This window comes from Frankia sp. CcMO1, assembly GCF_977945845.1.
On sequence record NZ_CDWTMG010000013.1, the window covers coordinates 1 to 47,658 of the forward strand.

Here is a 47,658-nt window from a genome sequence, read left to right on the forward strand (position 1 = left end):
CTCTTATGCCGGCGCTGACCCTGCCCTACAGCTCCGGCCCCGTCGAAGGCACCGTCAACAAGATCAAAATGATCAAGCGGCAGATGTACGGCCGCGCCAACCTCGACCTACTGCGCAAGCGCGTCATCCACCCGACCTGACCACCCGACCTGACCACCCGGACCACCCGGACCACAAGATCAGCGCCAGAGCCAGGTCCGGTGTCCGCCTACAGGGAGGTTGGTATGTCCGCTCACACCGCTCCACAGCTCCGGCCCTGGTCAGGGGGCATTTCGTGACCATGACCGGTCTGCATGGAGGTTGCGAAGTCTCCGGTGAGGTTTCCCCGTGGTGGCAGGTCAGCCCGCCCCGGGGGCGCCCCAGGTCGCGCAGGGACGCCGGCCCCGTGGCCCGGGGTGTCGCTCGCGCCGCGGCTCGCTCGCAGCCAGCCAGCCAGCCAGCCACGGTGTGACATTTTGGTGATCGTTTATGACGAATGATCACCAAAACGTCACACCGTGGCACACCCAAAAGGTCGGAGGCGCCGGATGGCACACCGCGGTGGCACGATCACGGGCTCGCCGGGACGCCAGTCGGCGGGGGTCGCCACCGAGAAGGCGTCCGCGGTCTGCAGGGCGACCACGACCCGCTGCAACTCGTCGAAGTTCCGGCCGAGGCTGAGCGGGTAGTAGATGATCGTACGGATCACGCCGGCAGGATCGATGACGAAGACCTCGCGGACCGCCTTGGTCGAGTCCTCGCCGGGCATGATCATCCCGTAATTGCGTGCGACCTCCATGCCGAACGACCGAGCATCTGGGAGATCCCGAGGCCCTGCACACTGACAGGGCTGTCCCCGCGACGAGGGCGCCGACCGGCGCTACAGCTTCGTGGCTCGGAGTACGACGTCGTCGACGTGATGGGTGCTGGCCGCGCCGGGGGGCCGGGGCCGGGTCTCGTGGACCTCGACCCGCCATACGGCCGTGTCGCCGAGGGCGGCGGCGATCTCGTCGACGCCCACGTAGGCGTCGGGGTCGAACATGCGGGTCTGCGTCGTCGCGTCGATGGGGTCGCGCAGGGGTGTGAGGTCGTGGGACACGACGAGCAGCGTGCCGCCCGGGGCGACCGCGGTCAGCAGGTTGCGCAGGCCACGGTGATCGGGGGTGCGGTGGAAGGAGCCGTACTGCAACGACACGAGGTCGTAGGCATCCGCACCGAAGGCGTCAGGGTCGTTGGCGTCGGCGCGCAGGCAACGGACGGCGAGTCCCCGGCGCTCGGCCTCGGCGCTCACCCGGGCGAGGGCGTTGCCGGAGATGTCGGTGGCGGTGACTTCCCAGCCCTGCTCGGCCAGCCAGAGGGCGTCGGCTCCCTCGCCGGCCCCCACGTCGAGCGCCCGGCCCGGAACGAGGCCGCCGGCCTCGCGAACCAGGGTGCCGTTGGGGTTGCCGCTCCACATCCGGTCTTCGGTGCCGTAGCGGTGGTCCCAGTCGGTCAGCTCGCCGGAGGCACGGACACCGGCGAGCAGGTCGTCGTCGGCGAGGCCGACGGCGATCATCGCGCCGACCCGGCTGCCGTGGGCGGCGGCGTGGAGGACCTGCATGCTCGGGTCCGTCACGTTGCCAGCGGCGTAGATCCCGGGAACGGCGGTCTGGCCCATGGGGTCGACCTCGACCACCTCCCCGGAGCCGGTCGAATGCGCGGTGGTGGTCACACCCGCGGGCGTGAGCGCCCCCGCCCGGGCGTGGAAGCGCGGGCCCACGACCACGGCGTCCGCCTCCAGCGTGTAGCCGCCGGCCAACTCGACGCCCGCCACCCCGCCGCCAGGTCCCGCCACGATCCTGCGGACCTTGTCCCGGACGACGGTCACGCCGGCGGCGCGCAACGCCTCGACGGCGGCGTCCTCGACGCCGTCGGCGTCGTGCAGGACGACCGTCAGGCGTTCGGTCAGGTGCCGCAGCAGTGCGGTCGGGTGGAGCCCCATGGCATGGGTCACGACCTGCACCAGACGCCGGTCGCGCACCTCGAAGCCGTGGCAGAACGGGCAGTGGACGACGTCGTGGCCCCAGTGCTCGGCCAGCCCGTCGATGTCGGGCAGCTCGTCGGTGAGACCGGTGGCGGCGAGCACGCGGCGGGCGATCACCGCGTTACCGCCGGTCAGCTCCACACGGAACAGGCCGTCATCCCGGCGCTGCACGGCGAGCACCCTGCCGGAAAGGACCTCTCCTCCGTATCCGCGCACCTCGTCGCGCCCGATCGTCACCAGCTCCGACGGCGGTGCACCCTCGCGGCCGAGGTAGCCGTGCATGTGCTCCGCGGGAGCGTTCCGCGGGGTTCCGTCGTCGACGACGATCACGGACCGCCGCTGACGGGCGAGCTGGAGGGCAGCGGCCAGGCCCGCGGCCGACCCGCCGATCACCGCCACGTCGCAGAACCGGTCCACGGTGGGAGTGGTGGGGAGGTGGTGCCCGCGCTCGTCCGTCATCGGTAGTCAGGGGCGCCAGTACCGCGGACGGTCCGGTTTCCCCTTGCCCCTTTCAATCCGTACGTGCGGTTCTCCCGCATACGGCTTACCGATGATCTCGAAGGTGGCCGCGCACTCCCGCACTTCCATTCGCAGGCGATTTATCCGACTTTCTAGCTTCGCAAGCTGCGGCGCGCTCTCACCGTGCCCCGACGCGCTCCAATCGTTCATTATTACGCCACCCCTCCTGCAAGGCCTGGGGGGCGCCATACAATCGGATCCGAGTCGAGAGCAGAGGATCTGGAAGATCGTTCGAGTGCAGTTCTGGCCCGATCCGCGCCATCTGTAGAGAACGAATAGTACTTGCGCCGCGGCCTGCCGACTTGAGCGGGGTCCACATCTTCGATCCGACTCACCAGGATCCCGGCATTTTCAAGCCTAGCCACGATCGGCGTGACCGTTCCGGACGGCAAACCAGCCGCGCGCCCTATCTCCGCGCCATAGGCTTCCCTTGTGGGCTCCACCAGCAGTGCCTGCAGGACAAGTCGAGTAGCTTGTGTCATGCGAAGGCCGGCCACGCCCCCACCCTACCTTTATCTCTAGCTAGGGGTCCGGCGGGGAACCCGCGTCTCTGATGGCCAGCCGCGTTGGCCCGCCGTCCTCGCCGACGATCAGGTCAGTGCGAGGGCGGCACCGTAGAGGAGGCCGCCGAGGACGAACCCTGGTGCGCGCGCGACGTCCTGCTCCCGGATGTGGTGCTGCAGAACGTTCAGCGCGAGCAGGCCTGCGAGCGCCGAGCGCAGGACCGCGAGCACGACGCCGCCGGGCGCCCACGCCGTGCCGATCGCCGCGCCCATGAGGAGCGCCGCCGCCATCGCCGGCCGCCCCCAGCGGCGGTACGCCTCCGCGTTGTGCACCAGGTGCTCGCGCTCCACCAGAGCGAGGTGGACACCGAGCAGCAGCGTGACGGGCACCAGGGCCAGCGGCCCGTGGTGGTGGTGATGCTGCAGGAGGATGCCGGCGTTGACGTTCGCCGCCACGTGAGCCATGGTCGTCAGCCGGAACGCCAGGTCGGCATCTCCGGCCGGCCCGCCGCCGGTGGTCGCCCGAAGGCGCTGCCTGCGGCCCCCCTGGGCGAGCGTCAACAGCATCATCCCGCCGAGGCAGGCGAGCCAGGCGGGTTCGGTGAGGACGAACCACCGCGCCTCGGGCGAGGCCTTGAACTGGCTCTCCGCCTGGGCGACCACGGGCATCAGGTCCACCACGACGTAGGCCAGCAGGCAGCCCTCGGCAACCTGACCGAAGCGCACACCGAGGCGCGAGTCGAGCATCCGCAGATGCTGACCGGTCAGGTGCAGGCCTGCCAGGAGCGCGACCGCCACGAGCGCATAGACGTTCATCCTGATCGCTCTATCGGCTCGTGGCCGTGTCCCTTGAGCTGCTGGAGAGTCAGAAGGCCTTCACCAACGTCCCCACGGTGACGTGGGGGAAGCTCTGGCCGCGAAAGTTGAGCAGTGCCGTCTGCGAGTACTGCAACTGCAGGTGCTCCTTGCCGTGGGGTCCCTGCACCGTCTCGATCGCGAACACAGACTCCAGGCTGAGCGCCTCGGCGTTCTTCACGATGAACGGGATGTTGTCGATCCCGCCCGCCGACGCCGTCGACGTGATGAGCCGGGTGACGTGCGTCAGCGTGAGTCCTTCCAGTGCCTCCCGGATGATGACGTTGGGGTCGTCGACGACCGCCTGCGTGACCCCGGGCGGGAGCGGCGAGGTGCGGAACGGAGTGTCGACGCTGAGGTCGTATTCGGGATACGGGTTCTTCGTTCCCGCTGGGGGTGGCGACGACCCGATCGGGAACGGTGCCGTTGCGCCCGAGGGGATCGCCGGGAGGCCGTCGAGGACGACGTCCTCGACGAAACCGACGGCGCACACGGAATTGCCGTGCGGAACGGTGGCGAGCCGGGCAACGCTGGCGTCGGACCGTGGATCGGCGGTCGCCGGAATGGTGAGCCAGAGGCCGGGTTCGATGTGCAGCGCCTCCCCGGTGATGCCGTCCGTGACCCGGTGCAGGTAGGTGACGCCGTAGAGGGCGATGTCGGGCTGCCGGCTCCCCCGGTTGATCACCGGCGACCCGATCGTGGTGAACTCGATGGACTCCCTGAGGAGATTCAGTTGCAGGAAGAAGCCGTTCGGGCTGCCATCGGAGAAGTCCGGCCGGGCGATGAGGCTGAACCCGGTGCCCTCCCAGAAGCCGGGCAGGTCCCGCAGCGGACCCAGGTTGACCGCCGTCGCCTGTTGCGAGGAAACCGCGCGGTAGGTGCCGTGGCCGCCGGCCCGTGCGGGCTGGGCCGGAACTTTCGCCGCACCGGGACGGCTGATCGTCTGTTCGTCGGTCATCGCTACCCCTCGCCGCCGAACTTGCTCAGCTCCGTCCGCAGAGCTTCGATCGCCTCCGCCGCGACGGTGTAGGCGTCCGGCCACCCCTCGACCGGGTCGTCCTCGCCCGGGACCCAGAACTTCCGCCGGGTCAGGTGCAGGGGCGTCAGGAAGGCGGGGATGGCGTTGAAGACCTCGATCAGCAACGGGCCGTCGTACCGGGGCAGGACGGCCGTGAGGAAGGCGTCCCAGGGGATCCAGCTGTCCCGGACGGCGCCACGGTCCGGCGCCGACACCTGCGCGTAGTTGATCCGGCCCGCCTCACCGGCCGCGCGGATCTCCTGCCGGAACGCCTCAGGGCCGCTGCTGCCCAGGACCACGTGCGCACTGTCGACACAGACGCCTACCTGCCGGCTCGGCACACCCTCGAGGAAGCGGAGCACGTCCCCGACCATGTTCGGCGCCGGCGTCTCCCAGTGGTCGACGGGTTCGATGGCCAGCTTCACGTTCATGCCCGCCGCATACTCCCCCAGCTCGTCCAGGATCGGTTGGGCGTTGCGGAACCGGGGCTGGCTCCACGCCCACAGGGCGTCGCTCCAGATCGGCTCGTTCGCGTCGGTGGTGGGGAAGACGTTGTAGGGGAACACGATCGGCCCGGCCATGATGGTCCCGCCCAGGGCCACCGTGATGTCCACGCGGGACTTGAGGTAGTCGAGGGCGGCCGCTCGCTGGTCGCCGTACGGCGACGTCGGGTCGAACGTCCGCGTGGCCGCCACGTTGGTCGTGACGCCGACGTCGTCCAGTCCGGCCCGGTCGAGCGCCCGCCTCAGCCCGGTGTAGCTCGCCACCTCGGTCCGGCGGTCGCCGGCACCGGTGGGCGCGACGGGCAGATCGAAACCGCTGTATCCGAGCCGCCGCAATTCCTTCATGTGGCGGGCGATCAGGGTGGCGTACTCGGGATCGCCGGGCCGCAGATCCGTCGTGAACATGAAGAAGCTGAGGTATACGTCCCGGTCGCTGCTCATCGCGTCACCAGCCCAGGACGTCGCGCAGGTATGCCCGGGCCTTGAGCGCGTACTCCAGGGGGTTCGCCTTCGCGGGGTCCTGCTCGGCCTCGACCACCAGCCAGCCCTCGTACTCGGCGGCGCCCAGGGTCTGGAGGATCGGCACGAAGTCGATGGCGCCGTCCCCGGGCACGGTGAACACCCCGGCCTCGACGCCCTGCTGGAAGGACAGGCCCTCCTCGCGGACCCGGCTGACGACGTCCGGCCGCACGTCCTTGAGGTGGACGTGCGAGATGCGCCCGGCGTGCGCCCGGGCTGCGGCGAGCGGGTCGTCGCCGGCGAAGGCGAGATGCCCCGTGTCCAGGAGCAGGTGGACAAGGTCCGGCTCCGTGGACGCCATCAGGCGGTCGACGTCTGCCCTGGTCATGACGCCCGTGCCCATGTGGTGGTGGTAGCAGAGCCGCATCCCGGCCGCGGTCGCGATCTTGCCGAGGCGGTTGAGGCCGCTGGAGAGCCGGTCCCAGTCGTGGTCGTCGAACACCGGGCGGTTGGCGAACAGGGCGACCGGCAGGATGTGCGCGGTGCGGCCGAACTCGGCGACGACCAGGTCCCTGCCGCCCATGGCCTTGATGAAGCCGAGTTGCTCCTCGAAGGCGTCGACGGTCTGCTGCTCCATCCCGTTGACGGTGAAGTACGTGCTCACCCACGGCTCGGACACCTGCAGGCCGCGCAACTGGAGCGCGCTCCGGAGCGCCGCCGGATCCTTGGGGTACTTGTGCCCGACGCTGCACCCCTGGAAACCGGCCAGCGCCATCTCGCTCACGCACTGCTCGAACGGGATGCCGATGTCGATGGACGGAAAGTCGTCGTTCCACCAGAGCGTCGGTGTCACGCCGAGCCGGACCTTGTCCGGGCCCAGATTGCTGATCGCCTCGGTCACTGCCTGCCCCCTCCTGTCGTCGTGCTGGTCCGTGGGCCCGGGCTCACCCCGGGATGGCCGGGATCCGGGGCGGCTGCGTCCACGAGGCGTACCCGGGCGCCCTCGCGCCGGGAGGGTTCGCGCCGACGGCGCGCCACAGCAGCCCTTCCGGATAGGCCGCCGGTGACACCGTGAACGTGCCGTCGTCCCCCCGTGCCGCACCGAAGCGCGCGGTCCACCCGGGCGGTAGCCGGTACCAGATCCCGACGTACCAGAGCTTGACGACGGCCCTGGCGACGGGCCCCAGCCGCTCGTCGCCGAAGACGTCCCGCGCCAGCACGACGTCACGCTCCTGCCGGTCCGCGGGGGCCGCCTCGACCGCTCGCCCGTACTCGTCGAGCAGGTCGCCGAGGACGTCGTCGCCCACGACGCGCCGGACCGTACTCAGGTACGCGTCCGCCTGGCCCGTGCCCATCAGGTCGAGGGTGCTGAACGCGGTCACCTCCGCGGAGAAGGCCAGGAACCGCTCCATCAGGTCAGCCGTGGTCATGTCCGCTCCTGTCGCCCGACGGGAGCTCGAACGTCGGTCCGGCGTGAAGTCCCGGCCGGTCGGGAATCGGGTTGCGGATCAGGCGGTTCATGTCGTCCCGGATGTGGAACATCCGCCACACCGCCTCCAGCAGGAGGTCCGGCTGCCCGGTGTAGGCGCGGGTAAGGAACGACAGGAAGTCGGCGTACGACGCGTTGAACTCCGCCGCGGCTGCCCGCAACGGCGATCCCGGCGGGTAGCCGGCCAGGCGGGCGTTCTTCACGACCGGGTACACCGCGCCGTAGTCGACCTCCAGCGGCGGTCCGGTGGGATGCCCCGGATCGTCACCCTTCTGGTAGTAGCGGCCGAGCCGGAGCTGCTCGAACCGGTAGTAGTGGGACAGCTCGCCCTCGGCGTCGTAGATGCCGCCACCCAGGCCCTCGCCCTGCTCGGCGATGAGGTTCAGCGCGGCGAGCGCGGAGGACAGGTCGGTCACGGGGATCGCCTCCCCACCGCCGGAGTAGAAGTACTCGGGCGTGACCTGCCGGTGCGGATCACCGGTGAACAGCGGTTCGCCGCGCTCCTCGGACACCCCGTGCAGGTACTGCAAGCCACGGGCGATCTCCTCGTAGAACTCGCCGATGCTGTAGTACTGCATCGCGGGTTCCTCCGGGCTGGCGGCGAGGAGCCGCCGGCCGGACCGCCGCGACACCAGCCGGGTCACCTCGCCGGGAGCCTGCGCGGGCCGCTCGATCCTGAGGAAGGTGCTGACGGCGTCCGGTGAGAACGGCTGCAGGTCGACCTCGAAGTCCGTCTCGCCGTCCGGCAGGCAGGCCGGGTACGTCGGCACGAAGCCGGGTTTCGTGAGGTCGGGGCTCCCGCCGACAGCATTCAGGACGTTCGCCACCAGCGTGAGGTGGAGCATCTCCTCGACGACGACGACGCGAAGGACACGCCGGGCGTCGGGATTGGCCTGCGGATGCAGGGAATACAGCGCCGTCAGGTAGGGCGGGATCGTCGCGTGCTCCAGTTGCAGCGCCGCGTCCAGGTAGCCGAACAGCTGCTCGAGGGTCGTGATCCTGGGCTGGGTCAATGCTTCTCGCCAATCGAGTTAGCGTGCCGACAGGGCTACCGGCGCCTGCTCGCTGCGGAGCCGGTGGACGATGTGGGTGGCGCTCTTGAAGGCGAGCGCGGCCACGGTCAGCGTGATGTTCGACGTCCCGATCGTCGGCATGCTGCCGCCGCCCACCAGGTACAGGTTCTCGTGGTCCCACGAGCGGAGCGTGGCGTCCACGACGGACGTGGCCGGGCTCGTCCCCATCACGTGCGTGCCCGCCAGGTGGTTGCCGCCCAGGATCCGGTATCCCTGGCCGCCGTAGCCGACGTAGCCGGGGTCGGCCGGGTCGTAGGCCGTGTGGTCCTCGGCCCCGAGCCGTTCGAAGATCTGGCCCGCCAATCGCCGGCCGAACGCGGCCCCCCGCATGGTGTAGTCCGGCACGCCGTACGAGATGACCGGCCGCATGTTCCCGAGCTGGTCCCGGTAGGCGGGGTCCACCGTGACCCGGTTGCTCGGCGTGGCCGGCACTTCGATCATGAAGGCCAGCAGGAGCTGGCGGGAGATCTGATCGACCAGCGCCCGGCGCAGCGCCGGCCCGAACGCGTTCCGGACCTCCACGATGTCGTGCAGGTCGGTGTACGGCGCGCCGGTCGCCCAGCCCCACCCGTCGTTGTGGATGTCGATGCCGAAGCCGGCCTGCTTGCTGCGGAACGGCCCGCCGCGCAGATCGACGATCCCGCTCGTGCAGATGGTGCCGCGCAGCGTGCCCGCGACCTGGGGCAGGAGGGCCCAGTTGAGCAGGTACGCATGATCCATGAAGTTTCGCCCCACCAGGCCGCTGGTGCTTTCCAGGCCCGAGGCGAGCATGAGGCGGGCGTTCTCGACGGCGTTCGCGCAGAGCACGAACACGCGCCCCCGCGCCGTCCCGGTGTCGTACTCGGCGGAGGACGGGTCGTGGTACCTGCGGAACTCGAGGTGGCTGACGCGACCGTTGACCGGATCGGTGTGGACCTTGTAGGCGACCGCCTGCGCGAGCAGGTCGACCCCGCCCGCGAGGGCCTTGGCGAGGGTCTTCCCCGCGTGGTACTTGGCCTGCACCGGGCAGATCGGCACGCAATTGTTGTTGCCCTGGCAGCGCTCGCCCTGTTCCACCTGGTGGGTGCTCACCGCACCGACCGGGCGGTAGCCCTTCCCGCTGTCGTAGGCCGGGTTCGGGATGCCGTTGCGGCCCTGCGGGAACGGCCGCACCCTGAGGGTGAACCGGTCGCCCTCGAGGTCGACCTCGGTGCCGTCCACCCCGTTCGCGACGACGCGGTCGAGGTACGACTGCGGCAGGCCCTTCATGGGGAACGCGTAGTCCGGCGGGAACGAGATGCCGAGGTACGCCTGGTCCTCGACGTCGGCCGAGACGCCGATCTCCCGCTCGGCTTCACGGTAGTACGGCTCCAGGTCCCCGTAGCCGATGGGCCAGTCCAGGCCCTCGCCGAACCGGCTGGCCAGGTCGAAGTCCTCGGGAAGCATGCGCAGCGTCTTGGCTTCCCAGTGCATCGTCGTCCCGCCGAGGACCCGCGTGTACGTGGTGTCGGTGCAGACCGGGCCGTTCTGCACCAGGTAGCCCGACGTCACCGGCTGCCCCGGCGCAGTCGCCTGGGCGTCGGAGCTCCTGGGCATGGGCGCGTTGGGGTTGACCGGGTACGGCGACTGGTTGTCCTTCGCGGCGGCCGCGTAGAACTGCGTCAGGTAGTCCTCGTACCCCTTGATGGTCAGATCCTCCGCAGGGCCCGCCTCGAGGATGAGGACGCGCTGGCCGGCGCGGCCGAGCTCCTGGGCGATGATCGCACCCGCGATCCCGCCGCCGACGATGACGGCGTCGTAGACCGTGTCCGAGACGGCGCGGTGGTCGGTGCGGGTGGTGGCTCCACGAGGAAAGATCACTGGCGTTCCCTTCTCCAGGCACGGACCCCGGCTCGGCTCACCGGGCCGGATCCCACTCGAACGTCGGCCCGGCGTGGCTGCCGCCGCCGGGCAAGGGGTTCGCCAGCAGGACCAGCGACTGGTCGCGGAGCGTGAACATGGTGGGCACGGCGTCCAGCAGCGCCGCCGGGCGCCCGTTGAACGCGGCCTCGATCTGGCTCAGCAGCCGCCACCAGGTCCGGTTGGCCGCGTCCGAGGCGGCTCGCAGTTCGGGGTCGGCGTAGTCGGTTCCCCGCGGGTTGGCGATCATCGGGTGGACGGCGTCGAAGTCCACTCCGACCGGTGGTCCGGTCGGCGATCCGGCGTGATCGGACGGCAGGTAGGACCGGTCGTACTTGACCTGCTGGAACCGGAAGTAGTGGGCGAGGTCGCCGTCGACGTCGTACATGGAGCTCGGGTCACCCTCCCCCTGGTCCACGATCTCCTCGAGGGCCGCCTGTGCGGACGCCAGGTCCGTGACGGCGGTCGCCGCGCCACCGCCGGCGTAGTAGTACTCCCGGCCGATCTGCCGGACCGGGTCGCCGCAGAACAGCGCCCGCTCCCCAAGCTCCTTGGCCAACTGCTCCAGGCCGTCGGTGATTTCGGCGTAGAAGGCGCCGATCGTCGTCGGTCGGGACGACACCGTGGCGGCGCGGGCCACGTGATGGCCGCCCCGTCGCCGGTCGGCGACGAGCGGGTGGCCGGGGTCCATAGCCTGGTGGTCGTACTGCGGGTTCTCCACCTTCAGGAAGCCCTCGACGGCCTCCGGGCAGAACGGCAACAGGTCGAGGACGACCCCGTCGGGAAGTTCGTGCGGGTACCGCGGCACGTGCTCGGTTCCGGTGACCTTCGGGGTGCCGCCGATGGCGTTGAGGACGTTGGCCGCCAGCACCATGTGGAGCATCTCTTCGACGACGACGGACCGGATGATGAGCCGTGCCTCGTCGTTCGAGCCCGGCCGCAGCGAGTACAGCGCGCACAGGTAGGGCGGGATCGTGGACAGCTCCAGCTCGACCGCCGCCTGCAGCAGGTCCTTCAGCTGCTTGACGTTCACCCTGCCAGCTCCTTGATCATCTGATCCGACGTGCGCAGCGCCAGCGCGGCCATCGTCAGCGTGGGATTGGAGGTGCCCATGGTCGGGAAGCTTCCGGAGCCGACCACGAAGAGGTTGCGGTGCTCCCAGGAGCGCTGGTCGGCGTCGACCACCGAGTCCTCGGCACTGCTGCCCATCACGTGCGTTCCGGCGAAGTGGCCCATGCCGTGGTAGTGGAACACCCGGCCGTCGTAGGAGGCCGACGGGAACCACGCGCCCTCCTGCGGGTCCGTGCAGTCATGGATGCCGGCCCGGCGGAACACCTGCCGGTAGACGTCGGTGGCGGCGGCCATCCCGGCGAGGGTGTAGTCGTCGAGGTGATACCTGATCACCGGGCGCGGGTTGCCGAGCGGATCGACCTGGCCCCGGTCGATGCTCACGCTGTTGGCCGGCGACGGGAGCTGCTCGACGGCGACAGAGAACCGCACCTGCCGCGACAGGGTGTCCTCCAGGTGGCGGCGCAGGCGCGAGCCGAACAACCCCTCACCGGTCACCGCGGTGGCGACGCTGCTGTCCGGCGCACCCGTCGCCGCGCGCCACCCGTCGTTGCCGATGTCGAAGCGGAACGCGGCATGGGAGGCGCGGAACGCTCCGCCGCGAAGGTCGTCGATTCCCGCTGTCGACAGCGGGCCACGGAAGGCGCCCACCGGAGCCGGTGACAGCCCCCACGCGTACAACGTGGGGTGGTCCATCAAGTTCCTGCCGACCAGGGCCTTCGCGCCTCCGAGCCCGGATGCCAGCAGCAGCTTCGCGTTCTCGACGGCGTGCGCGGCGAGGACATAGGCGCGGGCCGACGCGGTGTGCACGGTGTGCCGGGACGAGCCCGGGTCCTCGTAGCGCTGGTACTCGACGCCCCGGACGAGGCCGCCGATCGGGTCCACGAGGATCCTGGACGCCACGGCCCGGGCGACCACCCGGAGCCTGCCGGGGTCCGCCTGCGCCAGGCTCTTCTGCGCGTTGTACTTGGCCTGCACCGGGCAGATCGGAGTGCAGGCGGTGTTGCCGGCGCACCGCTGCCCGAGGTCACGCGCCAGCGCCTGCCCCTCGCCCCGCTCGTCGACGGCGCCCACCGGCTCGTAGTCCCCGCGCGGGATCGAGTTGCGCGCGGCCGGGTAGTTCCGGACCTTGAGCGCGAACGGCTCGTCCCCGAGCGTGACCTCCAGCCCGTCCACGGCCCCGGCCAGCACCCGGTCGGAATAGCTCGGCGGCAGGCGGCGCATGGGGAAGTCGTAGCCGTCAGGGAAGTCGATGCCGAGATGGGACTGGTCGGCGACGTCGGCGGCCACGCCGATCTCCCGCTCGGCCTCCCGGTAGTACGGCTCGAGGTCGGCGTAGCCGAGCGGCCAGTCGCGGCCGACGCCGTACCGCGAGCGCAGCGTGAAGTCCTCGGGCAGCATGCGCAGGCACACCCCGAGCCAGTGCAACGTCGACCCGCCCAGCAGCCGCGTGTAGCTGCTGGCGTACTTGTCCGGCCCCTGCTGGAGGAAGTAGCCGGCGCCGCTTCGCACATCGGCGGTGTCCGGCTGAGGCGCGTTCACCGCGGGGGGCCACGCAGACTCCGGGTTCTTGCTCCAGGCGCTGAAGAAGTGGTTCAGGTGCTCGGTGTACCCGTCGAACGTCCACGCCGTGTCCGGGCCCGCCTCGAGCAGCAGGACGCGGAGTCCCGCGCGGGTCAGGCGTTTGGCGCTCAGGGCGCCGGTGACCCCCGCGCCCACGACCACGACGTCGTAGCTCGGCTCGCCGTTCATGCCCGGCTCTCGCCGGGCGCCACAGCCCACGCCCCGAAGCCCTGTTGCAGGGCACCCGCCGGGTGGGCGCCCGCCGCGGCCCACTGCAGGCCGCCCTGGTACGCCTCCGCGGAGACGACGTGATCGGCGTCCAGGGGCGAGGCGCCGTAGGCGGCGCGCCAGGTGTCCGGAAGCGCGTGCCAGGTGCCGCTGTACCACATCAGGATCACGTTGCGCGCCACCGGCCCGAGCTTCGGATCGGCCAGGACGGTCTCACCGAGGGCGGTCTCGCGGTCCGCCTCGACCGGCTGGCGCGCGAAGGCATCGAGGAGCTCGTCGAGCACGCCGTCCGGCAGCACCGCGTCGACGGTGCCCAGGTATGTGCCGGTCAACCCGGTTCCCAGCAGCTGGACGCGGCCGAAGCCGGTCAGGCACGCGGACAGGTCCAGGAACCGGTCCGCGCGTTCGCCGAGGGCGGTCCTGCCCTGTAGGAGCCGGGAGGCGGACGAGGGGCGGGCGCGGTCTTCGTGGATGGTCATTGCTCAGCCCTGGACCGGGCGCGCGCTCTTGGCCCGGACGGCGGAGAGGAAGGCGGCGTAGCTCCAGGTGAGGTCCCGCACGCTCTTGACGAATCCGGTCGAGCCGTCGAACTGTTCGCTGAGCTCGAGGTTGTCGCTGTGGTAGATGACGGCCCGCAGCATGGCGTCCCCGGCCCGTTCCAGCGCGTCCGCCGCCTGCTGCGGCGGCGTCGAGGGGCCCACGCCGACCTGGCCGAAGAAGTCGGCGGACAGCCCGTCGTACGGCACGGCTCCGGTCGTGGTGATCTCGGCGGCCAGGCGGTAGTACAGCTCGGCGAAGTTGCACGTGCACAGCGCCCAGGGGTGGCCGCCCACCACGTGGTCGGACATGTCGCCGTCGTAGGTGTCACCCGGATAGCGCCCCATCATGGGCCCGAGGCCACGGTCGCCGTCCGCGACGTTGATCGGGTAGACGGATGCCGACGCCTGGTCGGACCACTGCCGTCGGAGCTGCGCCGCGGTGGCGAGCAGCTTGGTGTCCGTCACGGGGACGGCGCCGTAGATGCTCGCCATCACGACGTCGATGTTCGGGTCGTAGCCCTGGCCCGCGGGGTTCGAGGGCGCGCCCGCGCCGGGGGCCTCGGCCAGCAGGCTCAGGTACCGGTTCCCGTCCCAGTGGCCCTGCAGCGCGCTCTCCAGCCACGCGACGGCGTCGGCAGTTCCCGCGGGAACGGTCACCCCGACGCTGTTCGACGAGATCGCCCGCAGGCACCGGAGCTGCGCGGCACGCGCGAAGAACGAGTAGGCCTGGTGCTCTTCCCACAGGTTGGTGGTCGGGTCCCGGTACACCTGCAGGAGGAAGCCGAGGTTGGTGTCGATGACCTGCGTCGCGAGCGCCTGGGTGGCCGGCTCGAGCTGATCGAACGCCTGGAGCAGGGCGAGCGACTGGAGCGCAGGCCCGTCGTTCTGCTCGCTCCAGGGCCGGGACCAGCCGTCGATGGTGAAGCACGCGTGGCCCAGTGTCGGTGTCGCGTTGTCCTGGCAGGTCTTCGCGAACCTGACGTAGTCCATCAGCGCCTCCACGCCGGCTCCCGGCCGGGTCGGCAACCCGGCGGCCGCGATCTCCATCGCGGTGATCGCCGCGTCGCGCGTCCAGTTGAAGACGTAGTCCTGGTCGACGCCGGGCGAGTTGGCCGGGTAGGACGGAGCGGCGATGACGCAGCCCGGCAGCGAGAACTTCGACCGGTCGGTGGGGTCGGCGAAGAGGAACCCGTCGCTGGAGACGTTCCTGAGCATCAGCGCGAACATGTGCTGGGCGACGACCTGGAAATCGACCTGGAGAAGATTTGTATGCGCTCGTTGAGCCGGGAGGGCGGAATACGCGGACGCGGATTTGGCTCGCGCCGAACCGGTGCGCGGTTCGCTGATCGTGACAGCCATTCGTAACCCCCCAGAAGCAAGGAACACAACGACAGGACGACGAGCCTTCTTCGACGCGCATCGGCAGTGACCTGAGACGACGACGCGAACTCGCGGCCGCGCTGGTCTAGCCGCTGTCCCGGTCGCCGCCGGGTCGGATCCAGGACAATTCGTTCACCACGGTCGTACCGCCGGCGATTCGCTGCGGCGGCGTGCGCAGGACGAGTCGGTCGCCGTCGAGGGAGAACGGACGCACCTGCTTGTCGCCGCTCCAGTTGGGGAACAGGCTGCCCTCGATGCTGTGCACGATGGAGCCGTTTTCCACCGCGTACGTTCCGACGTAGGAAAGGCAACCGGAGTAGGCGGACGCGCGTGCCGCCACGTCCCCGCCGAGCGGATCGTCGGTCGCCAGGGGCGGGCGTTCCGCCCGGACGATGTGCACGGCCATCCGGCCGTCGGACGCGTAGATGAGCTGCCCGCGCGCGTCCTTCCCGAGCGGGTAGCCGACTGTCCCGTCCGCGGCGATTCGCCGCCAGGCCTCCAACTGCCAGGTCCCGGCCAGGAAATCACTCACTAGCGGAGAGTGACACCGACACTACTCAGTGTCAAGAACGTTGGCCGACGCGGGTATTCCACGCCATCGGGATATTGCCCATCTCTTCGGCGCTCCCCGCGCGCCGTCGCCCGACGCGGCGGTTGAGTGGGATTCGTCGTCCTGCGCGGCGTTGGCCTGGGTAGCGCTCCTGGGCGAGCCGCCGGTAGACCCGGTCCCGGGCCTTGAGGACGACGGCTGCCAGCAGGATGGCTCCGCCGACCGTCTCCTGGCGCAGGATGTCGGCGATCCGTCGTGTCCCGGTCCACGAACGGGGGAGAACAGGCGCCGTGATCGTCCGCTCGATGGGCACCGGGCAGGTGGTGCGGCGCTGGACATAGGGGGCTGGGTGCTCACAAAGAACCTTCCGGGCGGGCGATCGGGCAGGCGATGACGACTGCCGACCAGGCTTCCCGGCGCACCGAGCAGCCAGCCTAACCGGAACGCCTCGACATCGCCCGGCACCCTCCGCGCCGAAGAGGACGAGGGCGACTTGGGGACCCGACACGCAGGCACCCTCCCCCGGGACGCCTGCAGCTGCCCTATGAGGCCGTCACCTCGTCAGCCCTGCGGCCACCCGCTCGTCGTGGATCTTCACCAGTTCGCGGAAGCCGATCCGGTCGTACTCCGGCTTGGGTTGGATGCCCCACCGGTCCTTGGACGTCGTCTGGCCGACGCCTTCGGGTTTGCTGAACAGCGGCATCGGGTACTGGCAGTTGCGGGTCGGGTCGGAGTAGCGGACAGCCTCCAACTCGCTGCAGATCTGGGTGAATGAGAGCGTGGGCCAGCCATACCAGATGGCCAGCAGCGGCATGGTGAAGGCGCCCTCCAGCACCAGGGCGACCATGCACACGACGAGCCCGCGCTGCAGGTAGCGGTGCATCCGGGCGAAGGCGGGCGTCGTGCCGGCCGGGAGCGGCTTGCCAGCGGCGGTGGTCATGAAATCCCCTCAGTCCGTGAAGATCTCGCGGTTGACGCTGTGCAAGTAGGGCAACGCCAGGAACGGTGAGATGTAGAAGATGTCGTAGAGCCACCAGCCGAAGACCGGGAACACCACGTGCGTGTAGCGGACGTCGGCGTAGATCGTCATGTTGGCCACGTAGCCGCACCACGCCACGACGCCGAACCAACAGGTGATGATCAGCCACTGCTGACCCCAGCGCTTCATCTGGAGGAAGCCGATGGCCGCGGCCAGCCGCATGCAGAAGACGATCGGCAGCAGGGCGATCTCCCAGGCCTTCTCGCCGGGGGCGCTGGCACCGCCGATGCTGAGTTCGTTGTAGTGCCAGAAGTAGCCGGCGTCGAACATGTTGCCCCACGCCGTGATGATCGTCCGGGTGATGAGCGTGTGGTTCGCCATCAGGTCGAGGGCCCAGCCGAAACTGTTGAGGGCGGCGTCGATCGCGACCAGGTACCCGATCAGGGTGACGATCATCGGCCGCACCGACAGCCCGCGCCGCTGGGCCTGCATCTGGAGGTGCATTCCCCGCAGAAACAGCGGCAGCCCGATCAGGCCGAGGATCATCGTGCCCATGAGGATCGCGCCCGGCAACAGCCAGCGGTCCGCTTGGCGCTGGGCCCGGCGGCCCTCCTCGTGGTGGTCGTACGAGACCGCTCTGCCGATGGCGACGTCCTCTGCCATGGCCGTCCCCTACCAGTTCCGTTGCAGGTACATGGACACCTGGATGGCGAACATCGTCAGCAGGTAGCCGTAGGCCACGAGCTGGAAGACGATCAGCGCGCGGCGGCGCTTGCGGTCCTGTTCGGAGATGGGTGGCTGCATGGTCATTCTCCTTCCGTGGAGGGGGTCAGGAGGGCGGCGGTGACCAGCTCGCGCAGGCCGGTCGAGATGGCGCCGTCGGTGCTCAGCGGTGCGAGCAGGCAGGCCTGCGCGGCCTCGAGTTCGGGGACGCCGCTCGCCACCAGGGCAGCGGTGGTCACCAGGGTGCGGGTGGACGGTGGGTCGAAGTGGAAGGCTTCGTTGGCTGTCCGGATGCTGCTGGCGCACGAGACCAGGCGGTCGGCGGTCGCGCGGGCGACGCCGGTCTCGGCGACCAGCACCTCAGCCTCGCCGGCGGCCGGCAGGTAGGTCATCGGGATGGTCACGAACCGTTGCCGGAACGAGGGTTTCAGCTCCTTGAGCGAGCTGCGGTAGGCCGGGTTGTAGGAGCACACCAGCATGAACTCCCGGGGCGCGGGCACGACGTCGCCGGAGCGGTCGAGGAAGAGCGTGCGCCGGTGGTCGGTCAGCGAGTGCAGGACGGCGAGGGAGTCGTGGCGGGCCTCGACCACCTCGTCGAGGTAGCACACCGCGCCGCCCTTGATCGCGCGAGTGAGCGGGCCGTCGGTCCAGACGACGTCGCCGCCGCTGACCAGGAACCGCCCGACCAGGTCGGAACTGGTGAGGTCGTCGTGGCAGCTGATCGTCACCAGCGGCCGGCCGAGAACGGCGGCCATGTGCTCGACCAGGCGCGTCTTCCCGCACCCGGTCGGGCCGGTGAGCATCACCGGCACCTGTCGCTCGAAGGCACGTTCGAACAGCAGGATCTCGTTGCCGTTGGCCAGGTAGATCATCGTTCCCTTTCACGCGGCGACGAGTTGGTGGTGGACGGCGGACAGCGCCCGCGGCAGGTCCTCCAGGCGCCGGATGCGTTGCGAGCGAAGGGGTCCGAAGACCTCGGGCAGCGGGTCGACCCGGACCGGGCCGATGCCGATGTAGTGGACGGTCACGCCGGCGTCGTCCGCCTCGTCCAGCGCGTGGGCGACGTCCGCCCAGGCATAGCGACCCTCGTAGCCCTCGTCGGAGATGAGGCCGTCGCCGATGATGATCATCAGCCGCCGCTGCGAGGGCTGCCGTCGCAATCGGTTGGTGAGGTGGCGGATGGGCGCACCGAGCCGCGTGTACCCGCCGACCGTGAGGCCCAGATCGCCGGGAACGACCATCCTGCGGTCGGTGAAGTCCTTGAGACAGAGCACGTCGACCCGGTGACGGGTGTTGCCGCTGAACACGAACAGGCCGTGCCGCTCGCGGCTCGCCGTCATCGCCCGGCTCAACGCGTCGGCGCAGGCCAGCTCGAGCCGGAACACCCGGCCCTGGTGGACGCCCAGCGACGAGCTGCCGTCCAGCAGGACCGCGGTGGTGACGTCGCGGGCGCCCGGCAGCAGGTCCCGGAAGACCCTGGGGTCGGACCTGCCGGCGTCCGTGAACCAGTCGACGTACCGGTCCACGTCGAGTCCGGCGCCGTCCTCCAGGCCCCCGCGCATCATCCGGTGCGTGTGCTGCTGGAACCACCGCTGAAGGCCCAGGTCGTTCCCGGGGACGCCGGTCGAGGTCCGGGAATGCCTGCGTTCCAGGACGGCCACGTGGTCGGTGAGGAACCGTTCGGTCCAGAAGTTCCACTCCGGGTACGGGATCCCGGCCCGGACATCGGTCCGCGGCTCGATCCACTCGTCCTCCGGACGGCTCGGCGGCGGCAGGTTCGGGTCCCGCATGCCGCCGTCGCCGCCGCCCGGCACGGTGTGTCTTCCCTTCGACAGCCGGCGTTTGTCCGACCACGGCAGGCGGCCGTACATCCGCATCGCGCCGGCGGCGATGTCCCTGCTCGCCGGCGCCACCCGGAGCTCACCGAGGATCGGGTGCGGGCGCACGTCCTTGGTCCGAGCGAGGGCGACGGCGCGGGCTACCAGGTCGTCGTCGTCGGGGGCGGCGTCGAAACGGCCGAGCAGGCGCTGGAACTCGGGCGCCAATCCGGGCCAGCGCCGGACGGCCCAGCCGAGTGCGGCCGCCCCCTCCACGACGACCAGGGCGCGCAGTTGTCGCGCCGAGAGCGCGCAGATGTCACCCAACCGGTCCTTGGACGGCGCGCACTGCAGCGCGATGCCACAGGTGAGGGTGCGCATCGTCCAGTCCGGCGCCAGGGACGGGAAGGGGACGTTGACCACCGTCCGAACGCCGTTGAGCCCGAACGAGCGCCGCTCGCCGGAGGCGAGGCGCACGCTCTCGCGCCGCCCGCCGGACAGCGAGCACGCCAGCACGGCGCAGGCCCGCTCGACGGCGAGGGCATCGGCCACGTCAGAACGTCCCGATGGACTTCATCAGCCAGTACCAGAACGCGGTCATCAGGCCGACCGCGCCGAAGGCGACGGCGAGCCGGAGGAGATCGAGCAGCATGGACTTCCCCTTGCGCAGGCGTGCGGCATCGGCCCGGCAATCGCCAGGCGGCCGGGATTCTCGGAGGACTAGCGGGCTTCGATCCCGCGCAGCATGGTGGCCAGGAACGTGTCGAGCACGCCGTCCGGCAGCGACTCCGAGCCGCGGTCGTTGACGAGCAGGGCGTAGATCCCCAGCAACAGGGAGATGGCGGCCGACGTCGGGTCGACTCCGGCGACGACCTGGCCCTCCTGCCGGGCCTTCTCCATCCAGTCGACGACGAGAACGATGACCGGGTGACGGGTCCAGTCGTCGCCCTCCGGGCGGGTGGCGGAGAAGTGCACCGCCACGACGTCGCGGAACAGCATGCTGCCGAGGCGTTGCTCGACCTCGGCGGTCAGCCGTACCACCTCGGCCAGCCCGTCGGCGAGGTTCTTCGCCTTCGGCAGGGCCTCGGCGAGCTCCGCGGCGACCTGCTCCTCCTCGCGCTTCACGAGTTCGAGAAGGACGTGCTCCTTGGTGGGGAAGTGGAAGTAGAACGTCCCCCGGACGACGTCCGCCGCGGCGATGATCCGCCCGACGTCCGCCTGCGCCATGCCGACCCGCTGGTACTCCGCCACGGCCGCGTCGAAGACGCGCTGGCGCGTCTGCAGACGCTGCGCCTCACGCTTGGTGACCCGGGCCGGCTCCGACATGGTCCCAACTTGTATAGGACGGTTCGTTGAACAAAGTCAATGACTTCTTTCAACGAAATGCGCGGCGCGCCACCCGCCGCCGGTGGCCGGTGGCCGCGTTGTAGCGCACGCCGCGGCGGGCAGCGGCGTTCAACGCCGTCACGTTCTCGACGCCGGATCCCGCAGCGCGGCATCGAGGTCGACGACGCCGTCGGCCAGGGTGACGGTGGTCACGCCCGCCGCAAGGTCCACACCGGCTCCGGCCTGCGCGTGGACGGCCTGCACCCCACCGTCCGCCAGGATCAGCACGCGGTCTGCGAATCGGGCCAGTTCCCAGTCGTGACTGATGACGATGACGGTCCGCCGGCCGGCCTGCTCGCGAACGGTCCGCATCAGCGCCACCGCGTTGTCTCGGTCGAGACCGGTCGTCGGCTCGTCCAGCACCAGCACCGGGCTGTCACGTAGCAGGGCCCTGGCCAGCGCGATCCGCTGCCTCTGCCCGCCGGAAAGGCTCCTCCCCCGCTGACCGACCCGACTGCGCCAGCCGTCGGGCAGCCGGCCGATGAACGTCTCCGCGGCCGCGGCCCGGGCTGCGGCGCGGGCGGCCTCGGGGGAGGCGTCCGGGACGCCGTACATCACGTTGGCCTCGACCGAGCCGTCGACCATCAGGGGCTCCTGCGGTAGCAGTGTCACCGCCCGCCGGAGCGCTCCCAGGCTGTACTCGCGCAGGTCCGTCCCGTCGAGGAGGATGCGCCCTGCGGCGGGGTCGCGGAACCGCACGAGCAGGGAGGCGAAGGTGGACTTTCCCGCGCCGCTGGGACCGGTGATGAACAGCAACTCGCCGGCGGCGACGCCGAAGCTGACGTCTCGTAGCACCAGCCGGTCGCCATGTCCGGCGCTCAGGTTCTCGACGCGGAGCTCGCCGTGGCGGGTCAACAGCCGCCCGCCCGGAGGGTCGCTCACTTCCACCTTCAGGTCGAACAGCTGGACGAGGCGAAGCGCGGCGCTGCCCGCTGCCGACGCCGACATCCCCATCTGGCCGAGCGCGGTGAGAGGGGGGAACAGGAAGCCGAGGTAGGTGACGAAGGCGAGCATGCCGCCGACCGTGAGCCGGCCCGTGGCGACGTCGTACACGCCAACCCCCATCACAGTGAGCAACGCCGCCGTCTGCATGAGCTGCATCGCCGGCATATACACCGCATGGAGCACCTGCTGGAGCACTCGTGCCCGCACGAGCCCCCCGCCCGCCCCCGCCAGGCGCCTGCCCTCGACCCGCTGGGCGTTGTAGGCCTGTACCAGGGACAGGTTCGCCAGGCTCTCCTCGAGCGTCGCGACCAGGCGACCGTGCGCCGTCCGCTCGGCGAGCGACACCTTCTTCGCCCTGCTCGCCAGGCCGCGGTTGACCATCCAGATCAGGGGCGCGCTGGCGGCCACGACGAGCGCGAGATCCCATCGCAACCGGACGGCGGCGACGACGAACACCACGACGGTCATGGTCTGGGCGATCCCGTCGACCACGCCTCTGACGACCAGTTTCTCGACGTCGTCGACGTCGACCGTCAGCCGCGACAGCAGGTCTCCCAGCTCACGGTCGTTCAGGGCGTGGGGCGGGACGTTCAGCAGATGCGCGTGCACGAGGGACCGCAACCGAAGGCTGAAGATCTCGGCCGGTGCGGACGTCAGGATCGACGCGGCGAACGTGACCGCGGCCGCCATGAACGCGACGCCGGCCCAGGCCAGCGCCGGCGTCCAGTAGGCACCGAGATTCCCGCTGCTCAGGGCCTCGTCCACGACGTTCGACAACATCTCAATCATCAGGACGTCGGCGACCGCCGCGACCCCGTGACTCACGACGGCCGCCCCCATCGCCCACCGCATGCCCTTCGTCAGCGGCCAGAACCTGCCCAGCGCCGCCTGCCAGCGCAAGCCATGCCGCTCGGGCCCCTCCCCCGGCTCACTCGCCGTCGCCACCTCACTCGTGGTCACTACCTGGCCCAGATCATCCGGCACCCGACCCACCGCGGCCCCTTTGCTCGTGCCCCGTCGATCCGCCCGATCGCTCCGAAGGGGCCGGCGAGCACGGGTTGCTCGCCGACCCCTTCGCTCACGTCAAGCCGCCGGGATCAGCGTGCCGGTGGAAACGGCGGCCTCGGAGGGGGCGGCGGAAAGGGCGGAGCGGGTGGCTTCGGGAACGGCGGCAGCGGGGGGATCCCCGGCATAGCTACCTCCATCAGTCGGATCGGCACGCTGGCCGATGATTTGGGCGTTCCGCCGGTGTCGTCCGGCGTCGCAACGATGCTCGAAATTCCTGATTACAACCCGAATGCGGCCTTTGCGAGCGCTGTGTCTCGCGTGGCGGTCGGTCCGTGGGGACGCCGGGTCGACCCGGGAACCCAGGTCTCGCCCGTCCGCGTTCCTACTCGTCCTACTCGTCGGTGCAGACTCGGTTGCGGCCTTGTCGCTTGGCGCGGTACAAGCCGCGGTCGGCGCGGGCCAGCAATGTGGTGAGGTCGTCGCCCTCACGCAGGACGGCCACGCCGACGCTGACCGTGACGTCGAGATCGCCGCTGCGGGTGGGCACGGGATCGTCCGAGATGGCCCGGCGCAGTCGCTCGGCGGTCGTCGAGGTCAGGCCGGAGCCGGAGCCGGAGCCGGTCAGGACGACGGCGAACTCCTCGCCGCCGTATCGGCCGAGCACGTCGTTCTCCCGGACGGTGGCCGCGAGCCGGGTGCCCACCGCACGGATGACGTCGTCGCCGGTCGGGTGGCCGTATCCGTCGTTGATCTGCTTGAAGTGGTCGATGTCGAGCATCAGCGCCGCGAGTGGGCGCCCGCCCCGGTGGGCCCGGCTCAGCTCGCGGGCGGCGAGGTCGAAGAGCCGCCTGCGGTTCGCCAGGCCGGTCAGCTCGTCGACCTCGGCCAGGCGCTGCACCTCGGCGAGCAGGCTGGCGTTGTCGTACGCCGTCATGGCCTGCGCGACCAGGGCGCCGGCCAGTTCGACGGTGGCGTCTTCGGCGGCGTGCGTGCCGACCAGGGCAAGGTGCCCGAGGACGCCGTCCCGGGTCTCGAGCGGAAGCGCCATCCACGCGGTGTCCGGTTCGCGTTCGACGGCGAACGCGGCAGCCGCGTCCTGCGACAGCAGGTGGACGTCGACGCCGGGCAGCAGCCGGGTCGCGGCGTCGACGAGTTGGGCGAGCACCTGCTCGGGGTCGTGCAGGCGGGACATCCCGGTGAAGGCCTCGCGCAGCCCTTCGGCGACCTCGCGCTGCTGCCGGGCGGCGGCGACCGAGACCTCCAGTTGCGCGGCGCGCGCCGTCTCCAGCGCGGTGGCGATGTGGTTGGTCAGTGCGGTGAGGATGCCGACGTCGTCCGGGGTGAAGATGCCCTTGGCGACCTGGCTGTCCAGGTAGACGACGCCGAGCAGCCGCGACTCCAGCTGCAGGGGGGCGACCATGATGCTGCGCAATCCGTGCAGCACCACTGACTCCGCGCCGAGCGCCTCACCCTCCTCGGTGCCGGTGACGACGAGAGGTTCGCGCGTGGCACGTACGCGTTCCACCAGAGTGGAGCTGTGACCCGTCAACCGGCCGACGTCCTCACCCGTGGCACTGCGCCCCAGGCGCGGCACCAGCTTCTGGTCGTCACCCTCGCCCTCGATGAGGAACAGGAAGGCGCGTTCGGCCGACAGGATCCGGATCGTCTCGTCCAGTGCGATCCGGGCGAGCACCTCCGGATCGAGTATCCGGGTCGCCGCGTTGCTGACCTGTTCCAGCGCCTGCAACCGCTGCCGTTGCACGCCCGCCACCGTCAGCCCGGCGTGCGAGAGGGAGGAGAGGCCGGTGTTCGTGGCCGCGAATGCGGCAAGGCCGAACTCCGATTCGAGCCAGCGCGCGCGGTGCGCCCACCCCTCCCGATTCGCCCGGACCCGGGCGAAGAGCGCGGACTGCTCGGCCTCTTCGGCGCAGCCCAGGGACCGCAGGGCACAGGCCCGGATCCTGGCGACCTCGAACGTCAGGACGGGAACCTCCGGCTGCCGAGGAGGAATCGTGGCGAGCATGTCCAGGGCCTTGGCGGGTTGCCCCTGGAGGGTCAGCAGGTCGGCCCGTGCGGCGCGCTCGAAGGCGCGCAGCATTGGCGTGTGCGCCGCCTTGCGGAGTTGGTCCACCGCCGTCGCCGCGGCCCGCAGACGAGCCGGTGACACCGCGTCCTGGCTGCCGCTCCGGCTGGTGCGGGCAGGTGTGGCGGCCGGCTCCGGGCGGGTATCGCGCAGGAACCGGCACTGGGCGAGCCGGGCGAAGGCCCGGTAGACGTAGAACGGCTGCTGTCCCCGGTTCGCGAATCGTGGGGGGATGTCGAGATCCTCGAACGCGGCCAGGGCGTCGTCCAGCGGCTTTCCCAGCTCGGCCTGCTCGAGGAGGCTGTAGATCTCCGCGAGCAGGAGGTTCGACAGCATCCCGCGACCGTTCACTCCGGCGAGGCCCTCCTGAGCCCGGCGCAGCAGGTTCCCGGCCTCGGCGCGGCGGCCGGTCATCGCAGTGACCACGACAGAGGCGATGAGCAGCGGCGTGGTCTGCAGCCCGCTGCCGGCGAGCCGGTCCAGCCCGCGCTCGTAGCGGGCGGCAGCGTCGCCGGTCCGGCCGCGTACGGTGCTGTCCCAGCTCAGCGCGGCGGTGGCGTCGACACACATTTCCGTGCTGAGCCAACGGGAGTGCTCGTCAACCGACCGCAGCCAGCGCTCGCCGTCGTCCCGGCCGCCGAGGTAGTCGCGGAGCCCTCCGTACCAGTCGACGGTCGCGACCAGGGTCGGGTCCGCGAGACGGTGGGCGGTGGCCATGGCGCCGCGAAGCAGGCGTCCGGACAGCCGGTGCAGGCCCACCATGCCCGTCAGGAAGCCGAGACCGGCCATGCCGCGCACGTACTCGGGGCACGGGCCCAGGCGGGACAGCGGATAGAGCGAGCGCAGGCGGTGCAGGATTGTCTCGCCCGTGCGCGAGTCGAGAGTCCCTGCCCGTGCCCCGCTCATGTGGAGCGCGGCGATCAGGCGCAGCCGCTCGCGCTGCTCGCCCCGGGCGGTGCCGAAGCCGATGCCGGTGAGGCCGATGAACACGCCGACCAGAGCCAGCGCGAGCGTCGACAGCACCAGACGGACCCGGCCACGCGGCATCACGTACCGCAGTTCGGCCAGCGCGCGGTGCACCGCGACTCGGACGCCGGCGCAGTCCCAGCTGGCGCGGTGGACGTCGGCGATCCGGGTGAGGATGGCCGCCCTGGCCGTCGGGTCGCTCTCGAGTTGGAGCGCCCGCTCGAGATGGCGTTCGGCGTCGGCGAACCGCCCGGCACGTTCCAGCGCCGTTCCGAGCAGCAGCAGGAACGCCGCGTCCGGCCCGCGCCCGTCGACGACGAGCTCGGCGGCCGGCTCCAGGAAGTTCACGGCCTGCTCGGCGGCGTGGCTCTCCAGCGCGAGACGACCGGCGGCCCGGCAGGCGGCCAGCCGCGGGGCCGGATCGGCTTCCGCCCGGCCGTGCAGGTAGTGGTGCGCGACGGCGTACACGTGCTCGGGTTCGGTGGACCCCCTGGCATCCAGCACTTCGGCGATGTCCTGATGCAGCCCGGCAGCGGCCGCCGCGTCCAGCTGGTTCAGCAACGCCTCGCGGATCCGGTCGTGCACGAAGGCGTACTCGCCCGGCTCCTCGTCCTCGATCAGCAGGCGGGTCGTGGCCTCCACGAGCGCGGCCTGCACGCGCTGGTGCCCCAGGCCGCAGGCGACGGCCACCACGTCCGCGCGGAAGTGGGTACCCAGGGCCGCCGCCACGACGAGCACCCGCTCGGCGTCCTCGCCGATGTCCTCGATCCGGCTCAGGACCAGACCGAGCGCGTCCTGTGGCAGGTCGAGCGCCTCCAAACCCGCGAGATCCAGCCGCCAGGTGCCCCACGAAGGGTGCAGCAGACCGGCGTCCACGACGGCACGCAGGTACTCGCCGATGACGAACGGATTGCCGTTGCCACGGACGGCCAGCAGGGCGCCCAGCTCGACGCCGGCCTCCACACCGGGCAGCCGGGCCGAGATCAGCGCGGCGACGTCGCGCTCCGTCAACGCCTTCAGGGTCAGATCGCTCGCCAGGCTGTCGCCCACGGCCCCGGCGAACGCGTCGGTCGCGGCAAGGCTGTCCTCGTCGTCACGTGCAGTGGCGAGCACGAGCACCGGAACCCGGGCCAGATCGACGCACAGCCGGTGCACAACCCGCTGGGTGGCGGCGTCGAGCCACTGCACGTCGTCCAGGTACAGCAGCAGTCCGGCCGAGCGCCGGGCCAGCTCGAGCATCAGGCCGGCCACGGCCTCGGTGAACTGGTCCTGCCAGTCGGCCTCGGCGAGCCGCTCCGTGCCGAGCAGCCGGGCCAGCCGCGGGGACAGCGTCGCCACGAGGGGGGCAGCTGTGCCGGCGGCCTCGCGCAGCCGGGTCACCTCCTCCTCGCGGGCCAGTTCGGGGAGTTCGGCGACGGCGCGCAGATGGCTCTCCATCGCCGCTCGTAGCGGGGCCAGGGGAACGGGGTCGTCGGGATCGCACTTGCCCTGCAGGACGAGCGCACCCTGGCGACGCGCCTCGCGGACCACCTCACGGGACAGGCGGCTCTTGCCCACGCCCGGTGCACCGCGCACCAGTGCGATGCTGCCGCGCCCGGCCGCGGCCTGGGCCCAGCTCTCGCGCAGCTCGGCCAGCTCCGCCGCACGACCGCTCATTGGCGAGTCGGGGTGCGCCTCGCCGGGCGCGGACGGACCGTCGGCAGCCACCGCGCCGGGGATGAAGACGGCGGCCGGGTCCGCCAGCAACCGGGAAAGATCGTGGATGAGCTGCTCGCCGGTCTGGTACCGGTCGTCCGGGTCCTTGGCCAGGAGCTTGAGGACGATCGCCGACAGCGTGCCGGGAATCCCGGCCACGATCGTGCCGGGATCCGGGGGCGGGACGGTCGCATGCATGCGAAGCAGCTCGCCGACGTCCGTCGCGACGAAGGGCAGCCGCCCGGTGACGCACTCGAACAGAGTCACGCCGAGGGAGTACAGGTCCGAACGGCGATCCACCGGCCGCTTCAACACCCCGGACTGTTCCGGAGCGGAGTAGGCGAGGGTACCGACGACGGCCTCCCCGTCCGGCCCGGCACCGGCACCCGTACCGGCGCCGCGCCCCGCCAGCCCGAAGTCGATCAGCCGGGCCTCGCCGTCGTCGAGAACCATGATGTTGTGCGGCTTGAGGTCGCGGTGGACCAGCCCGACCCGATGCACCGCGGACAGCGTGTCCAGCACGTCGAGGCAGATGGCGAGCGCACGGTCCGGCGGCTGCGCGCCGCCGCTCAACAGCTCGGCCAAGGATCTTCCCTCGACCAGGTCGGTGACCAGGTACGGCCGCCCCTCGACGGCGCCGATCTCGTGGATCCGGGGAACGGCCGGGTGGTTCACGCTGGCCAGCAATGCCGCCTCGCGCCGGAACGCCACCAGGGACTGCGCCGCGCCCCGGCCGGTGGAGTCGAGCACCTTGAGGGCGTACTCGGCCCCGTCCCGGCGCGCGCGGTACACGACGCTGGTCGCGCCCCGCCCGAGCTCGGCCAGCACCTCGACCCCGGCCGGGGCCCCCACCCGCTGCGCAGGAACGGCGGATCGACTCGCCGTCCCTCCCTGCGGGGAGGCCCTCGACGAATCCATACCCAAACCATCGGCAGGCGGTTCGCCGAGATTGAGGACCCCCCGCACGACGCCCGGCGGCGTCACGGAGCCGCCGGCCATGCCTCTGTCGTACTCCACAGAGCCACACCGATGGGCCTTGGGTGATCTTGCCCGCACCTCGCGCGTACCCCTGGGGGAATGCGAGAGCGCAGGTCGTGGTTGTGACACATATACCCCCAGGGGTATAAGAATCCGCCAGGCTGGCGGCCGGAGCCCGCGGGCCACGGCTTTCGGCACGGCTCGTCTGCGTCACGTCCGCGCGACGAAGTCTTTCGCCACGACCCCTGATCCGAGAGGACCCCCGATGACGATCACCGTCCTGCCGCTGGACACCCCCGGTCTCGGCGACCGCGCCTACCTCGCCCACGACGGCGAGGTGGCCCTTGTGGTCGATCCGCAGCGTGACCACGACCGCGTCCTGGACCTGGCGAAGGCGGCCGGCGTGCGGATCACCCACGTCTTCGAGTCGCACATCCACAACGACTACGTGACCGGCGGCTACGCGCTGGCCCGCGAGGTCGGGGCGCGGTACGTGCTCAACGCCGACGACCCGGTCTCCTTCGACCGCGTCGGAGTGCGCGACGGCGACGTGGTCGCCGTCGGCGACCGGATGCGGGTACGGGCGCTGCACACGCCGGGGCACACGCACACGCACCTGTCCTTCGCACTGTCCGACGGCCGGTCCGGCGATGACGAGCCCGTCGCGGTATTCACCGGCGGCTCCCTGCTCTACGGCTCCACCGGCCGGCCGGACCTGCTCGGGCCCGATCACACGCAGACGCTCGCGCACGCCCAGTGGCGCTCCGCGCAACGGCTCGCCACGGAGCTGCCCGGGTCCACCGCCGTCTACCCGACCCATGGCTTCGGCAGCTTCTGCTCCGCCACCCAGTCCGACGGGACGGCGAGCACCATCGGGCGGGAGAAGGTCGCCAACCCTGCGCTCACCCAGGGTCTGGAGGGCTACGTCGAGGAGCTCCTGGCGGGACTGGACGCCTACCCCGCCTACTACGCCCACATGGCGCCCGCGAACGCGGCCGGGCCGGGCGAGATCGACCTGTCCCAGCCCGACCGGGCCGACCCCGTGGAGCTGCGCCGCCGGATCGAGGCCGGCGAGTGGGTGGTCGACCTGCGCACGCACACCGCCTTCGCCGCCGGACATCTCCGCGGGGCGCTGAGCTTCGGCCTCGACGGGCAGTTCGTCACCTACCTCGGCTGGCTCCTCCCGTGGGGCACCCCTGTGACCTTGCTCGGCGAGGAGCGCGAGGACGTCGCGGAGGCCCAGCGGGAGCTGGTCCGCATCGGCATCGACCGGCCCGCCGCGATGGCCACCGGCGAGCCCTCGGAGTGGGCAGGCGGCGAGCCGCTGCGGAGCTACCCCACGGCCACCTTCGCCGACCTCACCGCCGAGCTCGCGGCCGGCCGCCGACCGGTCGTGCTCGACGTCCGGCGGAACCAGGAGCGCGCCGAGCGGCACCTCCCCGGATCCCTGCACATCCCGATCCACGAAGTCCTCGGCCGCCTCGACGAGGTCCCCGACGACACCGAGGGTCCGGTCTGGGTCCACTGCGCCGCCGGCTACCGCGCCGGCGTCGTCGCCTCCCTGCTCGACGCCCACGGCTTCCCTGCCGTCGCCGTCGACGACTCCCTCGACAACGCCGAACCCGCCGGCCTCCCGCTCGTCACCGGCCGGGCGGTGTCCTCATGACCCGCAACCTCGACGCACCCACCCTCGCCTACCGTCCGTGCGACGCCACCAGCCCGCGGCCGACCGTCCCCACCGGCCCGGCGGCGGACCGGCCGAGCGGGAGGCGGTGAGCGTCGTGACCCTGGTCGTCACCCTTGCGCTGGCCGCCGTCGTCGGTCTCGCCCTCGGCCTGCTCGGTGGCGGCGGTTCGATCCTCATGGTGCCGCTGCTGGTCTACGTCGCGGGCATGGACGCGAAGGCTGCGATCGCCGCGTCACTGGTGGTCGTTGGCGCCACCGCGGCCGTCGGGGCCGCCGGGCACGCCCGGCGGGGTCGGGTCCGCTGGCGCACCGGGCTGCTGTTCGGCGTCGCCGGTATGGCCGGCGCCCTCGCCGGCGGCCTCGCCGGCAGTCACCTCCCGGGCCAGCTGCTTCTGGCCGCCTTCGCCCTGATGATGATCGCCACCGCCGTGGCCATGCTCCGGGGCCGGCGGGAGGTCGACCCCGCGGCCGTGCACCGCGAACTGCCGGTCAGGCGCGTGCTGGCGGACGGCGCCGCCGTCGGTGTCGCCACCGGGCTGGTCGGCGCCGGCGGGGGCTTCCTCGTCGTCCCGGCGCTGGCCCTGCTCGGGGGGCTCCCCATGGGCGTGGCGGTCGGCACCTCCCTGCTGGTGATCGCGATGAAGTCGGGCGCGGCGCTGACCGGGTACCTGGCCACCGTGTCGATCGAGTGGCCGGTCGTCGGTGCCGTCACCGTCGCCACCGTGGCCGGCAGCCTGGTCGGCGCCCGGCTTGTCGGCCGCATCCCGGCCGACACCCTGCGCCGGGCCTTCGGCTGGTTCGTCCTGGCGATGGGCGGCCTCGTCCTCGCCCAGCAGGCCCCCGACGGCATCCGCGTCCCGGCCCTGGTCGTCCTGGCCGTCGTCACGACGGTGCTGAGCACGTGCGCGACGGTGGTCCCGGCGTGCCCGCTGCGGCGCCGCCCCGGAACCCCGACGGCGACCGCTCACCTCTGACTCCGCGCCACTCCGCGCGCGCGGAGTGGCGCGGAGTGCTACAGGTCGTTGCCGGCGTAGGAGAGGTTGAAGCTCTTGTTGCTGAGCGGGAAGTCCGGGACGATCGTGTCGGCGAGCGCAACCGGCAGCGCCGGCCAGTTGAAGAAGCTCGGGTCGGCGATCTTCACGCGGGCCAGGGTGCCGTCCGCGGCCAACTCGATGCGATGCACGATCGTGCCGCGCCAGCCCTCGACGATGCCGACCCCGGAGCGACCCGACCCGGCGCCCGTCGTTGGTCTCGCAGCCAGCGTGCCCGGTTTCCCGTTCCGATTCCCGGACAGCGCCTCCACCAGCGCGATAGCGGTCTCGATGGAGTGCGCAGCCTCCTCGGCGCGGACGAGGAAGCGAGACAGCACGTCGCCTTCGGTGTGGCTGTGCTTGGGGCGGAGCGGATGCGGTGTGAGGAATGGGTGGTCGTAGCGCGCGTCGAGGGTCAGGCCGCTGCCGCGGGCGACGTAGCCAAGGGTGCCCAGGTCCGCGGCTTGGGCCTTGGTGAGCACGGCGGTGCCGGCGAACCGGTCGTGCACCACGGCGTTCCCCAGTGCCAGGGCGACGATCTCGGCGATGTCGGCGCCGATCCCGGCCAGCCGGCCCGGGTTCGGCAGGCTTGCGACGGCGGCGCCGCCGGGCCGGATGGCGCCGCGGAGCAGGCGGTGCCCGGTGGTCTCGTCGTTGAGGCGCAGGAGTTGTTCTCGGACGCGCTGGGCGTGGATGTTGAGGATCCCGTGGCCGACGTCGTTGCAGAGTGCCCCGACGTCCGTGACGTGGTTGTAGATCCGCTCCAGCTCGAGCAGGAGCGCCCGGATCCGGTGTGCCTGTTCGGGTACGGCCAGTCGCTGCGCGTCCTCGACCGCCTGGCAGAAGGCGAGGGTGTGCCCGACGCTGGTGTCGCCGGTGACGCGCTCGGCCAGTTCGACTGCGTCGGCCGGGCGACGTCCCTGGAACAGCTTCTCGACTCCGCGGTGGGCGAACCAGAGCCGGGCCTTGAGGTTCAGGATGGTCTCACCGACGACCGAGAACCGGAAGTGGCCCGGTCCGATCATGCCGGCGTGCACCGGTCCGACCGGTATCTCGTACACCCCGGGGCCCTCGACCGTTCGGAAGGGGTAGGGGCCGTCGACGTCGCCGAAGCCGGGTGGGTCGCCGGCGTCGGCCAGCATCGGGTACCAGCCCCGCGGCCAGTGGAAGTGCCGGACCAGCCGCCGGGGCAACGGGTGGCCGGTCGGCACGATGCCGTACAGGTCACGCATCTCACGTTCGAACCGCCCGGCGGGGAAGGAGAGGGCGGCCAGACTGGGCACCCTGGGCGCGTCCCGGGGAAGAGGAACGTGGAGCTCCACCCGCCGGTCCGGTGCGTCGGCGGTGAGCAGGTAGACGGCCCGAAGCCTGGGGCCGTCGTCATGGCCGCTGACGAGGGCGACCCGGTACCCGTCGTCCAGCAGGGGGCGCACGCGGGCGGTCAGGTCGTCCGGGGTGACGGCGAGGGCGGTGCGGTGCGTTCCGACTTCGTCGCCGTGGGCAGCGGCGTCCGGCGCGTTCACCGCGCCTCCACGAGGGTGTTCGCGGCCAGCCACAGCAGGGACGACAGGGGTCCGGAGGCGGTGCCCAGCGCGGCGCAGGCCAGCAGTCCGCCCACCAGCGCGACCGCCGTCGACACGGGCAGGCCGGGCGCCCCATCTGCCCCGTCCGTCCGGCCGGCCGGCCCGCCGAGCAGCATCCGGCTGCTGTGACCGACGAGCGCGGCGGCGATCACCAGCACCAGGATCAGGGCGGCAGCGGTCGCCCAGCCCAGCCCGGCGGCGAAGCCTGCGCGCGCGATGCCGAGTTCGCTCGCGAACAGGCTGAAGGGGGGTAGCCCGATCAGCGCGAGCACGCCGGCCCCGACGCAACCGGCCAGCATGGGGTGTCGCGCCGACAGGCCACGGACATCGTCGATGCGGCTGGTCCCGGTGACCTGCAGGATCCGCCCGGCTCCCAGGAACAGCACGGCCTTCGCCAGACCGTGGCCGAGGATGTGCAGCAGGACCGCTGCGAGGGCCAGCGGGCCGCCGACCGCGGCTCCGAGTGCCACCAGTCCCAGGTGTTCGATGCTGGAGTAGGCGAGCATGCGCTTGTAGTCCCGCTGCCCCAGGAGCAGCGTCGCGGCGAACACGAGGGACGCTAGCGACATCGCCACCAGCAGGGTCCGGGCGAACGCGGGCCCCAGCGCGGCGTCGGCGATCACCTTGACCCGCAGGATCGCGTAGAAGGCGACGGAGAGCAGCACCCCCGACATCAGCGCCGACACCGGCGCCGGCGCCTGGGAGTGCGCGTCGGCCAGCCAGGCGTGCAGGGGCACCAGGCCTGCCTTGGCGCCGAATCCGACGATCAGCAACGCCACCCCGATGCGGGTGACCGCGGGATCGAGGCCGGGTGCCGTCGCGGTCAGAGCCACCAGGTCCAGACCGGACGGGTCGGGGGCGCGGGAGGCTGCGAAGTTGAGGACGATCGTGCCGAGCAGCGCCAGGGCGATCCCGGTGGAGCAGATCACGACGTATTTCCACGCCGCCTCCACCGCCGCGCGACTGCGCCGCTGCCCGACCAGGAACGCGGTCACGATCGTGGTGGCCTCGATCGCCACCCAGACCAGGCCGAGGTTCGCGGCCAGCACCCCGAGTGCCATGGTGGCCAGGAAGAGCTGGACGAGGACGCTGTGCCGCGCGGCGGTCCGCGCCGTGGCCCGGCCCGCGGTGATCTCGGCCTTCAGGTAGGCCGGCGTCGCCAGGGTGGCCAGCACGGCGACCGAGGCGATCACGATGAGCATGAACGCCGAGAGGGCGTCTGCGCGCAGCAGCCCGCCGGCCGCCGTGAGCGGGCCGCTACCGGTTGCGGAGACGGCAACGGCGCCTGCGGCGACGAGAACGCCGCCCGCACTGAATGCGCTGACCCAGGCGGTGGACCGCCGCCAGCCGGCGACAGCGTACGTGGCCGCGCCGAGGACCGGCACCGCTACCGGGACGAGCAAGATGATCATCAGTCGCGCAGCTCCCGCAGCTCGTCCAGGTCGGTGTCGCCGAAGGTCTCGCGCATCCGCGCCGTCAGGACCTGCAGGACCAGAATCGCCAGCAGCACGTCCAGGGACACGCCGAGTTCGACGATCAACCCGATCCCCGACGTGGTGAGAAACCCGACCACGGTTATCCCGTTGTCCATCACCAGGAAACCGACCAGCTGGGACACCGCATGGCGCCGCGTGACCAGCAAGAAGAACCCGATCAGGAACATCGTCAGCCCCACCGGGATCGCCTGGGTCGCGGGGGACGGCGCCAGCTCCACGAGCGACTGGGAGACTGCGTACGCCAGCATCGTCAGCACTGCGGCGGCGAGCAGGGAGGCGGGGACGTTGACCAGTGGCCGGGTCTCCCGCTGCGCCTGGCCGGTACCGGCCAGCGCCCGCCGCAGCAGGTGGGGCAACACACCGCCACGCAGCACCAGGACGCCGACGGCCACCGCCCACAGCTCGGCGGAGCTCTCGTGCGCGCCCAGGACCCCCACGAGTGTGGCCAGGGCGAGACCCTGCGCCGCGAGTACCCCGACTATCACGGCCAGCTCGCGCAGCCACAGCACGAGGACGGCGGTCAGCAGCATCGCCCCGCAGGACAGGTCCAGCAGTTGCACGAACACCGTCTCGCTCATCTCGCCCGTCCGCCGTCACGCCAGGAAGAACGAGGCGGTGACGGCCAGCAGCGCGAGCAGGAACGACCCGGCGAGGAGCTCGGGGACCCGGAACAGCCGCAACTTGGCCAGGAACACCTCGCTCACCGCCAGCGCCACTCCGAGCAGGCCGACCTTCACCGGCAGGGCCAGCACGCCGACCAGCAGCGCGAGCGGATTGGCGGTTGTGGCGATGCCCCACGGGAGGAACAGGTTCGCCAGCAACCCGAGGAAGATCGACAGCCGCATCGCGGAGGCAAGCTCGACGAGGGCGAGGTCCGGGCCTGAGTACTCCAGCACCATCGCCTCGTGCACCATGGTCAGCTCCAGGTGCGTGGCGGGATTGTCCACCGGCAGCCGCCCGGTCTCGGCGACGATGACGACGACCAGTGCGACGGCGGCCAGCAGGCTGACGGGTGAGATCACTCGCGCCGGCTCGCGCAGGGTCGAGGACACGATCGCTCCGAGGTCGGTCGACCCCACTCGCACCGAGAGTGCGAAGATCGACATCAGGAGGGTCGGCTCGACGAGGGCGAGGATCGTCATCTCTCGGCTGGCGCCCATCCCGCCGAAAGCCGACCCGGTGTCCAGCCCGGCGAGTGCCAGGACGACCGCGCCGAGTGCGAGCAGCGCGACCACCGCGAACAGGTCGCTGATCGGGCCGACGGCAGAGTGGGTGGTGACGAACGGTGCCGCTACGGCGACGACCAGCGCGGTCGAGACCAGGACGAGGGGCGCTACCCGGAACATTTCACTCGTCCCCCGTGGCGCGATCCGCTCCTTGCCGACCAGCTTGCGCAGATCCCGCCACGGCTGACCCACACCCGCCCCCGCCCGGCCCTCCAGCCTGGCGCGAACCTGGCGCATCGTCCCGACCAGCAGTGGCGAGCCTGCGACGATGATCACCGGCTGGACGATGCCCCCGATGATGCCTAGCGTGTTCACCGGATCGTCACCATCAGTGTCAGCAGCACGCATACCGTGTAGAACCCGTAGCCGAGGTAGCGATGCACGCTCCCGGTCGCCAGTCCTCGCCCCACCTGTCCCCACGCCGCCACCACGTCGAGCACGGGCCGGTAGAGGCGGTGCTCGATCCGGTCGGGCAGCGCGCGCCTGTACTCGACGGCTCGCACGAGGTACTGCGACTCCTCGTGGTGCGTCACGTCCACGTGCTGCTCCGGCTGGACGACGTCGTCGAAGACCCGCTGGAGCGGTTCGGCGAACGACGTGGCCGTGTACTCCATGCGCGCCGACATCGGGCCGCCGCCGCAGTCCCACGCACGTGCGCTCCGCCGCACCGACCGCACGGCCACGGCCCGCACCGCACCGGCCGTCACGCCGAGGGCTCCCAGGAGCGCCAGGGCCAGAAGCGGAGGCGACAGCGCCCCGGTGACCGCGGCCAGCCGCAGCGTCACCGCCCCGGACGCTGCCGGGTCGCCGCCGCCCAGGGCAATGCCGGACGCGGCCACCAGCGGCGGCACGACCATTGTCGGCAGCAGCGCCAGAAGCACGCAGGCGAGTCCGGCGACGCCCATCCCGGTCACCATGCCGGCCGGGCTCTCCCGGGCCTTCTCTGCGGCGGTACTGCGTGGCTTCGCCAGGAACCCGACCCCGAACGCCTTCACGAACGTGGCGACGGCCAGCCCGGTGGTCAACGCGACGGCCGCCACCGCCAGCGGCATCGCGATGACGGCGGCTGTCCCGGCGGTGGGCAGGCCGTGGATCAACGCCTGCAACAGAAGCCATTCCGACACGAAGGCCGTTCCCGGTGGCAGCGCTGATGCGGCCAGAGCACCGAGCCCGAACGCCGCCGTGGTCATCGGCATCGCCGGCCTCAACCCGCCCAGCGCGTCGAGATCGCGAATTCCGGTTGCGTGCAGCACCGACCCGGCAGCCAGGAAGAGCAACGTCTTGAACGCCGCGTGGTTGACGACGTGGAGCAGCGCCGCGACCAGCGCCAGCCCTGCCAGCGCACGATCACCGGACGTCGCGAACAGCCCGGCGGCGCCTACCCCGATCATGACCAGGCCCATGTTCTCCGTGGTCGACTGGCCCAGCAGTCGTTTGAGATCGGTGCTCATCGCCGCCTGCAGGATCCCGTACACGGCCGAGAGCCCGCCGAGCGCGATCACGAGCAGCCACCACCAGGACGTGCCGCCGCCGAGCAGGTCGAACCCGACCCGCACCAGCCCGTACACACCGAGGTTCACCATCGCCGCGGACATCAACGCCGACACATGACTCGGCGCCTCGGGGTGCGCACGAGGGAGCCAGGCGTGCAGCGGCACGGCGCCCGCTTTCGAAGCGAACCCCGCCAGCGTCATGACGAACACCAGGCCGGCGACCCCCGGCGACACGTGCCGGCCGGCCGCCCGCAGCGCAGGGAATGAGTCGTCCGAGGCGTGCGCGACCAGCACGAGAAGCCCGATGAGGACGGCCACAAAACCGAGGTGGGTCATGACCGCGTACCAGCGGGCCGCCTGCACCACCTCGGGGCGACGCCGGTGCTCCGCGGCCACGAGCACCAGCGAGGTCAACGCCATCAGTTCCCAGCCCAGCAGGAGCGTGCCAATGGTCGCGGCCGCCGGCACCAGCATCATCGCGACGACGAACAGCGGCAGCATTCCTTGAACGGTTCGTGCCTGAAGCTCATCCGACCGGGTGTAGCCGATCGCGTAGACCCCGACCGCCACGGCGACACCGCCGGCCACCGCCACGAACAGCCCACCCAGCGCGTCCAGGGTGAGCGATACCCCCGACAGCGGCAACAGCCAGGAAAGCGTGACCGCGACCGGCTGTCCCGACGTCGCCGCGACGCCGGCCAGCACACCCGCGACTCCGGTCGACGCCGTTCCGAGACCGACCACCGTCGACCGCACAGCGGGCGGCAGCACAAGGGCCACGAGCGCGGTCAGGCCCCCCAGGCTGACGGCGACGCCGAAGCCCGCGGCGGCGATGTTCATCGACCGGTCAGTTTCCGCAGGCCCTCGACGATCGCCTCCGGTCGCGGCGGACAGCCAGCGATCTCCACGTCGACCGGCACCACATCCCGCACGGCGCCGACGACTCCGTAGGCGCCGGCGAAGACCCCGCAGTTCCGCGCACAGTCCCCTACCGCTACCACCAGCTTTGGCCCGGGAACCGCCTCGAACGTGCGCCGTAGCGGCTCGGCCATGTTGCGCGTCACAGGCCCGGTCACCATCAGCGCGTCGGCATGTCGAGGCGAGGCAACCAGCCGGGCGCCGTACCGCTCGACGTCATGGACGGGCCCGAACGCCGAGCCGATCTCCACCTCACAACCGTTGCACGACCCCGCGTCCACGTGCCGCAACTGGACCGACCCGCGCAGGCACACCGCGGCCGCGGGCCGATCGGCGGGCAGGGAAGGCTCGGACTCGGCCACTCGCCCAGTCCGGCGGATCTTGCGCCACAAAGCCAGCACGGTCTCACTCTCGTGTCGGTACAGGTCGGGTACATGTGCGGAACATGAGGACGGGTCACCCACCCGTCGCCATGACGAGCCAGGCAATTAGCGCGGCGCACCGCCCGCCGCACCCGGGTCGCGTCCGCCCCCGTCCGGAACCACCGCCGACGACGCCGAGGTGCGGAGGCCCTCGAGTAGTTCGACCTGCCCGGACAGCACACCGGTCAGGATCAACCGAGCCACCGCCATGAGCTCCGCCACGTGGGGGCTGGTCAACGAATAGAACACGGTCGAACCCTCCTTGCGCGTGGTCACGAGACCCGCACGCCGCAGCACCGCGAGCTGCTGAGACAGGTGCGCCGCCTCGATCCCGACCTCCGGCAGCATCTCGGCGACCGCGTGCTCCCGCTGGCTCAACAGCTCCAGCACCCGGATCCGCGCAGGATGCCCCAGCGTCCTGAAGAACTCCGCTTTGAGCTGGTACAGCGGCGTGCTCACCGGCGTCCTCCCTCCCGTGCTCCCGAGCCGCCGTCCGCGGCCTGCTGCCGTCGCCCCACCGGTGACGTTCCCGCCGCGAAGCCACCCTGAGCCGCTGGCCATCGCTGGCCATAGTGTTCAGCAATTGCTAATCTTTGCAAGTCTGAATGTCGCCAGAGGGCCCGGGGTGGGGTCGCGAGCACTCTCTCACCGTGACGCCCGGCGAAACGGTGGCGCAGCGAGCGTCCGTGCGCCGGCCCACCGGTTGCGGAATGCGTCAGCAGGCGCCCCAGGGACCAGCCGCTGCGGGTCGCCGCGGGCCCGCCCGCTGGGCGCAGGCCACCTCGGGGCGGTGCCCGTCGGCCGGACGGCCGGCCGGCTCAGGCGAGAACCGGTTCAAGCCTCTCGAGCTCGGCGGCGTAGATCCGGCTGATCCCGGGCGGCGCGAACCTGCGCTCGAAGAACCCTCCCGCGCCCTCCGCGCCCGCCCACCGCACGCGGACGGTCACCCGGCTCCGGCCGCCGGCCGCCTCCGCGACGGTCCACAGCACCTGCAACGACGAGTTGGCGTCGGTTTCCAGCAACTGGCGTCCGCGTTCAGGCTCCGTCACCGTCGCCGCTACCGTCCGGACACGCTTCCTCGTCGCGTGGAGCCGGTAGCCGACGCAGGTGTTCGCGCCCTGGCCGCCCTGCAGCACGTGGTAGTCGGTGATCTGCGGCGGCAGGATCTGCGATCGCGCGCCGCGGTAGTCGGCGAGGACCGCGAACACCCGCGTCGGCGGTGCGTCATACGCCCGCTCGATCAGCACCACGATCTCTCTCATGCCGCCACCCCGGCCGACTCGTAGACGGAGACATGCCGAAGGTGGCCGGCGCCGAAGGGCTCGCGAGTCCAGCCGCCCCAACGGTTCCGGAGTCGAAGGCCGCCGAGGCGGCCCATCAGATCCAGCTCGGAGGGCCAGACGTACCGCATCCCCGCCGGGGCGAAGTGCACGCCAGCACGGTCGATGACGATCTGCGCGCCCTCGATCTGCTGGTGCACCGGGTCATGCGTGGAGGCGCCGAGCACGACGGCGTCGGCAGTGACCTTGCGGACCGCGACGTTCCCGGCGGTGGCGCGGGCGCGGTCGGGCACGAACGCCTCGACCACGAAGACCCCGCCCGGCGCGAGGTGCTCCGCGACGGTGGCGACGCACCGCACCTGCTGGTCCTGGGAGGTGAGCATGAAGAACGTGTCCGCCGCCGCGACGACCACGGCGAACTCGTCCGGCAGGCGCAGCTCGGCGAAGTCGCCGTGTACCGCCTCTACCAGCTCACCGCCGGGCTTCTGCGCGAGCTGGGCCAGCATGCCCTCGGAGATGTCGATGCCGGTGACCTTCAGCCCTCGCTCGGCGAGCGGTATCGCCAGGCGTCCCGTGCCGACGCCCAATTCCAGGACGGAACCGCCGTCCGCCAGATCGGCCAGCGTCGCCACGGCGTCGTCGGTGGACAGGACGCCGGGGTGGAGCCGGTCGTAGACCCCGGCCACCCGGTCGCCGTACGTATCCCGCCGGAAACCATTCATTTCCGCTCCTCCCGCGCCGTTCGGCGCCTGCTGTCTCATCCCGGCCGTGACGCCGGCTCGCTCCTCGGAATGCCGTCGGCGGCAGCCGCGTCCGCTCCTACGGCCGTTCCCCGGCCCGGCGGACCCGCGGGCCTGCTGGGCCACCAAGCCCGCGGTCCCAGTAGCTTGACGATCGCGGGCACGAGAACCGCTCGCACGACGAACGTGTCGAGCAGGATCCCCAAGGTCATGGCGAATCCGAACTGGAAGAGTTCCCTGATCGGCTGCGTCATCAGGACCGCGAAGGTGCCTGCGAGGATCACACCGGCCGAGCTGATGACGCCGCCGGACCGGGTCAGGGCGACGTGCAGCCCCCGGTCGGCTCCGTGCACGCGGATCTCCTGGCGTACCCGGCTCATCAGGTAGATGTTGTAGTCCACGCCCAGGGCCACCAGGAACACGAAGATGTACGCTGTGACGCGGTTCCCCATCCCCTCGTCGCCCGCCACGGTCACGAGAGCGAAGACGGTGACGCCCACCGTGGCGAACAGGGACCCGGTGATGGTGGCGATCAGGTAGAGCGGCGCCGCGAGGGAGCGGAGCAGCGCCGCCAGGACCAGGGCAATCACGAGCAGCGTGAGCGGGACGATCACCGACAGGTCGCGCCGGCTCGCCGCGCGCAGGTCGGCGTTGATGGCGCTCTCGCCGGCCACCAGCACCCGGCCGCCGGACAGGTCAGAGCCGGCGAGCGCCTGCCGGGCGACGTCCCGCACCTGCTGCGTCCGGTCGAGCGCCGCGCTCCGGTAGGGGTCGTCGGTGTACACGACGCTGAGCCGGGCGACGGTGCCCGACGGTGCGACGAACGGCTTCCCGGGCCCGGCCGCCGCGGCCCGGAGGTCGGCCTGGGCCGGTCCCGGCGGCCTCGTGGGACCGGTGACGGAACGGACGCCGTCGATCTGGTGGATGGCCTCGGTCACCCGGTCCACGGCGTCCAGGTGCTGCCCGACCTGCTCCCCCCTGCCGTCGACGAGCACCGTCGTCGGCGCCAGTTCACCGGCGGGGAAAGCGGCGTTCAGCAGATCCTGACCGGCCTTGGAGTCGGTGGGCACCCGGAACCCCGTCAGGAAGTTGTAGCTCTCCCGGTAGCCCAGGAGGCCGCTGGCCAGGATCACCAGCAGCATGACGGATGCGGCGACGACTCGGACCGGTCGCCCGAGGACGATGGTGGCCATCCAGGACCACAGCGACCGCTGCCTGGCACCGCCCTGCAGCCGCCTCGGCCAGAACGCGGTGCGTCCCAGCAGGACCACGAGCGCGGGCACCAGCGTGAGGCCGACGGCGAGCATCACCAGCACCGACAGGGCGAGGAAGGGGCCGAAGCCGCGCAACGCGGGCAGCGTCGCCAGCAGGAGGATGAGCAGGCCCAGGATCACCGTTGCGGCGCTGGAGACCAGCGCCTCTCCCACCCGCGCGACCGCCCTGGGCATGGCGATCACACGTTCCGCCCCGCCTCGCAGTTCCTCTCGATATCGGCTGATGACGAACAGGCAGTAGTCGGTCCCGATGCCGAACAGCAGGACGGTCATGATGGACGCCGCCTGCGAGTTCACGTCGAACGCGCCCGCCGACACGAGCGCGGCGCCGATCGCGTTGGTGATCTCGATCGCGATGCCGACCGCCACCAGGGGGACCAGCGCCATCACCGGAGCGCGGTAGATCGCCAGGAGCAGGATCAGTACCAGGCTCAGCGTGCCGAAGAGCAGCACGAGGTTGGCGCTGCCGAACGCCTTCACGGTGTCGCGGATGATGCCGGCGGGGCCGGTCACGCGGACCTGCAGATCCTCGCCGCCGCGTCCGGCGACGCGGCGCACCTCATCGACGGTCTCACCGAAAGCGTCTTCGCTCGGGGACCCCAGGCAGGGCACGACGATCACCGTCGTGGTGCGGTCTGCGGACATCAGCGAGCTAGCGGCCTGCGGCTGGTTGATGATCGAGACCGCGCCCGCGACGCCGGCAGGACGTTGCGGCGAGTCGAGCGTCGCGGTGACCGAGCGGACCCGGGCCAGGTCGTCCGCGTTCAGGCCGTGCGGGTTCCGGAACACCACGAGGGCGGGAGTGCCCCGCTGGTCGGGGAATGCCTCCTGCACCAGCGCGCGGGCGGTCACGGACTCCGCCGCGGCCGGCGGGTCGTTCGTGGCGCGGTTGTCCTCGACGTCGGCGATCTTGGGTGCCAGCACCGGTAACACCACGGCCAGCAGTAGCCATGCCAGGACGGTCAAGGCCGCCCGCCGGCGAGAGCCCGCTACCGCTCTGGCCAGGATTTCCAGCACTCACGCCACCCCCGATCACGACGCCGCCGGGAGGTATCCGACAGTGCGTCTGCTCACCAACATGACGTCGGCATCATAGAGGAGATGCCGACGCGGCGTCGGGAACAGCCCTGGTCGCCTACGATGCCCAGATGCCACGGTTGATCGAGGCCACGCTGGCCGAACATCGTGCGCGGCAGAGCGCGATGATCCTCGACTCGGCCTACGAGCTGCTCCTCGAGAAGGGCTACCCTGCGCTGACCTTCTCCGCACTCGCGACCCGAACCGGCCTGGCACGCCCGTCGATCTACTCGTACTTCCCGTCGCGGGACGAGCTGGCGGTCGCGGTCTGCGAGCGCGTCCTGCCCCACTGGCTGGAGCAGGTGCAGCGGGCGATGGACGCCGTCGAGGACCCCCGCGACAAGGTGGTCGCCTACATCCAGGCCCAGCTCGAGCTGGCGGACTCCGGAGAGCACCAGCTCGCCGACGTGCTCCGCGAAGCTCCGCTCAACAGCACCGCGCGGGCCCGGCTGCGCGACATTCACGCCCGGTTCGGGCCGCGCGTCGCCGAGGTGCTCCTCGCCCTCGAGGTGCCTCGCCCGGAATCGGCCGCGACGCTCGTGCAAGGGATCGTCAATGCCGCGGTGCGCCTCCTGAGCCAGGGTGAGCCGAGCCAGGCAGTGATCGCCGACGCCACGCGCCTCGCGCTCACCGGCCTGGAGGGGCTCCGGTCGTCCCCGGCGGAAGATCACGGCGGATCCGACCGGCCGGGTCCGGCGCCGGCCTCGCGCGCACGCCAGTAGCGGAAAACACAGGCCTGGGCGCCGGCCGCCTGCTGGCGCTCCGCACGCACCGACAGGTCGGGAAAGGCCCGCCTGGTGGCCTCGAAGTCGAGCTCGCAGAGCACGGGCCCGGTGGAAGCCTCCCCGAGATCGGCGGCGGCGTTGCGGCACATGCAGGTGGTCGCGATCTCGAGGACGGCGTCGGTCGCCTCGTCCGAGACGTCGATGACCTCCTCGGCGACGCCGATGGCCGCGAACATCGGCACGGCCTTCTCGAAGCCCTGGATCAGGGGTACACCCGTGATCAGCGGGCCCATCTTCGCCCGCTGCAGCTCTGGGTAGCCCTGGAGCAGTTCCTCGCGGGCGGCGGTCTCGCCGCGCTCGGCTCGCAGCCGCAGGTATCGCTCCAGCCGGTCACGCTGGGTCCGGCGGAACGCCGTCTCCTTGGCGGGGTCGGTCCGGACCGGCACCGGAGCGTCCGGCGCCGGCCGGCCTGAGTCGCGGTGGCGGCGTTCGGCGGTTGTCATCGATCCTCCCTGGCGCCGGCGGCCGCACGGGCGGCGGCCGGGAGCGCGTCGGCGATCCGCGCCACGCTGTCGTCGTCGTGGGCGGCGGACAGGAACCACGCCTCGTACATCGACGGCGGCAGGTGGACGCCGCGGTCGAGCATGGCGTGGAAGAAGGCGGCGTGGCGGACGGCGTCCTGGCGGCGGGCGTCTTCGTAGTCACGAACCGCCTCGAGCTCGGTGAAGAAGACGCTGAAGAGCGACCCGGCGCGCTGCAGGGCGTGCGGGACGCCCGATGCCGACAGCGCTTCCGTGACCAGCCGGCCGACCTGCTCGGCCCGCCGGTCGAGGATCTCGTAGACCTCCGCCGTGCAGTGCCGCAGCGTGGCCAAACCCGCGGCCACGGCCAGCGGGTTCCCCGACAGCGTCCCGGCCTGGTAGACCGGGCCCAGTGGCGCCAGCCGCTCCATGAGCCGCGCCGGCCCGCCGAAGGCCGCCGCCGGTAGCCCGCCGCCCATCACTTTGCCGAAGGTGAACAAGTCGGGAACCACCCCTTCGAGGCCGAACCAGCCGGCCGGGGCGACCCGGAATCCGGTGAGCACCTCGTCGAGAACGAGCAGGGCGCCGTGCCGGTCGCACAGCGAGCGCAACGCGGCGTTGAACCCGTCACGTGGCGGGACGACGCCCATGTTCGCCGCGGCCGCCTCCACGACGACGGCTGCGATCCGGTCGCCCGCGGCGGCGAAGGTCTCCGTCGCCGCCACCACGTCGTTGTAGGGCAGCACGATGGTCTCTGCCGCGGTGGCGGCGGTGACGCCGGCCGACGCGGGCAACCCGAACGTCGCGACACCGGATCCGGCCGACACCAGCATCGAGTCCGCGTGACCGTGGTAGCACCCGGCGAACTTCACGACGGCCGGCCTCCCGGTGACGCCCCGAGCCAGCCGGACGGCGCTCATCACCGCCTCCGTGCCGGAGCTGACGAGGCGCACCTGCTCCACCGGGGCGACCCGGTCTGTGATGCATTCGGCGAGGTCGACCTCGGCAGCCGTCGGCGTGCCGAAGCTCATCCCCCGCGCCAACGCTCGCTCGACGGCGGCGACGACGGCGGGGTGCCGGTGTCCCAGGATGAGCGGACCCCAGGAGCAGACGAGGTCGACGTATTCGTTCCCGTCCTCGTCCACCAGATACGGTCCCGAGCCGGCGGCCATGAAGGGCGGCTGCCCGCCGACGGCGCCGAAGGCGCGCACCGGTGAGCTCACTCCGCCCGGAATGACCCGCCCGGCACGGGACATCAGCTGCTGGGAGCGTGTCGCGGGACGCACCCGCGCTTCCGCGGTCACGACGGCACCTCCGCCGGCGCCGCCTGGCGGGCCCACGCCCGGGGCCGCAGATAGCCGGCCGTTTCCTGCTCGGCGCTGCCCGGCTCCGCGGTCACCTCGAACGCCCAGGCTGCGTGGGGCGGCAGTGACATCAGAATGGCCTCCGTGTTCCCCCTCGTCTCCAAGCCGAAGCGGGTGCCCCGGTCGTAGAGCAAGTTGAACTCGGCATAGCGGCCGCGGCGCAGCAGCTGCCACCGCCGCTGCCGTTCGCCGTAGGCCATCCGGCTGCGGCGCCGCACGATCGGCAGGTACGCCCGGGTGAGCGCCTGCAGCGCGTCGACGACGAAGTCGTGGCCCTCCTGCCAGGAGACGCCCTCCGCCGTGGAGAGGCGATCGAAGAAGATGCCTCCCACGCCGCGCATTTCATCGCGGTGCGGCAGGAAGAAGTAGGAGTCGCACGCCTCCTTCCAGGCGGGGTACCACGCGGGGTTGTGCCGGTCGCAGCACTCCTTGAGCGTGGTGTGGAAGTGGGTCGCGTCGTTCTCGAACCCGTACGACGGCGTCAGGTCCGCCCCGCCGCCGAACCACCACTGCTCGTTGTCCTCGCCGACCTCGAAGTAGCGGAAATTGGCGTGGAACGACGGCGCGTACGGATTGACCGGGTGCAGCACCATGGAGATTCCCGTGGCGACGAACGGCTTTCCGCGCACGTTCGGGTGCGCCTTGCCGATGGCGTCCGGCACTCGCGGGCCGCGGACGTGCGACACGTTCACCCCGGCTCGCTCGAAGACGTTCCCCTCCTCCAGGATGCGGGCCACCCCCCGGCCCAACTCCGGCCGGCTCCACGGCGCCTGCCGGAACGTGCTGCGCGAGTCGAGCGACTCGAAGTCGCGGACCAGCCGGTCCTGCTCCCGGTGCAGCAGGTCCACGACGGCCTGGACCCTGCTCATGACGATCCCCCTTCGCGGTGGCGGCTCACGGCGTGCACGGTGTCCACCACTCGCGCGACATTGCCCAACGGCGTGTCGGGCAGGACTCCGTGCCCCAGGTTGAAGACGTGCGGTCCACCGAGTCCCGCCCGGAGGACGCGCTCCACCTCGGCCGTGAGCACCTCCGGCGGCGCGAGCAGCGCGGCGGGGTCGAGATTGCCCTGCAGTGCCTTGGGACCGAGGACGGCGCGGGCCTGGTCCAGCGGGACCCGCCAGTCGATGCTCAGCGCCTCGACGGGCAACTCCGCCAGTTGCGGGTACAGGTGGCTCGCCCCGACGGCTAGGTAGATCCGCGGCACGCCGAGCCGGCCCATCGCGTCCAGCACGCGCCGCACGTACGGAACCCCGTAGGTCCGGTACGTCTCGGTGTCGTGGATGCCCGCCCAGCTGTCGAACAGCTGGACGGCGTCGACGCCCGCGGCGACCTGCATCCGCAGGTACCGGATGGTCACCTCGGTGAGGATGTCCAGCAGGTCGGTGGCCGCCCTCGGCCTGGACCGCAACCAGGTGCGGAAAGCGACGTAGTCGCCGCCACCACCGCCCTGCACGAGATACGCGGCCAGCGTCAGCGGCGCACCGGCGAAGCCGACCAGCGGCCTCGAGGTGGCGGCCGTGACCATCCGGATCGCCTCGGCCACGAAGGGCGCGATCTCGTCCTGTTCCGGCAGGACGAGATCGCCGACGTTCGCGGACGTCCTCACCGGAGTCGCGATCACCGGGCCCGGCGTGAACTCGATCTCCACGCCCATCGGCGGCAACGGCGTCATGATGTCCGAGAACAGGATCGCGGCGTCCAGCTCGAACCGCCGCAGCGGTTGCAACGTCACCTCGGCGGCCAGCTCGGGCGTGCGGACCATCTGCCAGAAGCCGTGACGTTCCTTGATGTCCCGGTACTCGGGGAGATAGCGGCCGGCCTGACGCATCAGCCAGACGGGAGCCACGCCGGTATCCGTGCCGCCGAGCGCGTCCAGCAGTGTCCCCTGAAGCTCACGTGTCCGTCCCATTCGTTCCCCCTTCAACCCGCGACCCGGACCGGTTCCGGTCGGCGTGTCAGAGTCGTTGCCAGCCTGACGGATTCGCGAATCGTGTCGCCCAGACCCGGTCCCCGGTAGGAGTTGCCGGCCACGTGCAGGCCCGGCAGCCCGCCCAGCGCGTCGTCCAGTCGCTGCAGGATCGCGAGGTGGTCCCGGGAGTACTGCGGAATGGCGCGCCGCCACACCACGTCCCGGACGAACTCGGGTTCGCCGCGGACGTCCAGAACCCGGCGCAGGTCGGCCGTGACGACCCGCAACGCCTCCTCGGCGCCCAGGTCGGCCAACCTCGGCGCGAAGACGCCACCAGCGAAGGCCCGGACCAGCACGCTGCCCGGCGGCGCCTGCTCCTCGAAGGCGTTGCTGCTGAACGTGGCGCCGATGATCTGCAGCCCCTGACCGGGCGGGCTCAGGAAGCCGAATCCCCTGGGGAAACAGGCAAAGGCTTGTCGCGGATACCCGAGTCCGAGCACGCGCAGGTCGGTGAACTCGATCTGGTCGAGCGCCGCCGTGGCGGCCGGGGCCAGGCCGGCGAGCAGGCCTGACGCGCGATGCGCGGGAACCGCGAGGACCACGACGTCGGCCTCGCTCGCCGATCCGGTGCCGAACTCGACGCGGTAGCGGCGATGCCGGCCGAGCCGGGCCGAACGTGCCGCGTGGCCGTACTCGATCCGCC

Annotated in this window: 42 protein-coding genes; 4 read left to right on the forward strand and 38 right to left on the reverse strand. The window is 71.3% G+C overall.

The window, feature by feature from the left end:
- A partial coding sequence (locus AC08OU_RS03425) for a transposase (RefSeq protein ID WP_476604353.1) occupies window positions 1-140 on the forward strand: 140 nt, incomplete at its 5' end.
- A 350-nt stretch (window positions 141-490) separates the two neighbouring features.
- Here the strand turns inward: AC08OU_RS03425 and AC08OU_RS03430 are convergent.
- The 23 genes from AC08OU_RS03430 to AC08OU_RS03540 all read right to left on the reverse strand — a co-directional run bounded on the left by AC08OU_RS03430 (window position 491) and on the right by AC08OU_RS03540 (window position 28,147).
- The gene (locus AC08OU_RS03430) at window positions 491-778 is read right to left on the reverse strand and encodes a peroxiredoxin (RefSeq protein ID WP_476604312.1); all 288 of its coding nucleotides are present in this window, start codon (window positions 776-778) and stop codon (window positions 491-493) included.
- A gap of 81 nt (window positions 779-859) precedes the next feature.
- Window positions 860-2,461, reverse strand: coding sequence for an FAD-dependent oxidoreductase (locus AC08OU_RS03435; RefSeq protein WP_476604313.1), 1,602 nt, complete (start codon window positions 2,459-2,461; stop codon window positions 860-862).
- A 650-nt stretch (window positions 2,462-3,111) separates the two neighbouring features.
- Entirely contained in the window at window positions 3,112-3,840 is a 729-nt protein-coding gene (locus AC08OU_RS03440) for a hypothetical protein (protein ID WP_476604314.1), read from the reverse strand.
- A 49-nt stretch (window positions 3,841-3,889) separates the two neighbouring features.
- Window positions 3,890-4,837 carry a heme-binding protein gene (locus tag AC08OU_RS03445; RefSeq protein ID WP_476604315.1) on the reverse strand — a complete coding sequence of 316 codons (948 nt, stop codon included), beginning with the start codon at window positions 4,835-4,837 and terminating at the stop codon, window positions 3,890-3,892.
- 2 nt (window positions 4,838-4,839) lie between these two features.
- Window positions 4,840-5,841 (reverse strand): sugar phosphate isomerase/epimerase family protein, encoded by a 1,002-nt coding sequence (locus AC08OU_RS03450; protein WP_476604316.1) that lies wholly within the window; start codon window positions 5,839-5,841, stop codon window positions 4,840-4,842.
- A gap of 4 nt (window positions 5,842-5,845) precedes the next feature.
- Window positions 5,846-6,760: a myo-inosose-2 dehydratase gene (iolE, locus tag AC08OU_RS03455; RefSeq protein ID WP_476604317.1), complete on the reverse strand. Its 915-nt coding sequence runs from the start codon at window positions 6,758-6,760 to the stop codon at window positions 5,846-5,848.
- A gap of 43 nt (window positions 6,761-6,803) precedes the next feature.
- The gene (locus tag AC08OU_RS03460) at window positions 6,804-7,289 is read right to left on the reverse strand and encodes a hypothetical protein (RefSeq protein WP_476604318.1); all 486 of its coding nucleotides are present in this window, start codon (window positions 7,287-7,289) and stop codon (window positions 6,804-6,806) included.
- A complete protein-coding gene (locus AC08OU_RS03465; protein WP_476604319.1) occupies window positions 7,276-8,361 on the reverse strand; it encodes a ferritin-like domain-containing protein in 1,086 nt (361 codons plus the stop codon). Before AC08OU_RS03465 ends, AC08OU_RS03460 begins: the two co-directional genes overlap by 14 nt.
- A gap of 18 nt (window positions 8,362-8,379) precedes the next feature.
- The gene (locus AC08OU_RS03470; protein WP_476604320.1) at window positions 8,380-10,260 is read right to left on the reverse strand and encodes a GMC family oxidoreductase; all 1,881 of its coding nucleotides are present in this window, start codon (window positions 10,258-10,260) and stop codon (window positions 8,380-8,382) included.
- Window positions 10,261-10,297: 37 nt separating this feature from the next.
- Window positions 10,298-11,332, reverse strand: a complete 1,035-nt coding sequence (locus tag AC08OU_RS03475) for a ferritin-like domain-containing protein (RefSeq protein WP_476604321.1) — start codon at window positions 11,330-11,332, stop codon at window positions 10,298-10,300.
- Entirely contained in the window at window positions 11,329-13,119 is a 1,791-nt protein-coding gene (locus AC08OU_RS03480; protein WP_476604322.1) for a GMC family oxidoreductase, read from the reverse strand. The genes AC08OU_RS03475 and AC08OU_RS03480 overlap by 4 nt, the downstream gene beginning before the upstream one ends.
- Window positions 13,116-13,637 (reverse strand): hypothetical protein, encoded by a 522-nt coding sequence (locus AC08OU_RS03485; RefSeq protein ID WP_476604323.1) that lies wholly within the window; start codon window positions 13,635-13,637, stop codon window positions 13,116-13,118. Before AC08OU_RS03485 ends, AC08OU_RS03480 begins: the two co-directional genes overlap by 4 nt.
- Before the next feature lie 3 nt (window positions 13,638-13,640).
- Window positions 13,641-15,056, reverse strand: a complete 1,416-nt coding sequence (locus AC08OU_RS03490; protein WP_476604324.1) for a glycoside hydrolase family 15 protein — start codon at window positions 15,054-15,056, stop codon at window positions 13,641-13,643.
- 106 nt (window positions 15,057-15,162) lie between these two features.
- On the reverse strand, window positions 15,163-15,609 hold the full coding sequence (locus AC08OU_RS03495) for a lipocalin-like domain-containing protein (protein WP_476604325.1): 447 nt from the start codon (window positions 15,607-15,609) through the stop codon (window positions 15,163-15,165).
- Window positions 15,610-15,640: 31 nt separating this feature from the next.
- Window positions 15,641-15,940 (reverse strand): hypothetical protein, encoded by a 300-nt coding sequence (locus AC08OU_RS03500; RefSeq protein ID WP_476604326.1) that lies wholly within the window; start codon window positions 15,938-15,940, stop codon window positions 15,641-15,643.
- A gap of 240 nt (window positions 15,941-16,180) precedes the next feature.
- Window positions 16,181-16,567, reverse strand: coding sequence for a hypothetical protein (locus tag AC08OU_RS03505; protein WP_476604327.1), 387 nt, complete (start codon window positions 16,565-16,567; stop codon window positions 16,181-16,183).
- 9 nt (window positions 16,568-16,576) lie between these two features.
- A complete protein-coding gene (locus AC08OU_RS03510; protein ID WP_476604328.1) occupies window positions 16,577-17,269 on the reverse strand; it encodes a hypothetical protein in 693 nt (230 codons plus the stop codon).
- Between the two features lie 9 nt (window positions 17,270-17,278).
- Window positions 17,279-17,410 (reverse strand): hypothetical protein, encoded by a 132-nt coding sequence (locus AC08OU_RS03515; protein WP_476604329.1) that lies wholly within the window; start codon window positions 17,408-17,410, stop codon window positions 17,279-17,281.
- A 2-nt stretch (window positions 17,411-17,412) separates the two neighbouring features.
- The gene (locus tag AC08OU_RS03520) at window positions 17,413-18,201 is read right to left on the reverse strand and encodes an AAA family ATPase (RefSeq protein WP_476604330.1); all 789 of its coding nucleotides are present in this window, start codon (window positions 18,199-18,201) and stop codon (window positions 17,413-17,415) included.
- A gap of 9 nt (window positions 18,202-18,210) precedes the next feature.
- A complete protein-coding gene (locus AC08OU_RS03525) occupies window positions 18,211-19,698 on the reverse strand; it encodes a nitric oxide reductase activation protein NorD (protein WP_476604331.1) in 1,488 nt (495 codons plus the stop codon).
- Between the two features lie 168 nt (window positions 19,699-19,866).
- Window positions 19,867-20,472, reverse strand: a complete 606-nt coding sequence (locus AC08OU_RS03530; RefSeq protein ID WP_476604332.1) for a TetR family transcriptional regulator — start codon at window positions 20,470-20,472, stop codon at window positions 19,867-19,869.
- A 138-nt stretch (window positions 20,473-20,610) separates the two neighbouring features.
- A complete protein-coding gene (locus AC08OU_RS03535; RefSeq protein ID WP_476604333.1) occupies window positions 20,611-22,437 on the reverse strand; it encodes an ABC transporter ATP-binding protein in 1,827 nt (608 codons plus the stop codon).
- A 439-nt stretch (window positions 22,438-22,876) separates the two neighbouring features.
- Complete coding sequence (locus tag AC08OU_RS03540; protein WP_476604334.1) at window positions 22,877-28,147, reverse strand: diguanylate cyclase; 5,271 nt, start codon at window positions 28,145-28,147, stop codon at window positions 22,877-22,879.
- A gap of 325 nt (window positions 28,148-28,472) precedes the next feature.
- Between AC08OU_RS03540 and AC08OU_RS03545 the strand changes: the two genes are divergently transcribed.
- A complete protein-coding gene (locus tag AC08OU_RS03545) occupies window positions 28,473-29,873 on the forward strand; it encodes an MBL fold metallo-hydrolase (protein WP_476604335.1) in 1,401 nt (466 codons plus the stop codon).
- A gap of 106 nt (window positions 29,874-29,979) precedes the next feature.
- Complete coding sequence (locus tag AC08OU_RS03550; RefSeq protein WP_476604336.1) at window positions 29,980-30,867, forward strand: sulfite exporter TauE/SafE family protein; 888 nt, start codon at window positions 29,980-29,982, stop codon at window positions 30,865-30,867.
- Window positions 30,868-30,905: 38 nt separating this feature from the next.
- Here AC08OU_RS03550 and AC08OU_RS03555 read toward each other — a convergent pair whose 3' ends face one another.
- From AC08OU_RS03555 to AC08OU_RS03600, 10 genes are all read right to left on the reverse strand, one after another.
- Window positions 30,906-32,447, reverse strand: a complete 1,542-nt coding sequence (locus AC08OU_RS03555; protein ID WP_476604337.1) for a hydrogenase large subunit — start codon at window positions 32,445-32,447, stop codon at window positions 30,906-30,908.
- Entirely contained in the window at window positions 32,444-33,919 is a 1,476-nt protein-coding gene (locus tag AC08OU_RS03560) for a proton-conducting transporter transmembrane domain-containing protein (RefSeq protein ID WP_476604338.1), read from the reverse strand. The genes AC08OU_RS03555 and AC08OU_RS03560 overlap by 4 nt, the downstream gene beginning before the upstream one ends.
- Entirely contained in the window at window positions 33,919-34,581 is a 663-nt protein-coding gene (locus AC08OU_RS03565) for a hypothetical protein (RefSeq protein WP_476604339.1), read from the reverse strand. Before AC08OU_RS03565 ends, AC08OU_RS03560 begins: the two co-directional genes overlap by 1 nt.
- Window positions 34,582-34,596: 15 nt before the next feature.
- Entirely contained in the window at window positions 34,597-35,544 is a 948-nt protein-coding gene (locus AC08OU_RS03570) for a respiratory chain complex I subunit 1 family protein (protein WP_476604340.1), read from the reverse strand.
- Window positions 35,541-37,562 (reverse strand): proton-conducting transporter transmembrane domain-containing protein, encoded by a 2,022-nt coding sequence (locus AC08OU_RS03575; RefSeq protein WP_476604341.1) that lies wholly within the window; start codon window positions 37,560-37,562, stop codon window positions 35,541-35,543. The genes AC08OU_RS03570 and AC08OU_RS03575 overlap by 4 nt, the downstream gene beginning before the upstream one ends.
- Window positions 37,559-38,041, reverse strand: a complete 483-nt coding sequence (locus AC08OU_RS03580; RefSeq protein ID WP_476604342.1) for an NADH-quinone oxidoreductase subunit B family protein — start codon at window positions 38,039-38,041, stop codon at window positions 37,559-37,561. The genes AC08OU_RS03575 and AC08OU_RS03580 overlap by 4 nt, the downstream gene beginning before the upstream one ends.
- Window positions 38,042-38,128: 87 nt before the next feature.
- Window positions 38,129-38,521 (reverse strand): ArsR/SmtB family transcription factor, encoded by a 393-nt coding sequence (locus tag AC08OU_RS03585; RefSeq protein WP_476604343.1) that lies wholly within the window; start codon window positions 38,519-38,521, stop codon window positions 38,129-38,131.
- A 359-nt stretch (window positions 38,522-38,880) separates the two neighbouring features.
- A complete protein-coding gene (locus AC08OU_RS03590; protein WP_476604344.1) occupies window positions 38,881-39,324 on the reverse strand; it encodes an SRPBCC family protein in 444 nt (147 codons plus the stop codon).
- On the reverse strand, window positions 39,321-40,064 hold the full coding sequence (locus AC08OU_RS03595; RefSeq protein ID WP_476604345.1) for a class I SAM-dependent methyltransferase: 744 nt from the start codon (window positions 40,062-40,064) through the stop codon (window positions 39,321-39,323). Before AC08OU_RS03595 ends, AC08OU_RS03590 begins: the two co-directional genes overlap by 4 nt.
- Before the next feature lie 35 nt (window positions 40,065-40,099).
- On the reverse strand, window positions 40,100-42,373 hold the full coding sequence (locus AC08OU_RS03600) for an MMPL family transporter (RefSeq protein WP_476604346.1): 2,274 nt from the start codon (window positions 42,371-42,373) through the stop codon (window positions 40,100-40,102).
- 131 nt (window positions 42,374-42,504) lie between these two features.
- Here AC08OU_RS03600 and AC08OU_RS03605 point away from each other — a divergent pair, with 131 nt between their 5' ends.
- Window positions 42,505-43,155 carry a TetR/AcrR family transcriptional regulator gene (locus AC08OU_RS03605; RefSeq protein ID WP_476604347.1) on the forward strand — a complete coding sequence of 217 codons (651 nt, stop codon included), beginning with the start codon at window positions 42,505-42,507 and terminating at the stop codon, window positions 43,153-43,155.
- Here AC08OU_RS03605 and AC08OU_RS03610 read toward each other — a convergent pair.
- The 5 genes from AC08OU_RS03610 to hemG form a co-directional block, all read right to left on the reverse strand.
- Window positions 43,101-43,661 (reverse strand): L-2-amino-thiazoline-4-carboxylic acid hydrolase, encoded by a 561-nt coding sequence (locus AC08OU_RS03610; RefSeq protein ID WP_476604348.1) that lies wholly within the window; start codon window positions 43,659-43,661, stop codon window positions 43,101-43,103. The two genes, AC08OU_RS03605 and AC08OU_RS03610, sit on opposite strands and share 55 nt — an antisense overlap.
- Entirely contained in the window at window positions 43,658-44,983 is a 1,326-nt protein-coding gene (gene hemL / locus AC08OU_RS03615; RefSeq protein WP_476604349.1) for a glutamate-1-semialdehyde 2,1-aminomutase, read from the reverse strand. Before hemL ends, AC08OU_RS03610 begins: the two co-directional genes overlap by 4 nt.
- Window positions 44,980-45,912, reverse strand: coding sequence for an oxygen-dependent coproporphyrinogen oxidase (hemF, locus tag AC08OU_RS03620; RefSeq protein WP_476604350.1), 933 nt, complete (start codon window positions 45,910-45,912; stop codon window positions 44,980-44,982). Before hemF ends, hemL begins: the two co-directional genes overlap by 4 nt.
- Window positions 45,909-46,955 carry a uroporphyrinogen decarboxylase gene (hemE, locus tag AC08OU_RS03625; RefSeq protein WP_476604351.1) on the reverse strand — a complete coding sequence of 349 codons (1,047 nt, stop codon included), beginning with the start codon at window positions 46,953-46,955 and terminating at the stop codon, window positions 45,909-45,911. Before hemE ends, hemF begins: the two co-directional genes overlap by 4 nt.
- An 11-nt stretch (window positions 46,956-46,966) precedes the next feature.
- Window positions 46,967-47,658: protoporphyrinogen oxidase (gene hemG / locus AC08OU_RS03630; RefSeq protein ID WP_476604352.1), on the reverse strand; the 692-nt coding region annotated here is incomplete at its 5' end.

Coding starts and splice junctions, on each gene's coding strand:
- AC08OU_RS03430 (WP_476604312.1), bottom strand. CDS start 778: ATGGAGGTCGCACGCAATTACGGGATGATCATGCCCGGCGAGGACTCG.
- AC08OU_RS03435 (WP_476604313.1), bottom strand. CDS start 2,461: ATGACGGACGAGCGCGGGCACCACCTCCCCACCACTCCCACCGTGGAC.
- AC08OU_RS03440 (WP_476604314.1), bottom strand. CDS start 3,840: ATGAACGTCTATGCGCTCGTGGCGGTCGCGCTCCTGGCAGGCCTGCAC.
- AC08OU_RS03445 (WP_476604315.1), bottom strand. CDS start 4,837: ATGACCGACGAACAGACGATCAGCCGTCCCGGTGCGGCGAAAGTTCCG.
- AC08OU_RS03450 (WP_476604316.1), bottom strand. CDS start 5,841: ATGAGCAGCGACCGGGACGTATACCTCAGCTTCTTCATGTTCACGACG.
- AC08OU_RS03460 (WP_476604318.1), bottom strand. CDS start 7,289: ATGACCACGGCTGACCTGATGGAGCGGTTCCTGGCCTTCTCCGCGGAG.
- AC08OU_RS03480 (WP_476604322.1), bottom strand. CDS start 13,119: ATGAACGGCGAGCCGAGCTACGACGTCGTGGTCGTGGGCGCGGGGGTC.
- AC08OU_RS03485 (WP_476604323.1), bottom strand. CDS start 13,637: ATGACCATCCACGAAGACCGCGCCCGCCCCTCGTCCGCCTCCCGGCTC.
- AC08OU_RS03490 (WP_476604324.1), bottom strand. CDS start 15,056: ATGGCTGTCACGATCAGCGAACCGCGCACCGGTTCGGCGCGAGCCAAA.
- AC08OU_RS03505 (WP_476604327.1), bottom strand. CDS start 16,567: ATGACCACCGCCGCTGGCAAGCCGCTCCCGGCCGGCACGACGCCCGCC.
- AC08OU_RS03510 (WP_476604328.1), bottom strand. CDS start 17,269: ATGGCAGAGGACGTCGCCATCGGCAGAGCGGTCTCGTACGACCACCAC.
- AC08OU_RS03515 (WP_476604329.1), bottom strand. CDS start 17,410: ATGCAGCCACCCATCTCCGAACAGGACCGCAAGCGCCGCCGCGCGCTG.
- AC08OU_RS03520 (WP_476604330.1), bottom strand. CDS start 18,201: ATGATCTACCTGGCCAACGGCAACGAGATCCTGCTGTTCGAACGTGCC.
- AC08OU_RS03530 (WP_476604332.1), bottom strand. CDS start 20,472: ATGTCGGAGCCGGCCCGGGTCACCAAGCGTGAGGCGCAGCGTCTGCAG.
- AC08OU_RS03540 (WP_476604334.1), bottom strand. CDS start 28,147: ATGGATTCGTCGAGGGCCTCCCCGCAGGGAGGGACGGCGAGTCGATCC.
- AC08OU_RS03545 (WP_476604335.1), top strand. CDS start 28,473: ATGACGATCACCGTCCTGCCGCTGGACACCCCCGGTCTCGGCGACCGC.
- AC08OU_RS03560 (WP_476604338.1), bottom strand. CDS start 33,919: ATGATCATCTTGCTCGTCCCGGTAGCGGTGCCGGTCCTCGGCGCGGCC.
- AC08OU_RS03565 (WP_476604339.1), bottom strand. CDS start 34,581: ATGAGCGAGACGGTGTTCGTGCAACTGCTGGACCTGTCCTGCGGGGCG.
- AC08OU_RS03575 (WP_476604341.1), bottom strand. CDS start 37,562: ATGAACATCGCCGCCGCGGGCTTCGGCGTCGCCGTCAGCCTGGGGGGC.
- AC08OU_RS03590 (WP_476604344.1), bottom strand. CDS start 39,324: ATGAGAGAGATCGTGGTGCTGATCGAGCGGGCGTATGACGCACCGCCG.
- AC08OU_RS03595 (WP_476604345.1), bottom strand. CDS start 40,064: ATGAATGGTTTCCGGCGGGATACGTACGGCGACCGGGTGGCCGGGGTC.
- AC08OU_RS03605 (WP_476604347.1), top strand. CDS start 42,505: ATGCCACGGTTGATCGAGGCCACGCTGGCCGAACATCGTGCGCGGCAG.
- AC08OU_RS03610 (WP_476604348.1), bottom strand. CDS start 43,661: ATGACAACCGCCGAACGCCGCCACCGCGACTCAGGCCGGCCGGCGCCG.
- hemF (WP_476604350.1), bottom strand. CDS start 45,912: ATGAGCAGGGTCCAGGCCGTCGTGGACCTGCTGCACCGGGAGCAGGAC.
- hemE (WP_476604351.1), bottom strand. CDS start 46,955: ATGGGACGGACACGTGAGCTTCAGGGGACACTGCTGGACGCGCTCGGC.